Source organism: Kibdelosporangium persicum, from assembly GCF_013280595.1.
GTDB lineage: Bacteria > Actinomycetota > Actinomycetes > Mycobacteriales > Pseudonocardiaceae > Kibdelosporangium > Kibdelosporangium persicum.
The window spans coordinates 57550-113809 of record NZ_JAAATY010000026.1 but is presented as its reverse complement, the minus strand read 5'-3'; the positions used below and the strand labels follow the sequence as shown (position 1 = coordinate 113809).

Sequence of the window (56260 nt, the reverse complement as noted above, 5' to 3'; positions counted from 1 at the left end):
GGGTGAACCGTAGTATTCGACGACGATGCGGGAGAACATGGTCGGTGTTGCCCGGCCGGTGCGCACCGCCGCCAGGTCCTCCTTGGCGTGCGTCACCGCCTTTTCCATCTTCTCCTCGGCGTCGAGAAGTGTCTCGTCGATCACGGCTGCTCCTTGCTCGTGCCGTTCGTGGACTGCGAATTACCAGCGATCCCGCCGGTACGGACAAATCCTCTAGACCGGAACCGTACTCGCGGGGGTGCTCACCAGCGTGCCGATCCTCTCACCACGCACGGCGCGGGCGATGTTGCCCTCGGTCAGCAGGTTGAAGACGACGATCGGCATGTTGTTGTCCATGCAGAGGCTGAACGCAGTCGTGTCGGCCACCCGCAGATCCCGCTCCAGCGCCTCGCGGTGCGTGATGTGGTCGAACATCTTCGCGTCGGGGGTCGTGCGCGGGTCGGCGTCGTAGACACCGTCGACCGCCTTGGCCATCAACACGACCTCGCAGCCGATCTCCAGAGCGCGCTGGGCGGCCGTGGTGTCGGTGGAGAAGTACGGCATGCCGGTACCGCCACCGAAGATGACCACACGGCCCTTCTCCAAGTGCCGGATCGCGCGGCGCGGAATGTAGGCCTCGGCGACCTGGCTCATCGTGATCGCGGTCTGCACACGCGTCTCGACGCCTTCGGCCTGCTCGAGGAAGTCCTGCAGGGCAAGGCAGTTCATCACGGTGCCGAGCATCGCCATGTAGTCGGCGCGTGCCCGGTCCATGCCCCGCTGCTGCAGTTCGGCGCCCCGGAAGAAGTTCCCGCCACCGATCACGATCGCGACCTGGGTGCCTGCCCTGACCACCTCGGCGATCTGCCGGGCCACTGTCTGGACGACGTCGGGATCGACGCCGACGGCACCACCGCCGAACATCTCACCACCGAGCTTCAGCAGCACTCTCCGGAACGGCTTGGCGGGTTCGGTCACATCTCCTCCTGCGGCGTTGCATGCGACGGCGGGGCCGCGAGCGTCCTGTCCCGACGCGTCCACGGCCCCGCCCATGCTGTCATCGCCCGTTCGACCCGGAATTTCGGGTCAGGCCTGGCCGACCTCGAAGCGGGCGAAGCGGGTGACCGTCACGCCTGCCTCGTCCAGCAGCGCCTTGACGGTCTTCTTGGAGTCGGTGACCGACGGCTGGTCGAGCAGCACGACGTCCTTGAAGAAGCCGTTCACGCGACCCTCGACGATCTTGGGCAGCGCGGCCTCCGGCTTGCCCTCCTCGCGAGCGGTCTCCTCGGCGATCCGGCGCTCGTTGGCCACCAGGTCCTCGGGGACCTCGTCCCGGGTGACCCACTTGGCCTTCAGCGCGGCGACCTGCATCGCGGCGCCGCGAGCGGCCTCCGCGTTCTCGCCCTGGTACTCGACCAGCACGCCGACCGACGGCGGCAGGTCGGCCGAGCGCTTGTGCAGGTAGAGCGCGACCGGGCCGTCGAGCACGACGACCTTGGCCAGCTCCAGCTTCTCGCCGATCTTGGCCGACAGTGCCTGCACGGCGTCGGCGACGGTCTGGCCGTCCAGGTCGGCGGTCTTCAGCACCTCGACGTCCGCGGGCTTGGTGGCCTTGGCGACCGCCAGGATCCGGTTGGCCAGCTCCTGGAACTCGGTGTTCTTGGCGACGAAGTCGGTCTCGCAGCGCAGCTCGACCATCACGCCGCCGTCCGCGACGACCAGGCCGTTCGCCGTGGCGCGCTCGGCGCGCTTGCCTACGTCCTTGGCACCCTTGATGCGCAGGAACTCGACGGCCTTGTCGAAGTCGCCACCGGTCTCCTCGAGGGCCTTCTTACAGTCCATCATTCCGGCGCCGGTGAGCTTACGCAGCCGCGCGACGTCCGCGGCGGTGTAGTTCGCCATCGTGCGTGTTTCCGTCCTTGTTCGGGGTGGTGCCCGCCTCCCCAGGTGGAGGAAGCGGGCACCGTTGTCGAGAGCTTCGTCAGGATTCGGTCTGGGCCGGGGCTTCGCCGGCGTCCGCGGTGGCGCTGACCAGCAGGTCACGCTCCCACTCGGGCAGCGGCTCGGCGGCCGCACCCGGCTCCGGCTTGTCCTCGCCCTCGGCCGCGGCACCGTTGCGGCCGGAACGGGCGATCAGGCCCGCGGCGGCGGCCTCGGCGACCACGCGGGTCAGCAGCGCGGCCGACCGGATGGCGTCGTCGTTGCCCGGGATCGGGTAGTCGACCTCGTCCGGGTCGCAGTTGGTGTCCAGGATGGCCACGACCGGGATGTTGAGCTTGCGGGCCTCGCCGACGGCGATGTGCTCCTTCTTGGTGTCCACGATCCAGACGGCGCTGGGCACCTTGGACATGTCGCGGATACCGCCGAGGGTGCGCTCCAGCTTGTCCTTCTCGCGGGTCAGCATCAGGATCTCCTTCTTGGTGAGACCCTGGAAGCCACCGGTCTGCTCCATCGACTCCAGCTCCTTGAGCCGCTGGAGGCGCTTGTGCACGGTGGAGAAGTTGGTCAGCATGCCGCCGAGCCAGCGCTGGTTGACGAAGGGCATGCCGACGCGCTGCGCCTGCTCCGCGATCGCCTCCTGCGCCTGCTTCTTGGTGCCGACGAACAGGATCGACCCGCCGTGCGCGACCGTCTCCTTGACGAACTCGTACGCGCGGTCGATGTAGGTCAGCGTCTGCTGCAGGTCAATGATGTAGATGCCGTTGCGCTCGGTGAAGATGAATCGCTTCATCTTCGGGTTCCAGCGGCGGGTCTGGTGCCCGAAGTGCACGCCGGAATCGAGCAACTGCCTCATGGTGACGACGGCCATGGCCGGATTCGCACCTCTTCTGCTCGGGCATGCCGGTCTGTCAAAGGGCCGGCACGCTAGTCGGTTCTCGCGGCATACCGGGTGGTCTGCCGCCCTGGTGGCAGTACCGGCGCCCGTACCCAGCGAGTGGGACCGGCGGGCGTCGTCACCGGTTAGGTCGACCGGTAGTACTGGCACGCGAAGTCGCCCCGTGCACACACGGGCCGCGTGAGCAGTGTACGCCGCCGAACCGACAAACCATTAACCGCTCTACCCCTTCGAGCGCCAGTTGTCCACAGCCGGCCACCTGTCCACAAGTCGATCATGACCGGCTGTCGTTCATGACCGCGCAACGGCAGCCTGGGAACGTGCGCCCATCCGCCCAGCTCATCGCCCTGATCGTGGCCCTGCTGATCGCCGTCCCGGCGACCGCGGCCGCGCCGTCCGTGCCGCCGTCTTCTTCCCGAAAGCGCATGCTCTTCTCCTGGCCTCTGCCGCCGCCTCACCAGGTCATTCGCCCGTTCATCCCACCTAAGACCCCCTTCGGTCCCGGGCACCGCGGCGTCGACTTGACAGCGGTCGCCGGTCAGGAGGTCATGGCGGCAGCCGATGGTCACGTCATCCACGCGGGCATGGTCGTCGACCGTCCGCTGGTGGCGCTTGAGCACCCGGGAGGCCTGCGGACCACCTACGAACCGGTATCTCCCGTGGTCGATCGCGGCCAACGGGTCCGGCGCGGGGAGGTGATCGGGCACTTGGCCGAAGGCCACTGCCCGGTCGCGTGCCTGCACTGGGGTGCCCGCCGAGGCGACGAATACCTGGATCCCCTCAGGCTGCTGTCCCGCGGTCGCATCCGCCTGCTGCCCCTCCACGCCGTGTCCACCATTGCGGCACCCCGTGTCGACCATTCCGGCACACCGAAATTCCCCTGGGCGATACCGCACCGGGTAGTTCACCGTGCCGGAAAGGGCGATTCGGATCCAGCGGAGACCTCATCCGTACCGGGCTCACCGCCACCTGCTCGGATCGACTCGCTTCACCAGCCCGCAAGCATGGGCTCTGGTCAAGCGGAACCTCAGGACTGCCTGGCCGTTTGGTGCCCGGACTCGAAGCCAGTTCCGGCAAGCGACAACCGCGTGTCGTGTGGCTCAGGCGTCGGACTGTTCGACCAACTTGGCGCGCAGCCGCAGCACGGCCCTGGTGTGCAGCTGGCACACCCGCGACTCGGTCACGCCGAGGACCTTGCCGATCTCGGCGAGGGTCAGGTTCTCGAAGTAATACAGCGTCACGACGATCCGGTCGCGTTCGGTGAGCTGGGCGATGGCGCCGGCGAGCTGCCTGCGGTTGTCGAGGTCGACCAGCGACGCCACCGGGTCCTCGGCGCCCTCGTCGGGCAGGGTTTCGGCCAGCGACGCGGTACCACGGCCGGCGGCGACCAGCTCGTCGAGGGCGACGACGCTGGTCAGCTGCAGCTGGGCGTACAGCTCGTGCAGGTCCTTGACGCTGATGTCGAGCTCGGCGGCCAGTTCGGCGTCGCTCGGTTGCCGCTGCAGCTTGGCGCCGAGGCGCTCAAGCGCGCGTTCCACCTCGCGGGCCCGGCCGCGCACCGAACGCGGGACCCAGTCCTGCTGGCGCAGGTCGTCCAGGATGGCACCACGGATGCGCTGCATCGCGTACGTCTCGAACTTCAGGCCGCGCTCCGGCTCGAACTTCTCGATCGCGTCGACCAGGCCGAAGATGCCGGACTGGATCAGGTCGCCGACGTCGACGTGCGCGGGCAGGCCGGTGCCGACGCGGCCCGCGACGTACTTGACCAGTGGGGCGTAGTGCAGGACGAGCCGGTCGCGCAGCGGCTGGTCACGCTCTTTGCCGTACTGCGTCCACAGCGCGACGATGCCGGCTTCGACGTCGTCGGCGGTTCGGTGGTCGCCGGGCAGGACACCGTTGGGCTGGCCGATCCCGTACGGATTGCTCGCTCGTCCGTTCCTGCTCGGCCGCTCGGGCTCGGGTACGGCCACAGTGCGAGAACCTCTCCCTGCGTTGTCCGATCTCGTTGGATCGGGGGTGACCTGATCCAGCCTGGAGCCGCGCGACATGCCGTCCAGCTTAGGAGCTTTCCGTGCCCATCTCGCCCCCCAGTGCACTCAAATTGTCACGGCGAGTCGTGCGGTACCGCTGCCCGGAACACGTTTACCGCTACGACCTGGGATGAGCCTGGTCGTGCACGGCGCGTAGCCGCTCGACTGTCACATGTGTATACAGCTGAGTGGTGGCCAGCGTGGCATGCCCGAGAAGTTCCTGAACGCTGCGGAGGTCCGCCCCGCCTTCGAGCAGATGGGTCGCCGCCGTGTGACGCAGGCCGTGCGGGCCGAGGTCCGGCGCCCCGGGGACCGCCTTGAGCGCGTCGTGCACGATCCGCCGGACGCTGCTCGGTTGCAGCCGCCCACCGCGCGCACCGAGCAACAGCGCCGGAGGCGAGTTCGCCGAGGCCAGTTCCGGCCGTCCATCCGTCAGCCAGTCCCGCACGGCACGCTGCGCGGGCACGCCGAAAGGAACGGTCCTTTCCTTGTCGCCCTTGCCGATCACTCGCACCACACGAAGATCCATGTCGACGTCGTCGACGTCAAGACCACACAACTCGGAAACCCTGATCCCGGTGGCGTACAACAGTTCGACGATGGCGTGATCCCGCAGTGCGACGGCATCTCGTTCAGCCGCGCCGGATCTCGACGCCTGCATCAACCCGTCGGCCTGATCCTGCCGCAGCACCGAAGGAAGCGTGCGCCGCGGCCTGGGTGCCACGAGCCGGGCACCAGGGTCCGAGTCCAGGTGGCCTCGTCGGTGCGCCCACGCCGTGAACGTCCTGGCCGCAGCCGAACGGCGCGCGAGCGTCGTCCGTCCGGTCCCGGCCGAGCGCTGAGCGGCCAACCACGCCCGAAGGCCCGCGAGATCCAGTTTCCCTTGCGCGGAAGGCGATCCAGAACCGATCACATCCAGTCCGCGTACATAGCCCAGAAGGGAGACCACATCCCCGATGTAGGCACGCACGGTGTGCGACGAGAGTCCGCGCTCAGCCCTCAGGTGGCGTTCGTACGCGTCCACCATCTCCTGATCGGACGGTGGCAGTTCGGTCCGCACCTTGAGCAGATCGACCCTACGGCGGCCAGTCGACGACACAGCACCCAACGCTGCGCGACCACTGTCCCCAGGTCAAGCACCACCCAACCGGCGTGTTGCCCCCACAACCTCACACGAGGATGCCGCGATTTTGACGATGGGCCCTGCATCGGCGCCGCCACGGCGTCACCGGACTCGGCCGACGCGCCTTGCGCTACCGCGCTTGCGAGGGTTCGGCCTTCGCGGCGGCCCCGCCAGGTCACTGTCCTCCGAACGCCGGCCTGACGGCCGAGCTTTCCGTGACTACCCACGCCGTCACTGCCTGCACCATTTGGAGCCGCCTGATCAGGGAATACGCCCCTTCGGGCAGGGTCGTTCACCCACAAGGGCACCCTGAATCACATCTGCGCCGGTCCTGGTAGCGATGCACCGATAAATAGCCCGAAAGGAGCAACGCGATGCCCGTTACGTCCCCCTTGATCGTCCCGATCCTGTCTAGGTCTGGGGCTCGGAAATGACAAAGAGGGGGAGGCATGACAAGTCCACAAGACGCCGGTTTGACCGGGCGTTATCTGGTTCTGCTCGAAGACGACTCGGTGGCCGCGGGCTCTCGGGCCATGACGAAGGTCGCAGGCCTTCGGATGGCGAGCACGGCGGACTCGGCGGGCGCTTCGGTCGCGTCGATGTTCAACGAGGCGGACGGCCTGATCCTGCACGAACTGGGCGTGGCCGTGGTGGCGGCGGCCGACGACCAGGCCAGCCGGCTGGCGGTCGCGGCGGCTGAGCCTGGTCCGATCGCGACACTCGAGGCCGAGCGGATCGTGCACGCGATCACCGCCGAAGCACCGGCGGAACCAGTGGCGACGGCCGACGAGAGCGCCTTCACTTGGGGCCTTCAAGCAGTCCGTGCCGCGACGTGCGCGGTCGACGCGACCGGCGTACGCGTCGCGGTGCTCGACACCGGTTTTGACGTCAAGCACCCGGACTTCGCCGGGCGCAACGTCATGACCAGCTCGTTCATCCAGGGCGAAGACGTGCAGGACGTCCATGGCCATGGCACGCACTGCATCGGCACGGCGTGCGGTCCGCGCAAGCCTTCGGCCGGTCCCGGCTACGGTGTCGCGTTCAACTCGGACATCTATGCGGGCAAGGTGCTGAGCAACAAGGGCTCCGGCACCGACGGCGGCATCCTGTCCGGGATCGCGTGGGCGATCGCGAACGGGTGCCGCGTAGTGTCGATGTCGCTTGGCGCGCCGACGCGGCCGGGAGCGCCGTTCTCCACGGTGTTCGAGCAGGCCGCCAAGCGCGCCATGGAGGCAGGCACGCTGATCATCGCCGCGGCGGGCAACGAGAGCTCGCGCGCGGCCGGCCACATCGCGTCGGTCAGCCACCCGGCCAACTGCCCCTCGATCATGTCGGTCGGTGCCGTCAACGAAGCCCAAGCGATCGCGGACTTCTCCTGCGGCACGATGGACACGGTCGGCCAGGTGGACATCGTCGCGCCCGGCGAGAACGTGTATTCCAGTTGGACCGGCGGAGATCACAAGCGGCTGCGCGGGACGAGCATGGCCACCCCGCACGTCGCGGGTATCGCGGCACTGATCTCGGCCCAGTACGGCGCGAAGTCGTGGGAACTGTGGGCCCGTCTCGTGCAGACCGCGCACCGGCTCAAGCTGCCGTCGACGGACGTCGGCGCGGGCCTTGTGCAGGCTCCATGAGCTAGCGTCAGTCTCCTAACTCCTAGGAGGCTGACGTGCCCAAGATCATGGTCTCCATCGACGACGAGAGCATGACGGACATGCCCCGGCTGGTCGCCGACCTACGCCGGGCGGGCCTCATGGTCGACGAGGTCTTCGAAGCGCTCGGCACGGTCACCGGCTCGATCGCCCCCGAGGCGATCGACGCCCTCAGGGCCGTGCCGGGCGTCTCCGCGGTCGAATGGCAGCACGACAACTACCGCCCGGCCGACTCCTGACAGTCCGGCCGGGGCCGCTTCACCGTGCCCGCCCATTCACTGCGTCCGCGACGCCGAGCGCGGCCAGGAGATCAAGCATTTCCGCGCGGTACAGCTTGGCGGGCTTCTGGGTCTGCGAGCCGAGATGGCCGTAGATCTCCAGCGCGACAAGCCCGTGCATACGTCCCCAGACGCGCAGTGAGAGCGCCACCGCCGCGGCGGGCAGCTCCGGGAAGGACTTCCTGACCACCGCGACCAGTGCCGGATCGAAGTCCGGCCAACGGTGATCGCCGTTCGACTGCGTCCGTTCGGCGTACGGCCACACGGCCGCCACCAACCCGGTCAGTCCGACGCACGCGCGATGCGCGGCCTCGGGTGCCGCACCGCCTTCCGGAGGTTCGTAGCCGTTGACAGGGTCGCCGTAGATGAGGCGGAAGCCCTGCGGGTTGGTGATCGCCCATTCCCGGAAGGCCTCTCCCCACGCCAGCAGACGGCCACCGGCGTCACTGACCTGCTTCGAGTCACGCGCGGCTTCGACAGTGTCCACCAGGTCGCTGTAGACGTCCGAGATCAACGTGGTGATGAGGTCGTCCCGCGTGGCGAAGTAGCCGTAGATCGCCCCCGCGGTCATCCCCATCTCCCGGGCGATCGCCCGCAGCGAGATCGCGTCCGGCCCGCCTTCGGCCATCAGCTTCAGCGCGATCGCCTTGATCTCGTGGGACGTCTCGGCCCGCAGCCGTTCCCGCCTGCTGAGCACCACCTCTTTCACGATTGACACGGTACAGCGTTGGCATACTATCGGCCGTACAGTTGCTACACAGTGTTCAGTAACTGAATGCCGTTGAGACTAATCTGGGGTGAAGCTGTGCGTATCGGTGTGTTCGGAGCAACCGGGGTGATCGGCCAGCGGATCGTGACTGAGGCTGTGAGCCGTGGCCACGACGTCCGGGCGTTCACTCGCAACGAGTCGAAGTTCCCAGCCGACACCGGGTCAGTGATCTGGCGAACGGCCAACGTCCTCGACGCCGACAGCGTCGCCGCCGCGATCGGCGGACTCGACCTGGTCGTGAACGCCGTCAACGCGGGCGACGACATTCCCGGCACCATCGCCAATGCCGACGTGCTGCCCAGTGCCGCGAGGGCACTGCTGACCGCGTTGGCACGGCACCCGTCGACGCGACTGCTGGTGATCGGCGGCGCCGGAAGCCTCGAAGTCCAGCCAGGTCTGCAGCTGATGGACATGCCGGGCTTCGCCGGGCAATTACCGGACGCCCTGGGCGTTCCGGCTGAGTACCACAAGGTGGTCCTCGCCCACCGCGAAGCCCTGAACCTCTACCGGTTGTCGAATCGCGACTGGACCTACCTCAGCCCGTCCGCGGCCCTGATCAAGCCCGGCGAACGGACCGCCCGCTTCCGGACAGGTACCAGCCAGCTCCTGGTGCGGGCCGACGGCACCAGCGACATCTCCGCGGAAGACCTCGCCGTGGCCGTGCTCGACGAAGCCGAACGCCCACAGTTCCTCCAGCGCAGGTTCACCGTCGGATACTGAGGTATGCGACCTGAGCCTGGGCAGGTACTCCACTTTTCCGAAGACCCGACGATCACCCGCTTCGTTCCTCATGTAGCGCCGACTTCCCGGCAGTCCGACGCATACGTGTGGGCCGTCGACCACGATCGCGCGCCGGACTACTGGTTCCCGCGTGAGTGCCCGAGGGCGATGGCGTGGACAACACCCGAGACCTCGACGGTTGATCGTGAACGGATTCTCGGCCCAGGCGGCGGCGCACGTGTGCACTCCATCGAGTACGGATGGCTGGAGCGCATGCGGACAGTCCGGCTGTTCGCGTATCGGTTGCCGGCCGAACGTTTCCGGCCATTCGGCTCTCCGGTGCCGAACGCCAGTGTCTCGACCGTCGAGGTCCGGCCACTGGGACCGCCAGAACCGGTCGGCGACCTCCTGGGTCTGCACGAGGAAGCGGGGATCCAGTTGCGAATCATGAACAACCTCTGGGAGTTCTGGGACGCGGTGATCATCAGTACGCTCGGGTTCAGTGGCATCCGGCTGCGAAACGCCTCGCCGCGTCCTTAGACGGGTTCCTTCGCGCGGCGCCATCCCGACTCGCATCTCTCGGCGAGCCCGGTGAGTTCGAGTGCGGGCAGCAACGCCCGCACTCTGGACAGCGGTACGCCGGAGGCTTCGGCGATCCGTTCGGCGGCGTGGGCGACCCGCGGTTCGAGCGCTTCGTGTACGCGGAGCGCCTCGGAATCCAGGCCGTCGGTCGGTCTTGCGGCACTGTCCGGCTTCGTCACCAGATCCTCGCCGAACAGGCCAACGGACTCGATGATCTCGGCGACCGAACTGACTGACGTCGCCAGTCCTTCACGGAGCAGGTCGTGACACCCCATGGACATCGCCGAGGTCACCGGCCCAGGCACAACCATCAGCACGCGGCCGAGCGCGGCGGCCGATGCCGCTGTGTTGCGTGCGCCGCTGCGTTGCCCGGCTTCGACCACGACCGTGCCCGCGCCCAATGCGGCGATGATCCGGTTGCGGACGAGAAACCGGTGTCTGGCCGGCGGCGTCCCAGGCGGGTACTCGGTGAGCACGAGACCTTGCGCGGCGATCCGGTCGATCAGCGTGCTGTGCCCCGCCGGATAGGCTCGATCGATGCCGCAGGCAAGCACTGCCGCCGTGCGGCCGTTGGCGTTCAAGGCGCCTTTGTGGGCTGCCCCGTCGATGCCGTAGGCGGCGCCGGATACGACCGTCATCCCCCTGCTGGCGAGTCCGTAGCCCATCTCAGCCGCAACGTGTTCACCATAGGAGGTCGCCGCTCGCGCCCCGACAACGGACACCGCGCGCTGCAAGCTTTCCTCAAGCGACGCACTGCCACGCACCCACAGTCCGAGCGGCGGGCTTGCCCACTTCAGACCTCGGGCGGCGGCGTTTGTCAAAGGCAGCAACGGCCACGCGGGCCAGTCTTCGTCCTCCGGCGTGACAAGTCGCGCACCCACACTCTTGGCGGCAGCGAGATCCTCCGCTGCCGTGTCGATATGTCGCCTCGCTGACGTCTCTGTCGCCACCGAGTCCGGGACCTCACCACTCCGCACAGCCTCCGCCGCCGCGACAACCCCGTGCTCAGAAACGAAACTCCGCAACGCCGGTGCAGGCGGCTCACCCACCTTGAGCAGATACGCACACGCCAACCGCTGTTCGTTCGTCACCATGTCAGGCAGCCCTCCGGTCCCGAAACTCAAGGGCCGCCGCGACATGGTCCGCGTCCGGCCGATCAACTCCCGCGAGATCGGCCAACGTCCACGCGACTCTCAGACAGCGATCCGCTCCTCGCGCGGTGACGGCACCGGATTCCAGACCACGATCGAGCAGCATGGTCACCTTGCGCGGCAAAGCGAACTCGCGTCTCAAGAACGGCCCCGGCACGTCCGCGTTCGTCACCCAGCCCTGTTGTGCCCACCGGTCCCGCGCGCTGCGACGAGCCGCGTCGACTCGCTTGCGCACTGTCGCGGTCGACTCGGGACGATTGCTGTCCACGATGGACATCGCCGTCATCGGTCGCATGCGAACCCGCAGGTCCACCCTGTCCAGTACCGGGCCGGAGAGCCTGGCCATGTATCGACGCCTTTCATGAGGAGTACAGGAACAATCCGCCTCGCGCGGTGGCGCGCACGGGCATGGATTCGTCGCGAGGACGAGTTGGAACCTGGCCGGATAACAGACGACTCCGTCTCTGCGGGCGAGCCGGATCTCACCGTCTTCCAGCGCCTCCCGGAGTGCTTCCAGCCGGTCGCCCCCGAACTCGCAGGCTTCGTCCAACAGCAGGACGCCTCGATGTGCTTTGCTGATCACGCCGGGTTTGGCCAGCCCGACGCCACCGCCGACCAAGGCGGTTCTCGAGGCCGTGTGGTGTGGCGCGATGAACGGCGGTGTCGACACCAACGGCGCCTCGGGTCTGAGCATGCCGGCGATCGAATGGATCGCGGTCACCTCCAGCGCTTGGTCATGCGTCAGCGCGGGCAACAGGCCTGGTAGGCGCCGGGCGAGCATCGTCTTTCCCGTGCCGGGCGGTCCGATGAGCAGTAAATGGTGTCCGCCTGCGGCTGCGACTTCAAGCGCCCACCGCGCTTCGGGTTGTCCCATGACGTCAGCCAGGTCAGGTACCTCCGGTTGCGGTATCTCCTGCATCGCGCCGGGTGTGCTCAAGGCATCCGGTTCGCCGCGCAGCCACTGCAGGACGTGAGACAACGTCTGCGCTCCGAGCACCTCCATGCCGTGTACCAACGCGGCTTCCTGAACGGTGGACTCCGGCACGATCGCCCGTTGCAACCCCGCCCGGCGCGCGGCCAGCAAAGCCGGAAGGACACCGTGCACCTCACGAACACGGCCGTCGAGTGACAGTTCGCCGATCATGACCGTTTTGCCGAGTGCCTCGCCCGGTACGGCATCTGCCGCGGCCAGTACGGCACACGCCAGGGCCAGGTCATAGCCGGACCCGTTCTTCTTCAGGGCCGCGGGCGACAAGGCGAGTGTGACGGCTTCGCTCGGCCACTTCTCCCCGCTGTTGCGGATGGCGGCTCTGACGCGTTCTTTGGCTTCGGTGAGCGAGGCATCAGGCAGACCCACGATGCGGGTGTTCGGTCTGCCACCACCGATGTCCGCCTCGATCTCCACTGGCACGCCGTCCACACCGAGCAGCGCGACCGACCACGTGTGCGCTAGCCGCATAACGACACCTTTCATCGATTAGTTCCGCACTCGCCCACACCGTTCGTCTACTTCGGACGCTCGTCACAGTCTTGGCTCTATCCATGCTGAAGCGGTGCGTCCATGGGACGCGCCATCGCTGTCTCGGCACGCACTGACGTTGGCACGACGACCAGGCACTGCTACACCTCCGACTTCGCCGGGACACGAAGGGCTGGCTTCCGGCCCTATGCATGCGGGTTACGCACGGGACTACCGCGGCCTTGATCGCTCACGTTGGGATGTCGTTGCGGAATGGTCAAGTGCGGCAATGAGTTTCATGCCAGTCAACTGCCACCCAGTCGCCAAGTTTCCAGCGCCCAGTTGCGGAACTGACGGGCGATACTCTCCGGTCGACGGGAACGATCAGTGATCGGTTAAGAACCCTGCTGTTAGTTCCACCGACGGCCACTTACCGGGGGAGGTAACCGGCCATGCCAGGAATGCGTTGAGTGACACGCCTATCCAAGGCGCGTCGGTTCCCTGCCGACGACCAACTCGTCCGCCCACAGCCCCGAGCGGCAGTGCCACTGGCCATGGCCCAAGCCACGCACGACACGTCGCTGACGGCCTGCTTGTGCGGCCGAGCCGCACGACCGGTTGCCAGGGAACCGCCGTAATCGTCGTCACCCGATGCGTATCTGGTCACCGCGACTGGCCGTACATGGGGACCTCTGGCCGCTGACAGGCACCACAGCACCACCATGCAGCACCTCCAAGGAAGGCAAGCTCGTACACAGCCCGAGAACCAACCGTCCGGTCGGAACGACTACGGGGTTGGATCGCGGCATCGACCGATGGCGTCCAGACGTCGTCGCCAAGCTGCGTGCAACAGCGATGGGCTACGCACCACTCAATACGTGCTCCGCGCCGGTGCGCAGGTCGTGTTCGCCGGGCCTACGTGGCCCCGCCCCCTACGCCAAGCTTTCGAGGGCCCGGCCAGCTACCGGCGATGGGCGCTGACCGATGTTGCCGGTCCATAAGGACGAGCGGATCAGCGGTAACAACTTGTGCCACAGCACTTTCAGCCCCCCTCCCCGGGGATGTACGAACAACGCACCACCGGCCGCGTACGTCCCGGTGTTCCATGCGATCTGTGCGAGGGCGGTCGCCGCCTTCTACCAAGTCACCTGTGTCAGCACTGCACGATCGCAATCCAGATCGCCTGCAGCGGCGTCCTGCTCATCGCGATCGTCCCTGGAACCGCGAAGGCGTGCTCGGGCGTGCGCGCCAGCCGTTCACCTGGAAACCATCCGGCCATCCATTCCGAACAGCGCCACCGACCATGCTTGGGCCAGAGCCATCAGAAAGCGTTCCTGAGGTGGGTGATGCGGGGTTTGGCGTGTGGACGCCAGGTGATGGCGACGATGTCGAAGCGGAGCTCGCACCAGGGGACGCGGTAGGTGGACAGCCAGATGTTGATGAGGCGGCGGATGCGTCTGGCTTTGCGGTCGTCGACGGCCTCGGCCGGGTCGCCGAAGCCTGTGCCTGCTCGGGTTTTCACTTCGCAGACCACGACTTTCGCCCCGTCGGTCAGGATGAGGTCCAGCTCTCCCTCCCTACATCGCCAGTTGCGGTCCAGGACTATGAGTCCTTGCTCCGCCAGGTAGGCGATCGCGAGGTCTTCGCCTTTGCGGCCCAGTTCGTGGTGCGGGTTCGGGGTTTTTGTCGCCGTCTTCATGGTCTCGCTCCTCGGGTTCGGGTGATTCCAGCTTTCCTTGCGGGTCGCCGGGGTGCCAGGGGGCGAGGGCGGGGCTGTGGACAAGTGGACGGTTGTGGATCGTTCGGGGGTTCGCGGTCTTGTCGGGCGGGGTTTTGTCGGTGGGATGTGGTAGAGCCCGCGTAGTGGGTGTTTCCCCGCGCCGGATGCCACTAATGTGGTGGCCCGGAGAAGGGAGCTCAGTGAAGCCCGTCGAGGTGCATCGGACGATCGAAGGCCCGCAGGACGCCCCCGTCCTCATCCTCTCCGGCTCCGTCGGCAGCAATTCGGACATGTGGATGCCGCAGCGCGAAGCGCTGTCCGACGAGTACCGGGTGATCAGCTACGACCACCGCGGCCATGGCAAATCCCCTGTCCCGGCGGGGCCGTACGAGGTCGCGGATCTGGCCGGCGACGTCCTGGCCCTGCTCGACCAGCTGGACATCGAGAAGGCGCACTTCTGCGGCCTGTCACTCGGTGGCGCGGTCGGCATGTGGCTGAGCCGCTACCACCCGCATCGGATCGATCAGCTCGTGCTGGCGTGCACGTCGTCGTGGTTCGCCCCGGCCGAGGCGTGGGCCGAGCGGGCGGAGAACGTGCGGGCGAAGGGCATGGAATGGCTGGCGGACTTCTCGCTCGGCCGGTGGTTGAGCGCGGACTTCGACGACGCGGAGCAGAAGGCCACGATCCGGGCCATGGTCGCGAACACGCCCGCGGACGGCTACATCAGCTGCTGCGCGGCTCTCGGCGCCTGGGACTTCGCGGACCAGTTGGCGGACATCCCCACGCCGACCCTGGTCATCGCGGGCGCTGAAGACCCGGCGACGCCGCCGGACCACCTACGGGACATCGCCGCGGCCATTCCGCGCAGCCGCCTGGTCGTCCTCGACGGCGCGGCGCACCTGGCGAACGTCGAGCGCCCGGTCGAGTTCAACGACCTGCTCCGGGCACACCTGCTCGGCTAGGAACCGAGGCCTTCGTCGGGCAGCCGGAGTTCCGGCTTGTCCAGCTCCTCCACGTTCACGTCCTTGAAGGTGATCACCCGGACGTTCTTGACGAACCGCGCCGGCCGGTACATGTCCCAGACCCAGGCGTCGGACATGCGTACCTCGAAGTACACCTCGCCGTCCGCGTCCCTGATCTGCACGTCGACCGAATTGGCCAGGTAGAACCGCCGCTCCGTCTCCACCACGTAGGAGAACTGGCCGACGATGTCGCGGTACTCCCGGTAGAGCTGTAGCTCCATCTCGGTCTCGTACTTCTCGAGATCCTCCGCACTCATCCGACCCGAGCTCCTCCTCGTTCTGATTCCGCCCCTTGCCGAGGGGAGCCCCCATTGTGAACCACTTCAACGGCCGCCACACTCAGCGCCACCCGGCGCGGCGGGCGCAGGCCGTGTTTGATGCCCGCGGACGCCACGTTCGAGTACGACCACCGGTGTACGGCACTCGGCCCGTGCTCACCGAGCGCGGCGTGGTGCCTGCCGGTGATGTAGCCCTTGTGCTCGTCGAAACCGTAGACCGGTAGCTCCTCGTGCAACTCACCCATTATCCGGTCCCTGGTCACCTTGGCGAGCACGGACGCGGCTGCGATACACGCCACAGCCGCGTCGCCCTTGATCACCGCCATGCTCGGGGCGGTGAACCCCGACACCCGGAAACCGTCGGTGAGCACGTATCCCGGGTGCACTCTCAGCCTCGCGACCGCCCGGCGCATGCCCTCCAGGTTCGCGTACCCCACGCCGCGGGAATCCACCTCATCGGGTGGAATCACGACGACCGCGTAGTCCAGCGCACGCGCGAGCACGATGTCGTACATCCGGTCGCGCGCCGCCGGGGTCATCAGCTTCGAGTCGGTGAGGTCCTCGAACCTGGCCGCGTCCCCCGGCTTCAGCATGCACGAGGCCACCACCAGCGGCCCCGCACACGCGCCACGACCGGCCTCGTCGACTCCGGCGACCGGCCCCAGACCACGCCGCTCCAGAGCGCCCTGCATCGCCCAGGTCCCACCGTCACGCCGGATGGGAACACGCGGCGGGCGCAGGCTCATGGTCACCGCCACTGGGCTACTTCCGATCGGAACCCTTGAACGGACTGACGACCGCCCGGCCGACCCGGCGGGACGTCCACAGCACCGGCCACGCCAGCAGCACACCGGCGCCGAGCGGGATGCCCTGCTGCCACGCCGGGGCCGAGGCCAGGGCCTGCGGGTTCGGGTCGGGGATGCCGCCCCAGCGGCCCGGCGGCAGGACGATCACCTGTGCCTTGCCGATCACGTCGGACACCGGGACGACGCCTTCGAGCCGCGTGTTGCCCTGCTTGCGCGAGTCGGACGAGTTGTTGCGGTTGTCGCCCATCACCCACAGCGTGCCGGGCGGGACCGTCACCGGCTCGAACTGCTGGTCGCCGTTGGGCGCGCCGCCCTCCCAGTACACGTAGGGCTCGTTGAGCACCTTGTCGTCGACGTAGACCTTGCCGTCGGCGTCGCCGCGGACGGTCTGACCGCCGACGGCGATCACGCGCTTGACGAAGTCCTTCTCGTCCGGCGGAGCCAGTCCGATCACCGAACCGAGCTGCTCGAAAAAACGGACAAAAGCGTTGTCCGAGCGCTCACCGGCGAATTCGTTCTGCACCCACGGACCCGGGCCCTTGAAGACGATGACGTCGCCGGGCGCCGGATCGGTGAAGTAATAGGTGACCTTCTCGACCAGGATCCGGTCACCTTGACAGCCGGGACACCCGTGCAGCGTCTCTTCCATCGAACCCGACGGGATGACGTAGACCCGCGCGAGGAACTGCTGGATCAAGAAGACCAGGACAAGAGCCACGACGATGAGGATCGGCAGCTCTTTCCAGAAGCTCATCTTCTTCTTTGTGGGCTTCTTGCCCGATTCCGACTCGTCGGAGTCATCCCTGCTGGAACGTCCGCGCCGCGACTCGTAAATACCGGGTTCGGGCGTTTCGGACTTGGCGGATTCCAGCGGACCGGTGACTTCTTCCGGACGTTCGGGATCATCCTCGGGTGCGTTCGAGTGCACGGGATTAACCACGTCGCCAGGTTACGGCAGAAGGCGCCGGTCGCGTCACGCGCCCGAAGGGGTTTCGCGCTTCTCCTTGATCTTGGCGGCCTTGCCGCGCAGTTCGCGCAGGTAGTAGAGCTTCGCCCGGCGGACGTCACCGCGCTTGGCGACCTCGATCTTCGCGACGTTCGGGGAGTGCACCGGGAAGGTGCGCTCGACGCCGACGCCGTACGAGATCTTGCGAACGGTGAAGGTCTCCCGGATGCCACCGCCCTGGCGGCGGATCACGACGCCCTGGAACTCCTGGGTCCGCTCGCGCTGGCCTTCGATGACGCGGACCTGGACCTTGAGGGTGTCGCCCGGCCGGAAGTCCGGGATGTCGGAACGCAGCGACTGGGCGTCCAGGGCATCCAGGGTGTTCATCGGTTTGTCCGTCCTCGTCATCGGGTGTGTTCTTCGTATCTCCCGGCAGGCGCGACAGCAAGTCGGTGCCGACCTGGGAGAGGGCTTTCTGGCGCGCGTCGGAAACGGGCCCGACAGCGGCAACCGAGCAAGTATGACAGGTCGTCAGGCGGGAGGCGAAATCGGCCCCGTGCGCAGCTGGTCGAGCAGCGCGCGGTCGTGCTTGTCCAGTGCGTCCTCGGGGAGGTGTTCCAGCAGGTCGGGGCGGCGATGGAAGGTGCGTTCGATCGCCCGGTCACGGCGCCAGCGGTCGATCGCGGCGTGGTTGCCGGAGCGCAGCACGTCCGGCACGGCGATGTCCCGCCAGACCTCGGGGCGGGTGTAGCTGGGGCCTTCGAGCAGGCCGTCGGAGAACGAGTCCTGCTGCGCCGACGCCGGGTTGCCCAGCACGCCGGGCAGGAGCCGGGCCACGGCCTCGACGATGACCATCACCGCGACCTCACCGCCGACGAGCACGTAGTCGCCGATGGAGACCTCGTCGACGGGCATCCGGCTAGCCGCGTCGTCGATCACGCGCTGGTCGATGCCCTCATAGCGGCCGCACGCGAAGACCAGGCGTGATTCCTTGGCGTATGAGCGGGCCATGGCCTGGGTGAACGGTTTGCCCGCGGGCGTGGGAACGACCAGCCGCGGTGTCTCGCCGACGCACACGGAGTCCAGGGCGTCGCCCCATACCTGGGGCTTCATGACCATGCCCGGGCCGCCGCCGTACGGGCTGTCGTCGACGGCCTTGTGCACGTCGTGCGTCCAGTCACGCAGGTCATGGACGCGAACGTCCAGCAGGCCGCGGTCGATCGCTTTGCCGAGCAGCGCGGAGCGCAGTGGCGTCAGGTACTCGGGGAAGATCGTGACTACGTCGATGCGCATGACTCAGTCCAGCAGTCCCTCGGGCGGGTCGAGCACCACCCGGCGCCCGGCGATGTCCACCTCGGGGACGATTTCGCGCACGAACGGCACGAGGACCTCACGGCCGGACATGTCGATGGCGAGCAGTTCACCCGCCGCGCTGTGCACGATCTCGCGCACCACACCCACGGCGGAGCCATCGGTGAGCACGGCGGAAAGCCCTTCGAGTTCGTGGTCGTAGAACTCGTCGGGGTCGTCGGTCGGCGGCAGTGCGTCAGTGTCCGCGAGGAGCAAGGCCCCACGCAGTGACTCAGCGGCAGTCCGGTCCGGAACTTCGTCGAAGGTGACGAGCAGACGCTCACCGTGTGCCCGGATGGTGGCGAGCGTCAAGGGTCGGGAGGAACCGTCGCGCAGCCGCGCGGCCACGACCGCCCCAGGAGCGAAACGCTGCTCGGGCGAGTCTGTGCGCACGTCCACGGCGAGTTCCCCGCGGATTCCGTGCGCCTTGGCCACGCGGCCGACGACGACATCCATAGGCGCTAGTGGTCTGTGTCCACCACGTCCACGCGGACACCCCGGCCACCGATCCCGGCCATGACCGTGCGCAGGGCGGTGGCTGTCCGCCCGCCCCGGCCGATCACCTTGCCGAGGTCATCGGGGTGGACGTGGACCTCGAGAGTGCGGCCCCGGCGCGTGGTGACCAGTTCCACCCGGACCTCGTCCGGGTGGTCGACGATCCCGCGCACCAGGTGCTCGAGCGAGTCCGCGAGGAAGCTCACGCGTCTTCCTTGGCGCCCTCATCCGCCTTGGCCTCGTCAGCCTTGGCGTCGGCCTTCTTGCTGCTCTTCTTCTTCGGCGTGGTCGCCTCGGTCACCGGCTCCTCACCCGCCGCGGCCAGGGCGGCCGCGAACAGCTCGGCCTTGTCCGGCTTGGGCTCCTTGACCTTCAGCGTGCCCTCGGTACCCGGCAGGCCCTTGAACTTCTGCCAGTCACCGGTGATCTCGAACAGGTGCTGCACCGGCTCGGTCGGCTGCGCGCCGACACCCAGCCAGTACTGGGCGCGCTCGGAGTCGACCTCGATGAAGCTCGGCTCTTCCTTGGGGGCGTAGCGGCCGATGATCTCGATGGCCTTGCCACTACGGCGGCTGCGCGCGTCGGCGACGATGATGCGGTAGTACGGCGACCGGATCTTTCCGAGACGCTGCAGCTTGATCTTGACTGCCACGGGTTGTGGTACTCCTCGACGTTCTGGTGCTACGGGTGGAACTCGCTACGCCCGCGTGGGGACACGGGGGCGAGGCCCGAATGGCAGCCATGGCGTGGTGAGAGGGTCCAGCCACAGCGGACAGCCAAGTATTGTGCCAGACGAGTCCGTCCGGCTCACAATCACCCCTGATCGAGCGCTCCGGGTGGTGTCCGAGGTCACTCAGAACGGGGCGAGCGTGACCCCGGCATCCTCCAGCGCGACGCGGACGGCCTGGGCGTGTTGCACAGCGCCCGGCGTGTCGCCGTGCAGGCACAAGGACTCGACCGTCGACGCTTTGATCACGGTGCCGTCCACCGCGACGATCTCCTGGTCCGACGCCAGCCGTAGAGCGCGCTCGACGACGGCTGCCGTATCCGTGAGCAACGCGCCCGGGGCACGGCGGGATACCAACGTTCCTTCGGGCGTATAGCCGCGGTCCGCGAACGCCTCGCCGACCGTACGCAGCCCTGCAGAGGAGGCAGCCGCCAAGAACGACGAGCCGGGTAGCCCAAGCACGGGCAGATCGCCCCACGCCTTGACGCCGGCCACCACGGCGGCCGCTTGCTCGTCGTGGTGAACAACGGCGTTATACAAGGCACCGTGCGGCTTCACGTACGCCACGCGCACTCCTGCGGCCGACGCGAAGGCCGACAAGGCACCGATCTGGTACAGCACGTCGTCGGCCAGCTCGACGGGATCGACGTCGATGAAGCGGCGGCCGAACCCGGCGAGATCCCGATAGGACACCTGGGCGCCGATCGCGACCCCGTGCGAGGCGGCGAGTTCACAGACCGAGCGCATGGTGCGGGGATCACCGGCGTGGAACCCGCAGGCCACGTTCGCCGACGTCACCACGCCGAGCAGGGCCGCGTCGTCGCCGAGCCGCCAGACGCCGAAACCTTCGCCGAGGTCGCTGTTGAGATCCATCAGGGTGCCATCACTCCGAGGGAGACGAGCAGAACGGTCAAAGCGGGCAGGAAGTTGTTGACCTGGTGGGCCACCACGCTGGCGCCGAGCCGCCCGGTGAACAGCCGGGCGAGGCCGATCGGGATGCCGATCACGATCAGCAGCGACGTCCGCAGCGGCTCGAGGTGGCTGACCGCGAAAACGGCCGTGCTCAGGCCGAAGACCGCCCAGCGGCCCCACTGCAGGCGTTCCAGCGCGCCCCACAGCAGGCCGCGGAAGATGATCTCCTCGCAGACCGGCCCGACCAGCCAGGCGTACAGGAACATCACGATGCCCGCGGCGACCGGCAGCGACCGGTTGTCCACCAGCGCGCTGAACGCCGACGTGGCGTTCTCGTCGCCGACGACCTTCGTCCAGACCATCGCGGCGATCGTGGTCAGCACGATGCCGATCAGGCCGAACTTCAGCCCCACCTTGAAGTCCGCACGGGAGTACGACCACCGCAGGTCGATCCGCGGCCCGTTGCCGCGCAACCGGGTGATCAGCAGCGCCACCCCGGTCGCGATCAGCACCGGCAGGATCGAGCCGACCACGATGGTCAGCACGCTGATCCGCTGGTCGGAGTTGCTCGGCTGGAGGATCGCGCCGATGAAGGCGGCCGAGAGCAACAGCACGGCCTCGACCAGCAGGAAGGCGCCGATTCCCCACTTGTGGCTGCGGTCCTGCACGGGTGGCTGCTCCGCGGGCGGCTGCTGCGCTGCCATTGTTTCAGGCTCCCGTGCGGGTGGTGGGGTCACGGGCGTCCTCCGACAGGCGAGTCCAATGGCCGGCAACGGACCGCACCGCCAGTGCGCGGCCTGCTTGGCAGACTACGGCGGGTGTCGGCGTGTCACCGAGTGATTCAGCGTGTCACCGCACGATTCGCCCACGCAAGACAATCCGAGTGGGTGATCGCAACACGCTCAGGTCGGTACGCGGATCGGCCGGATAGGCGACGATGTCGGCCGCCGAGCCGTCTTCGATACCCGAATAGCCCAGCCAGCCACGCGCTGCCCACGACCCGGCCGCCAATGCGTCCGTCCGGCTCATCCCCGCGCTGTGCAAGGCTTCTATCTCGTCGGCCAAACGGCCGTGTGCGATGCCGCCGCCCGCGTCGGTGCCCGCGTACACCGGAACGCCCGCTTCGATGGCGGCGCGCACGGTGTCCCGGACCGAGGCGTGCAACTGCCGCATGTGGGCCGCGTACACCGGGTATTTCGTGGCATTCGCGGCGAGGTCCGGGAACGTCTCGATGTTGATCAGCGTGGGCACCAGGGCCGTACCGGACGAGGCCATCGCCGCGATCGTGTCCGCGGTCAGGCCCGTGCCGTGCTCGATGCAGTCGATCCCGGCGGCCAGCAGGCCGGGGACGGCGTCCTCGCCGAAGACGTGGGCCGTCACGCGGGCGCCTGCCTGGTGCGCGACCTTGATCGCCCGCGCCAGCACGTCGTCCGGCCACAACGGCGCCAGGTCACCGACGGACCGGTCGATCCAGTCACCGACCAGTTTCACCCAGCCGTCGCCGTACGCGGCCTGCTCGGCGACCGCTTCCGGCAGCTGCTCGGGATCTTCCAGTTCGACCCCGAGGTAACGGATGTACCGCTTGGGCCTGCTGATGTGCCTGCCCGCGCGGATGATCCGCGGCAGGTCGAGGCGCTCCTGCAACGGCGTGGTGTCGATCGGCGCGCCGCAGTCACGGACCAGCAGAGCACCGCTGTCACGGTCGATCTCGGCCTGTCCGGCCGATTCCTCGAGCGTCGGGTTGCCCGACGGCGAGATCCCGATGTGGCAGTGCGCGTCGACCAGCCCCGGCACCAGGAAACCGACGTCCACCACGGTCTCCGCGTTCGGCACCGGGGTGAACCGGATCCGGCCGTTGACCACCCAGACGTCACGGGTCTCGTCACCGGGGAGCACGACTCCCCGCAGGTGCAGCGCGGTCACTTGTCTTTGTTCTTCGGGAACTTCAGTTTCGACGGGTCGAAGCCGGGCGGCAGCTGGTCCAGGCCGGACAGGCCGGGCGGCAGCTGGTTGAGGCCGGGCGGCATCTTGGACAGGTCCGGCGCGCCCGCGGGGAAGCCGGGCAGCGCGGGCAGGTTGCCCTTGCCCTTGACCTTGCGGCCCTTCTTGCGGGCGTCCTTCTTGGCCTTGCGGCTCATCCCGCCGCCACCGCCGAAGCCGAACCGGCCGGCCATCTGCTGCATCATCTTGCGGGCCTCGAAGAACCGGTTGACCAGGTCGTTGACCTCGGCCACCCGGACACCCGAGCCGTTGGCGATGCGGGCACGGCGGGAGGCGTTGATGATCTTCGGGTCGGCCCGCTCGGCCGGGGTCATGCCGCGGATGATCGCCTGCAGCCGGTCGAGGTGCTTGTCGTCGATGTTGGCCGCGGCGTCCTTCATCTGCGCGCCGCCGGGCAGCATGCCCAGCAGGTTGCCGATCGGGCCCATCTTGCGCACCGCGAGCATCTGCTCGAGGAAGTCCTCCAGGGTGAGCTGGCCCGCGGTCAGCTTCTCCGCCGCCTGCTGCGCCTGCTCCTGGTCGAAGACCTTCTCGGCGCTCTCGATCAGCGACAGCACGTCACCCATGCCGAGGATGCGGCTGGCCATCCGGTCGGGGTGGAACGCGTCGAAGTCCTCGAGCTTCTCGCCGTTGGACGCGAACATGATCGGCTGGCCGGTGACGTGCCGGACCGACAGCGCGGCACCACCGCGGGCGTCACCGTCGAGCTTGGTGAGCACGACGCCGGAGAATCCGACGCCGTCGCGGAACGCCTCGGCCGTGGTCACGGCGTCCTGACCGATCATCGCGTCGACCACGAACAGCACCTCGTCGGGCTGCACGGCGTCGCGGATGTCGGCGGCCTGCTTCATCAACTCCTCGTCGACACCGAGCCGGCCGGCGGTGTCGATGATGACCACGTCGTGCTGCGCGCGCTTGCCCTCTTCGATGGCGCGGCGGGCCACGTCCACCGGGTCGCCGACGCCGTTGCCGGGCTCGGGCGCGAAGACGGGGACACCGGCGCGCTCGCCCACCACCTGCAACTGGGTGACCGCGTTGGGTCGCTGCAGGTCACACGCCACCAGCATCGGGGCATGATTCTGGTTGCGCAGCCAGCGGGCGAGCTTGCCGGCGAGCGTGGTCTTACCGGAACCCTGCAGACCGGCGAGCATGATCACGGTCGGCGGCTGTTTGGCGAACTGCAGCCTGCGGGTCTCCCCGCCGAGGATGCCGATCAGCTCCTCGTTGACGATCTTGACGACCTGCTGCGCCGGGTTGAGCGCCGCGGAGACCTCCGCACCCTTCGCCCGCTGCTTGATCTGCGCGATGAAGTCGCGCACGACCGGCAGCGCGACGTCGGCCTCCAGCAGCGCGATGCGGATCTCGCGCGCGGTGGAGTCGATGTCCGCGTCAGTCAGTCGCCCTTTGGAACGCAGGTTCTGCAGGACCGAGGTGAGCCGGTCGGAAAGGGTGTCGAACACGGGTACGGCACTCCAGGCATGTCGTGGGTATCACCACCAGGGTAGTCGCGAGAAGATGTCCCCGTGGCAAAGGCCAGTGTCTACATCTCCGTGGACGTCGAGGCGGACGGTCCGATCCCCGGTCCCTACTCGATGATCTCACTCGGCGCGTGCGTCGCCGGACGGCACGACGGCGACGTGTTCACCGCCGCCGATCCCGCGGCCCGGACGTTCTACCGGGAGCTCAGGCCGATCAGCGCCGAGTTCGTCCCGGAGGCCCTCGCGGTCAGCGGGCTGGACCGGGACGTCCTGGTCGAACAGGGCGCCGATCCCGCCGACGCGATGCGGGACTTCTCGGCGTGGGTACGGGAGGTGTCCGGACCGGCGGCCGCGGTGTTCACGGCGTACCCGGCGAGCTTCGACTGGATGTTCACGTACTGGTACGTGATGCGGTTCACCGGGTCGAGCCCGTTCGGTCACTCGCGGTGCCTGGACATGAAGACGTACTTCGCGGCCCGGGCCGGGCGGCCGATCAGCGGGGTGGCCAAGCGGACCATGCCGAAGCGGTTGCTCTCGGACCGCGAGCACACGCACAACGCGCTCGACGACGCGATCGAGCAGGGTGAGATGTTCGCGAAGCTGATGACCGAGACGTACTAGGACGCTTCCGGGCATCTCGGGGTGCCGGAAAGTGCATCTCGGGGTGCCGGTGTGGTGGACACGGGGTGCCGGTGTGGTGGACACGGCGGAGAACCGCCCGGGAGGCCCTACCCCTCGACGGGCCAGCCGGGCGGTTCACGGTCCGAGCAAGCACCCGAGTTTCACGGCGACCGCCCGGCCCCCGCCCGGACGATCTCCCTCCTTCGCCGTGTCCCCTCTCGCTTCCGCGCCTCCTCGCGACAGCCATAAGACTGCCGCCCGGCGGGGGTGTCCGGGCAGCGTGAGGGCACGCGTATCGCGGTGCGTAGGACTACTCAACCGGGTCAGGTGATTGCCGCCAGACGCACGGCTTCGGCCAGCTTCTCCCTGCTGGCGGCGGACAACGGGCCGCCGTCGGCCGCCTTGACGCAGAACGAGTCGACGGCCGTCGCGCCCAGGGTAGCGGCGCGGGCCCACAGCACGTCGGCGCCACACCGTTCCAGGGCTTCGGCGACGCGGTAGAGCAGCCCGATGCGGTCCACGGCACGCAGTTCGAGCACGACCGCGCTCGGATTGTCCTTGCCTGCCTCGTCGAACCACAGCACCCGTGGCTCGGGTGCGTCGTCCGGGCGTCCGCCGTAGTCGCGTTCCTTCGCCGCCAGTCGTTCGGCCAAGGGCAGGTTGCCGGACAACGCCAGGCCCATCTGCTCGCGCAGCAACGACTCGGCCGGCAACGAACCGAACCGTGGTGACGCCGTGAACACGTCCACCGCGATGCCGGCGTACGAGTCGACGCTCGCCGCGTGCACCTCAAGGGAGTTCAACGCGAGCACGCCCGCCGCCCGCGACAACAGCCCTGGCCGGTCGGGGGCGAAGACCGTGACGGTCACCATCCGGCCGGACGCCTCCACGTCCACGTCGTGCTTCCCGGACGCCGCAACGGCTTCCGCCCGCACACGCTGCGTCGGGTCGAGCGGGTCCGGCCGGTGGATCGGCTCACCCGCCATCGCCCGGCGGCTGTTGGCGACCAGATCGCCGATCAGAGCCGCCTTCCAGTCCGTCCACACGCCCGGCCCGGTCGCCAGCGAGTCCGCTTCGGCCAAGGCGTGCAACAACTCCAGCAACACCGGGTCGCCGCCGAGGGTCTCGGCGACCCGCATGATCGTCGTCTCGTCCGTCACGTCCCGCCGGGTCGCGGTGTCGGGCAGCAACAGGTGGTGGCGTACCATCGCGGCCAGCACGTCGACGTCCCCTTTGGACAGACCGAGCCGCTCGCCGACCTGGTTCGCCAGTGCCGCACCGACTTCGGAGTGGTCGGCCCGCCTGCCCTTGCCGATGTCGTGCAACAACGCGCCGAGCAGCAACAGGTCCGGCCGGGCCACCCGGGTGACCATCCGGCTGGCGTGCGCGGTGGCCTGGACGAGGTGCCGGTCGACCGTCCACTTGTGCGCGGCGTCGCGGGGCGGGAGATCACGAACGGCTCCCCACTCCGGGAACAGCCGTGCCCACAGACCGGTGCGGTCCAAGGCTTCGATCACGTCGATGAGGCCCTCACCCGTACCCAGCAACGCGATCAGTTCGTCACGGGCCTGGACCGGCCACGGGGCACGCGGTTCCGGCGCCGTTTCGGCGAGCCGTTGCAGGGTCGCGGGAGAGATCGGATGGCCGGTCCGCGCGGCCGCGGCGGCGACCCGCAGCAGCAGCGCGGGATCGCGGTGCGGCTCCGCGTCCCTGGCCAAGGCCACTTCGTTGCCGTGCAGGACAACGCCTTCGTCGAGCGGCCGGCGTTCCGGCCCACGTCTGAGCCTGCCGAGCACGCGGCGTGGCCCGTCGGAGGCGACCGTCCGGATGGCGACGTCCAGCGCGTACGCGACCGTCCGGCCCGCCCCGGAAAGCGCTCGTGCCAGGTCGAACCTGTCCCCCTTGTCCAGGGCCGCCGCCACCTCGTCGGCGTCCTGGGCACGCAGGACGTCGTTGGCGCGCCGGACGATCCGCCGGAACTCGGTGCGGACGTCCAGCAGCAACCGGTGCGCCTGGTGGAGTTCGTCGCTCGGCCGGTCGATCAGCTGGGCCACGGCCAACGCCCGCAACAGGCCGATGTCCCGCAGGCCGCCGCGGCCGTGCTTGAGGTCCGGCTCGACCCAGTGGGCCACTTCCCCGCTGCGCTGCCAGCGCGCCTTGGCGTCCTCGGCCAGCGCGGGAACCCGCTTGCGGGCCGACGTGCGCCACCGGTCACGGGCCGAGGTGGCCAGCCGGTCGGCGACTTGCGGGTCACCGGCGATGAGCCGGGCGTCGAGCAGACCGACGGCGGTACGCAGGTCGCTCGCGGCGACGTCGAGCGCCTCGCCGACGGTGCGGACCGAGTGGTCCAGCCCGATCCCGGAGTTCCACAGTGGATACCACAGCCGCTCGGCCAGATCCGGCACGGCGCCGCCGCGGCCCTCATGAACCAGAAGCAGGTCGAGGTCGGCGTACGGCACCAGTTCGCGCCTGCCGAGACCGCCGACCGCGACCAGCGCGACCCCCTGGTCCACGCCGATCCCGGCCTGCGCCGCGTGCGCGGTCAGCCAGAACTCGTGCAGATCGGTCAGCGCTTCCCGAAGCGCGTCGGGCGTGAGCCTGCGCTGGCCCGCGACCGGTTTGAGCAACCGGTCGCGGGCCTGCACGAGGTCAGCCGCTGACGGGACTTCCCCCGCGTCATGTCCCCCGTCCATCGTCACAGGGCGTCGGTACCACGTTCCCCGGTTCGCACCCGGACGATGGTGTCCACCGGCGTGACCCAGACCTTGCCGTCACCGATCTTGCCTGTCCGCGCCGCCTCCACCACGGCGTCGACCACCTTGTCCACGGCCGCGTCGTCGGTGAGCACCTCGATGCGCACCTTCTGCACGAAGTCCACCGCGTACTCGGCGCCCCGGTAGACCTCAGTGTGGCCTTTCTGCCTGCCGTAGCCACGGACCTCGCTGACCGTCATGCCGAGCACACCCAGCTGCTCGAGCGCTGCTTTGACGTCGTCAAGGGTGAACGGCTTGATGATCGCGGTTACGAGTTTCATGCCTTGCTCTCCTCAAGGGAAGCCGCGGAGTGTGCGCCACTGGGTTTGACGGAGTTGCTCAGACCGCCGCCACCGCCCAGACCACCGAAGTCGTAGGCGCTTTCGGCGTGCAGCGCCTCGTCGACACCGGTGACCTCGTCCTCCTTGGACGCCCGGAACCCGATGGTGACCTTGATCAGGAAACCGAGGACAAGGGTGACGACGAAGGAGTACGCCAGAACCGCGCCCGCCGCGACCGCCTGCTTGCCCAGCTGGGCGAAACCGCCGCCGTAGAACAGGCCGTCGGCGCCCGCCGAGTTCACCGAAGTGGTGGAGAACAGGCCGAGCAGCAGGGTGCCGACCAGGCCACCGACCAGGTGCACACCGACGACGTCGAGCGAGTCGTCGAAGCCGAACTTGAACTTCAGGCTCACCGCGAGGGCGCACAGCACACCGGCGATCACACCGATGGCCAGCGCACCGAGCGGGCTGACAAAACCGGCTGCCGGGGTGATCGCGACCAGACCGGCGACGGCACCGGACGCGGCACCCAGCGTGGTCGGCTTGCCGTACTTGATCTGCTCCACCAGCAGCCAGCCGATGACCGCCGCAGCGGTGGCGACGGTGGTCGTGGTGAACGCGACCGCGGCGGTCTGGTTGGCGCCCAGCGCCGAACCGGCGTTGAAGCCGTACCAGCCGAACCACAGCAGGCTGGCGCCCAGCAGCACGAACGGGACGTTGTGCGGGCGGCCGGTGTCCTTCGGCCAGCCGGTCCGCTTGCCCAGCACGATGACCAGGGCGAGCGCGGCGGCACCGGCGTTGATGTGCACTGCCGTGCCACCGGCGAAGTCCAGGGCCTTGAGCTGGTTGGCGATCCAGCCGCCGACCACCGACCCGTCGGCGGAGGAGAACGCGAAGACCCAGTGCGCCACCGGGAAGTAGACGATGGTCGCCCACAGCGCCGCGAAGATCGTCCACGCCCAGAACTTGGCCCGGTCGGCGATCGCGCCGGAGATCAGGGCGACGGTGATGATCGCGAACATCAGCTGGAACATCACGAACGCGAGCACCGGGTACTGGTGACCAGCCGGATCCTCAGGCGTGGGGGCGGTACCGGACACGGCACCGACGGTCCCTTCGAGCCCCACGTTGTCGAAGTTGCCCACCAGGCCGCCGAACGCGTCGTTGCCGAAGGCGAGCGAGTAGCCGTAGAGCACCCAGAGAACCCCGACCACGCCGAGCGCGATGAAGTTCATCATGAGCATGTTGAGCACGCTCTTCGAGCGGACCATGCCGCCGTAGAAGAACGCGAGCCCTGGTGTCATCAACATGACCAGGGCGGCACTAGCCAGGATCCAGGCTGTGTCTCCTGCGTTCACATCGTCCTCCCGTGCTGTGTTTTGCCCCGGCAGGATCGATAAGCGGTGTTTCCTGAGATGGCACCGCGCGTTTCGCCGCTGTGAACTGTGCAACACCCATTGTTACAAGCGCGTTTCCTCCCTGGTCGTGTTCGGATCGTTACCAATCGGACATCCCGCTTTGTGGCACCGGGCGCGGCTGGATAGCTTCTAGGGACGATGAGCCGAGGTAGGAGCGACGAGAAGGCCGGCAAGCCGGTGGGTTTCCCACCGGTGGCGTTGGGCGCTTTGTGGTGCCCGCACTGCCAGTCGCCGTTCACGCAGGAGGGCAGGGCCCTCCGGTGCGCGACCGGGCACAGTTTCGACCTGGCCAAGCAGGGTTACGTGAACCTGCTCGGGTCCGGGGTCGGCGACACCAAGGAAATGGTGGCCGCCCGCGACGAGTTCCTCGCGGCGGGCCACTACGCGCCGCTCGCCCGGCTGGTCGCCCATGAGGCAGCCCGTGACCTGCGGCGCAACGCCCTCGTGGTGGACGCGGGCACCGGTACGGGTTACTACCTCGCGGCGACATTGGCCCGTGCCCCGGCGGCGTCCGGGCTCGGCATGGACACGTCCACCGCCGCCTTGCGCCGTGCGGCACGCGCACATCCGGGTATCGGCGCGGTCGCGTGGGACCTGTGGAAGCCGTGGCCGCTGCGGGCCGGGTCCGCCGACGTGATCATGAACATCTTCGCGCCGCGCAACCTGGCGGAATGCCATCGGATACTCCGGCCGGACGGCACGCTCGTGGTCGTCACCCCGGACTCGATGCACCTGTCCGAGCTGCGCACGTACATGGACATGCTCGAAGTCGACGCGGACAAACTGACCCGGCTCGACTCGTCACTGCAGTCCCAGTTCTCGTTGACCGGACGGCACGACTGCGAGATCGAGCTGACACTGGACCCTCCGGACGTGCACCGAGTCGTTCACATGGGACCCAACGCCTACCACGTGCCGCCCGCCGCGCTGGCCGCCATCCGGCGGACGCTGACGGTCACCGCCGCGTTCGTGGTTTCGGTCTACCGGAGGGAACCGTGATCGAGGTTCCGGCAACGGCCATCACCGATCCCGGCTGGCTGAGCGAGCAGCTCTCCTTGTCGGCGAAGCGTTATCCGTTGGGCGACCGCGTCACGCTCGGGGTGCTGTGGTGGTACTCGGCCAGTTCGGTGTTGTTCGGCGCGGTCGTGGAGGCTCGTGACCCCGCACTGGAGGCAGTGACGTTGCTGCTGGAGCGGGACGGCCGGGTACGGGAGGCCCGATCGCCGGTGTTCGACGGCGATCTGCCCGCCCGGACGCACGAGATGCTGACGTCAGCGATCTCGTCGATCGCCACGGTCAGCGGAGCGCGGGAGCGCCAACTGTGGGCGATCGCCGCGGATTCGCTCGCCACGCGGATGTTGTGGGCGGGCAAGACGTCGCAGGCGCCCGATCTCGCCGCCGCGATCGGGCCGGAGCTGCCGGCGCCCCGGTACGTCGAGGTGCGCGGCAGGGAGTTCGTCAGGCGGGTGTCGTGCTGCCTGATCTACCTCGGCACCTCGGAGCAGAAATGCACGAGTTGCCCCAGGCAGAAGCCGTCGGAACGGCTCGACCGGCTCTCCCGTCTGGTGGGATGACCGTCCCGCTGCGACTACGGTGTGCCTTGTGAGTGAACGTACGTGGGGTTTCCGGACCAGGGCGCTGCACGCCGGCGGCTCGCCCGACCCGACGACCGGGGCCCGGGCCGTCCCCATCTACCAGTCGACGAGCTTCGTCTTCGAGGACACGACCGACGCGGCGAACCTTTTCGCATTGCAGAAGTACGGCAACATCTACAGCCGGATCGGCAATCCGACGGTCGCCGCGTTCGAGGAGCGGATCGCCAGCCTGGAGGGCGGGATCGGCGCCGTGGCCACCGCCAGCGGGCAGGCCGCGGAGTTCCTCACGTTCACCGCGTTGGCTGAGGCAGGCGAGCACATCGTCTCGGCGAGCGGCTTGTACGGCGGAACGGTCACCCAGCTCGACGGCACACTGCGTCGCCTGGGTATCACCACGACGTTCGTCGACGGGGATGTGTCCGCCTACGAAGCCGCGATCACGGACAAGACGAAGTTGATCTACACCGAGGTGATCGGCAACCCGTCCGGCGCCATCGCCGACCTCGAAGGCCTGGGCGACCTGGCCCGTTCGGCCGGGATTCCGCTGGTCGTCGACGCGACACTGGCGACGCCGTACCTCTGCCGCCCGTTGGAGCACGGCGCCGACATCGTCCTGCACTCGGCCACGAAGTTCCTCGGCGGACACGGCACGACACTCGGTGGCGTGGTCGTCGAGTCCGGCCGGTTCGACTGGGGCAACGGCAAGTTCCCGCGGATGACGGAAGTCGTGCCGTCGTACGGGGGCCTGAAGTACTGGGAGAACTTCGGCGAGTACGCGTTCTGCACGCGGCTTCGGGCCGAGCAGCTGCGTGACATCGGCGCCGTGCTGTCGCCGCACTCGGCTTTCCTTCTGTTGCAGGGCGTCGAGACGTTGCCGCAGCGGATGGACGAGCACGTGGCCAACGCCAGGAAAGTGGCGGAATGGCTCGCGCAGGACGACCGGGTGGCGTGGGTCGGTTACGCGGGACTGCCTTCCCATCCGCATCACGAACGTGCCAGGAAGTACCTGCCGCAGGGCCCGGGTGCCGTGTTCTCGTTCGGCGTCAAGGGCGGCCGGGCGGCGGGCCGGAAGTTCGTCGAGTCCGTGGAGTTGTTGAGCCACTTGGCCAACGTCGGTGACGCCCGGAGCCTCGTGATCCACCCGGCGTCCACGACCCACCAGCAGTTGTCCGAGGACCAGCTCGTCGCGGGCGGGGTCGGCCCGGACCTGGTCCGGCTTTCGGTCGGGCTCGAGGACGTCGACGACATCCTGTGGGACATCGACCAGGCGCTCGCTCAGGCGGTGAAGGCATGACTTGGCAAGGCCCTTCGGCGTCCCGCCGGCGCGCGATCCTGCTGGACACCAAACGGGTCGCGGTGGTCGGCGCGTCGGCGAACACCGCGCGCCCGAGCTACTTCGTGGCCACGTACCTGTTGTCGTCGACCTCCTACGAGGTGTTCTTCGTCAATCCCCGGCTGGACTCCCTGCTGGGTGAGCCGGTGTACCCGGCGCTGGCCGACCTGCCGAAGCCGCCGGACCTGGTGTCGGTCTTCCGTAAGCACGACGACCTCCCCGGTGTCGCCGAGGAGGTCGTCGACGCGGGCGCTCGTACGCTGTGGCTTCAGCTCGGGCTCTGGCACGAGCCGGTCGCCCGGCGCGCCGAGGACGCCGGGCTGGACGTCGTGATGAACCGGTGCGTGAAGATCGAGCACGCCCGGTTCGCGGGCGGGCTGCACCTCGCGGGCTTCGACACCGGCGTCATCTCCTCACGGCGCAACAAGTTCCGCTGACTCAGCCCTTGTGCGCCTTGGCCGCGGCGAAGCAGAACGCGCCGTATGCGGCGAACCCCAGCGCGACGACGAACAACAGGATCGAGCCGAAGGTCTGGGCCTGCAACGTCTTCAGCGCGCCGTCCAGGCCCTGGGCCTGGCCCGGGTCGGCGTTGACCGCGGCGATGCCGACCAGGATGCCGATGATCCCGTACGCGACACCCTTGGCGCAGTGCCCGGCGACACCCAGCGGCTCGGCGGCGTTCGGCAGCTGTGCGCGGTTAAGGTCCTCCATGAACTTCTTCTTCACGCCACGGCGGATGGCCGCGACCGCCACGCCGAGGATGACCAGCGCGAGGATGCCGACCAGGATCCGGCCGAACGGCTGAGCCATCAGCGTGGCCGTCCACTCCTGAGTGGACTGGTTGCTCGAGCTCCCGCCGCCGGTCCCGGTCGCCAGCTCGATGGTGTAGATGCCGACCGTGGCCGAGACGAACGCCCGCGAGCCCGCGCCGAACTTGCGCAGGAAACGTTTGCGGCCCTGCTCCACCCACGTGTAGCCGTTGAAGATCAGCAGGATCTGCCAGAGCGCGTACGCGAACAAGCCGATCGCGAGCCCCCATAACAGGACCGGGCCGAGCGGCGACTCGGCGAGTGACCCGACCGCGCCCTTCTGATCGGCCTGTTCGGACTCACCGAACACGACCTGGAGCGCGAGCCACGCGACAAGCAGGTGCACGACGCCGTAACAGATCATGCCGAATCGACCGAGCCACTCGGTGGCCTTGTTGCTCCGCACGTCAACCACGACCATCAACTCCCTTCGCCCAGGGATTGACAGTCACGGCGATCCGCAAACTACGGCAAACGGTCCTGCCAGCGAGTGACCAGCAGGTTACGGCCTTCCTCGGTCAACGAACCCCACAGCCGCAGCCGTGCCATACCGCCGTCCGGATACACGTCCAGCCGGGCTTGCGTGGCCTCGTGCTCGTCGGTGACCCGGAACAGGTGCCTGGTGTCGGGCTGCAGGCGTTCACGGGTGAGCAGCCGCTTCCACTCGCCGGACGCGTCCGCGCAGCTCACCGACGCCCAGCCGGGCGCGTTTCCCTTGAAATGACTGGTGTCCAGCTCGATCAGCCGGATGATGCCCTTGGCCGCGAGCCGCAACGACACCCAGTCGTTGCCGTCGTCCCTGCGCCGCGAGGTTTCCCAGCCCTCACCCATCACCGCGGCCGGTCCGGGCGCGATCAGGTTGTTCGGCGACGAGTAGAACCTGTTGCTGCAGTCGGCGATCTCGGCACCGTTCGCCAGCGCGGCCAGGTCCAGGTGGTCGAAGTTCAGGAAGTTCGGGTCGGCGACGGGCGATCCGTGTACCCGCAGCCGGGCCACGCCGCCGTCCGGGTAGATCGTCAACCGGACGTGCGTGTAGCGGTGGGTGTCCGTGACGTCGAACAGGTTCCTGGTGTCCCCTTCGAGCGGGGACTTCGGCAGCACGGTCGTCCAGCCGGTCAGCTCGTCCGGGCTCGGGTAGCCCTCGGCGCCGCACGCCTCGACCGAGGCGAACGGCGGGTAGTTGCCGGTGAAGAACGCCGTGTCGATCACCAGGCCCTTGATCACCCCGGGCATGCCGAGCCGGACGATCGCCTGGTCGACGCCGTCCGCGCGGCGCCGCCGGGTCTCCCAGCCGTCGTAGACCTGTCCTTTGTGGCCGAAGGTGTACGGCTGGAAGACCGGCTCGTCCGGCTTGATCAGGTTCTCCCGTTCGGCGAAGAACTCGTCGTTGGCCCACACCACCGCCCCGCCGAACCGGCGGCCGGCCAGATCGGGGTTCTCCTGCCAGTTCAAGCGTCCTCCCGGCCGAGCAGATCACCGTGCATCTCCTCGCCGGTGACCTTGATGCCCCGCAGCCACGTCGACACGACCCGGCCTGCCAGCGGCACCCCGTGATACGCCGTGACGGGGTTTCGGTGGTGCAACTGCTCTGCCTGCACGACGAAGGCCTCGTCCGGCGCGAACACGCAGAAATCGGCGTCGTACCCCGGCGCGATCTGGCCCTTGTGCCGCATCCCGGCCAGCTTGGCAGGCCGGTGCGCCATCCATTCGGCCACGTCGAACATGGTGTGGCCGCGGCGACGGGCCTGCGTCCACACCGCGGGCAGGCCGACCTGCAGACCGGCGATGCCGCCCCACGCGTCGCCGAAGTCGCCGGTGTCGAAACGTTTCAGCTGGACCGTGGTCGGCGAGTGGTCGCTGACGACGAAGTCGATCAGGCCGTCCGCCAGGCCCCGCCACAGCGCCTCGCGGTTGGCCGCCTCGCGGATCGGCGGGCAGCACTTGAACTGCGTCGCGCCGTCCGGGATCTCCTCGGCGACGAACGTGAGGTAGTGCGGGCACGTCTCCACGGTCAGCTCGATGCCCTCGGCTTTGGCCTCGGCGATCATCGGCAGGGCGCTCGCGGACGACAGGTGCAGGATGTGCACCCGCGCCCCGGTCCTGCGGGCCAGCCCGATCACGCGGGAGATGGCCGTGTTCTCGGCCCGCTCCGGCCGGGACGCGAGGAAGTCGGCGTACTTGCGGCCGCCCGCCGACGTGATCGAGTGCTCGTCCTCGGCGTGCACGATCATCAGCCCGTTGAACCGGTTCATCTCGCTCAGCGCGGCCTCGAACTCCTCGAAGCTCAGGTGGCCGAACTCGTCCACACCGGAGTGCAGCAGGAAGCTCTTGAAGCCGAACACGCCGGCCTCGTGCATGGGCCGCAACTGCTTGACGTTGCCGGGCACCGCGCCGCCCCAGAACCCGACGTCGACGTGCAACCGGCCTTCGGCGGTCTTGCGCTTGACGTCGAGCGCCTCCACGTCGACGGTCGGCGGCAGGCTGTTGAGCGGCATGTCCAGCAGGGTCGTCACGCCGCCCGCGGCGGCCGCGCGGGTCGCGGTCTTGAACCCCTCCCACTCGGTCCGGCCGGGGTCGTTGACGTGCACGTGGGTGTCGACGAGACCGGGGAGCAACACCTGGTTGGCGCCGAGCTCGATCACCCGGTCGGCGTCAAGCGCACTGTTCAACGGTTCGACGGCGACGATGCGCCCCTCCCGCACGCCGACAGTCCCCTCGGTCTCACCGGCCGAGGTGATCATCCTGCGGGCCCGGAACACCAGGTCCAGCACCTGCCACCCTCTTTCCGCTTCGTGCTCTTTCGCTTCCGGCAACGGCACCTCGGGCTAGTGTGGGCCCGTGCCTGCCGTCAACCTGCACCGATTCAACTCGGCCCCGGCCGACGACCTGCGTCCGTTGCTGAGAGATTGTCTCGCGGTGCCTCGCTGGGCCGACGAGGTGCTCGCCCTGCGGCCGTTCGCCGACCGTGCGACATTACTGTCCGTGGCCTTCTCCCGCGCCCGTGAGCTGAGCAATGACGAGCTCCACCTGGCGATGGCCGCCCATCCGCGGATCGGCGAGCGACAGGATGGCGACGCTTGGTCACAGGCCGAGCAGTCCGGCGTGGACCAGTCCTTGGGATCGCGGTTGCAGGTGGCGAACCAACGCTACGAAGAGAGATTCGGTCACATCTACCTGGTGTACGCCTCCGGGCGGACCGGCGAGGAGCTGCTGGAGATCCTGGAACAGCGCCTGGGCAACTCCCCGGCGGACGAACTGCGGATCGTGAACGAGGAGCTGGCGAAGATCGCACTGCGGCGGCTCGAGCAGCTGGTGACCGATGTCTAGCGCGGTCACGACGCACGTGCTGGACGCGGCCCTCGGCCGTCCCGCGGCCGGTGTCCCCGTGCGCCTGGAGGCCGCGGACGGGACACAGGTCGGCTCGGGGATGACCGACGCCGACGGCCGCCTGCGGTCGCTGGGGCCTTCGTCGCTCGATCCAGGCGTCTACCGGTTGGTGTTCGATGTCCTTGCCTACCACGGGCCGGACGCGTTCTACCCGACGATCACGGTGGAGTTCCGGATCTTCACGGCCGGGGACCACCACCACGTGCCGATCCTGCTGAGCCCGTTCGCGTATTCGACGTATCGAGGGAGCTGAGTTGTCGTACAGCCTGGGGCCGAACCAGTACGGCAAGGCCGAGGTCCGCATGGTGACGGTGACCCGATCGGGCTCGACACATTCAATGCAGGACCTGACCGTGAGCACATCGTTGCGAGGTGCGTTGGAAGCCACGCACCTGACGGGTGACAACAGCGACGTCGTGGCGACGGATACGCAGAAGAACACGGTGTACGCCTTCGCCAAGGAGGAACCGGTCGGCGAGATCGAGGACTTCGCCCTGCGGCTCGGGCGGCACTTCGTCGATTCTTTCGGGCAGATCACCGGTGCCCGCGTGATGATCGACTCGCATCCGTGGGACCGAATCAACGGGCATGCCTTCTCGCGGGGTTCCAGCGAGGTCCGGACGACCGCGGTGACCGTTTCCGGCGACCGGCACTGGGTTGTGTCGGGTTTGCGTGACCTGGTCGTGCTGAAGACGACCGGTTCGGAGTTCCACGGCTTCCCAAGGGACAAGTACACGACCTTGCCCGAGACCACGGACCGCATCCTGGCCACCGCGGTGACGGCCCGGTGGCGGTACCAGGGTTCCGGCGTCTCCTGGACTTCGAGCTTCACCTCGATCCGTTCGCTGCTGGTGGAGACCTTCGCGTCGAAGCACAGCTTGTCCTTGCAGCAAACGCTTCACGCGATGGGTGCCGCGGTGGTGGAGGCTCATCCGGAGGTGGCGGAGATCCGGCTGTCCATGCCGAACAAGCACCACTTCGTTGTCGATTTGTCTCCTTTTGGCCTGGAGAACGACAACGAGGTGTTCTACGCGGCCGACCGGCCTTACGGGCTCATCGAGGGCAGCGTGATCCGCGACGACGCCGAGGACCCCGGCGACGCCTGGTACACCCTGCCCGCTTTCTAGGGCCAGGAAACGGCGTCGAACTCGCCTCGCTCGGCCATCAGGAACTTCGCCCGCTTGATCAAGCCCGGCCGGGTGCGCGCCAGTTCGGCCAGATCTATCTCACCGAGGAGCGCGAGCAGTCCCGGCACAGGCGGTACCGTCTCGAAGCCCCGCTCGGCCATCCGCAACCGCGCGTCGAGGACGTAGTCGGGGATCTCCCGGAGCTCGTCGAACGCCTTGAAGAATTCGACCATCACGATCACGGTGTGGCGGCGTGCAGGCGTTGTGTGCGGTCATCGCGGGAAAGCCCGCGGCCCGAAGCATTGGTGACGAGCTCGTGAGACCAGCGGATGAACTCGGCTTTCGCGTCGAACCAGCCGAGCAGCCCCCAGAGGTCGACGCCGGAGCCCGCGAGCAACGCGCCGCCGAGCACCTTGTCAAGGGCTGTGACGATCTTGCTTTCCTTGGCGCCCAGCAACTTCACCGCGTCCGCGTAGCTCAGCATCGCCATCCGGCAATCCTGCCCTACGCCCCGGTTAGCGGCTGCGCGACTACTTGACTCGGAGTGACCGGAGAAGTGACGTGACCGCTTCGCGAGGTACCCTCAACACGACGGCCGGGTTCTTGCTGTCACGCACCGCCGCGAGCCCCTGCTTGACTTCGACACAGTCGCCGTTCGGCGCACTGGCACTGGACTTTCGCCAGATCTTGCCTTCATCAGGCGCCATCATCCCGTCACTCCATTCCATAAAGGATCTCAGCGATGAGCTTGACCGACTCATCAGGGCTCAATGCCACTTTCGTGCGAAGGTACTCCGCGTCCTCGACGTATTTCGCGACCTCATCGGGATCACGCAGGATCACCGACGCGTAGTGGTGATCAAGCAGAACGATCGGGCTCGCCGTCGCGAACTCGATCAACTCGAACTGTCCGGCCAGCATCGGGTGGTACCCCGTCGTCAAGCTGGGCACCACTTGAACCACGACGTTCGGCAACTCGGCCAACTTCAGGATGTGCCGCAGCTGGTATGCCATCTCGTCTGGCGGGATCACAGGGCGGACCAGCGCCTCGGAGTCGATCAACGCGAACAGGTCGACCGGGTTACGCCGAACAAGGATGTCCCTGCGACCAGCCCGGAGGGCGACGTGCGCCTCGATGTCGGACATTCCGCCGAAGATCGCTCGTGAGTAATCGCTGGTCTGCACAAGCCCAGGGAGCAGCAAAGGACCGGCGGCAGTGATCCGTCTCGCGGCCCGCTCGTGGTCGATCAACTGCACCATCGTCTCGTTGATCACCGCGGGGCCGACGCTCAGTTGGCTGGGGTTGTCGGTGGCCTGAGCAAGCAAGCCGATGGCTCGTTCACGCTCATCCAGGTCGGTTCCCAACGCATCCAGCAAACGCTCGACCTCACCAGTCGACGGGATCGCGGATTCACCGTTCTCGATTTCCGAGATCCGTGAGTGAGCCTTGAACCCTGCGGCGGACGCGAGTGCGCGCTGGGTCAACTGGGCTTGCTTGCGCGCACTGCGCAGCAGTGCCCCGAGCTCGCGGAGAGCCGCGCTCTTCTTGTTCGCGTCCACAGAACAAAGCGTACGACGGCCGACGGCCTTGATCGGGATCGCCCGTTCGGGGAATTGTCAGCTTGTTCGCGAACATGCACACTTGTTCGCGAACAACGGCCGCAGTCTGGCCGAAGGATGAGGGCTACTGCGGCGGAGTGTGAACGCGATGGGCAAGTGGGTCGTGAGCAGCGCCGCAGGCGCCGCGCAAGGAACGCCGATCGGGTTCATCGAGTCGATGCCCACCGGCCTGATCCATATCAGGATCGACGGTCACGTCACCCCTGACACCGCGGAAAGCATCCGGACGAAACTTTCGATCGCCATCAATGATGCAAAGCCGAGGCGACCATGACACACGTTCTTGCCGTCGTCCTCAGCGAGGCGATGGTCAAGCGGCTGGCTGGACTAGATCGGCTGGCACGCGAGTCTGATCTGCCCGCCCGGGCCGAACTGAGAAGTCTGATCTCGGCGGTAAGGGCGATTCTCGACCTGCACCGACCTGATCACAGCGGCCGATGCCGAGGCTGTCCGGGATGGCGGCGCGACTACAGGTTTCCTTGCCGGATCTGGCTGATCGCACACCGTCATCTGCTTGTCCCGGCAACCGATTGCTCAACCACTGGATCACATGAGGAGCTCAGTCATGACCGATTTCACGAAGCACTCCCCTGACGACTCGGAACTCCGCGAACTCGTTGCGGCGCAAGCGCCTCGTCTGTTCGCTGCCGTTGCGACGAAACATGACGAGACGAGTGTCGTCGGCTGGGGTATGGAGTTCGAAGACAGTGCGTACATGGTCAGCGCCGACGGCAGGAACCAGTACTTCCTGGCCGAGGCCGAGAACGCACTGAAGTACGTCCGCAGTGAACCGGAGACCACGCATGACCTTGTGTGGGTCGTCCCTGGCACGAATGGCCGTGTGGAGGATGCCTGTCAGCCTAAAGAGTGAGGCAGGGTGGCTGCTCGGGCTGGCACGGTGGAGGCATGTCATTTCTGACGAAAACGCTTGCCGCCGGGGTGGTGAGCGCCGCAGTGCTGGTCGGGGCACCGGTCAGCGCGTCGGCGAAGGTGGCGTTCTCGCTTCCCGCTCCTACCGGGCACCATCAGGTCGGGACCACGGAGATCCACCTGGTCGACGGCGACAGACAGGATCCGTGGAAGCCGGATCGCAAGCGGGAACTCATGATCAGCGTCTGGTATCCCGCCAAGGACACCCGGCACCACCCGCGGGCGCAGTGGTTGCCGGACGGACTGTTCGCTTCGGTCGATGCCTTCGCCGCGGAGGCTGGGATTCCGAAGGGGTCGGTGGACTGGACCGGACCGAAGACGTCCGGGCACGTCGACGCACCCGCCAAGCCGGGGAAACGGCCGGTCGTGCTGTACTCGCCGGGCTTTGGAGGGCCGCGGGCGGTCGGGACCGCGCTCGTCCAGGAGCTGGCCTCGCGGGGCTACGTCGTGGTCACGATCGACCACACCTTTGAGACAACCGTGGAGTTCCCTGGCGGAAGGGTGGAACACCCCGTCGAGATCCCGGCGGAGCAGATGGCGAAGGCCCTGCGGGCCAGGGGCGACGACACCCGGTTCGTGCTCGACGAGCTCGCCGACAGGGGATGGCACCTGGACGACGTCGGCATGTTCGGCCACTCCTACGGCGGGTTCACCGCTGGCGAGACGATGTTGCACGACCGCCGGATCGACGCGGGCATCAACATGGACGGCGGCATGTTCGCCGAGTTCGGGGACGTCGCCGAGCGTGGACTGGACCGGCCGTTCATGTTGCTGGGCGGACAACTGCTCGACGAGAACGGCGTGCTCGTCGACCACTCGCCGTTCACGGACATCGACCCGTCCTGGCCGCAGTTCTGGGCCAACCAGACCGGCCCGAAGCGGTCGGTCGTGCTGACGGGCGCGCGTCACCACAACTTCAGCGACCTTCAGGTCATCCTGCCGCAACTGGTCAAGCCGTTGAACCTGCCCGAGGACCACTTCGTGGAGCTCATCGGCACGATCGACCCCGCCAAGGCCTACAAGGCGCAGTACACCGACATCCGCAGGTTCTTCGACCGCTACCTCTCGTGAGTGTTTATCCGTGTTCTAACACCGATAAACACTCACGAGGGGGTCAGTAGTCGATGCGGTCGGGTTTGGCCAGCCACGCGGAGAAGGGTTCGAAGTTCTGCTCGGCAGGCAGGCTGTACACCGGTACGGGCCACTTGTCGCGTGGCTGGTCGAACAGGTCGTAGAACGCCCGGTCGTCGAAGCCCGCCTTGGCGGCGTCGTCACGGTCGGCGCCGTAGATGACCCGGTCGAGTCGTGCCCACAGGGCCGCCGCGAGGCAGAGTGGGCACGGCTCGCACGACGAGACCAGCACGCAGCCGGAAAGCCTGAAGTCACCGATCGCCTGGCAGGCGTTGCGGATCGCGACGACTTCGGCGTGCGCGGTCGGGTCGAGGGCCGGCGTCACCTGGTTCGTGCCGGTGGCGACCACCTCGCCGTCCCGCACCACGATCGCGCCGAACGGGCCGCCGCCTGCCGCGACGTTCTCCTTGGCCAGGCGGACCGCCTGGCTCAGCCACTCCTGCTCCATCAACTGGTCTCCGTGATGTGTTCTGGCCGCACGGGCACACGGGTCAACGCCATGCCGGTCGCGGCTCGGATCGCGGCCACAATGGCCGGGGTGGACGAGATCGTCGGCGGTTCGCCGACTCCCCGCAGGCCGTACGGTGCGTGCGGGTCGGGGCGTTCGAGCACGTCGATGACCATCGGGGGCATGTCCAGCACGGTCGGGATCAGGTAGTCGGTGAACGACGGGTTGCGGATCTTCCCGTCCGCCAGCTGGATCTCCTCCATCACCGCCAGCCCCAGGCCTTGCGCCGTGCCGCCCTGGATCTGGCCGAGCACCGCCTCCGGGTTGATCGCCTTGCCGACGTCCTGCGCGCACACCAGCTCGACCACCTTCACCAGGCCGAGTTCCACGTCGACGTCGACAACCGCCCGGTGCGCGGCGAACGCGTACTGCACGTGCGCGTTGCCCTGGCCGGTCTCCGGGTCGAGCCGGTAGGTCGGCCGGTGCCGCCATTCCACGACCTCGTCGATCACGTCCGTGCCGAGCACTTCCACGATCTTGTCGTGGTCCAGCGGGAGGTCGGTGTGCCCGATCCGTTCGAACAGCGCGGCCCGAACGGCGGCACAAGCCGCTCGCAGTGCGCCGCCGGTGACGTAGGTCTGACGTGACGCGGACGTCGACCCCGCGTCCCCGATCGACGTGTCCATCGGCTCGATGGTCACCACGTCAACGCCCAGTTCGGTCCGGGTGATCTGCTGCAGGACCGTCACGAGCCCTTGTCCGACCTCCACCGCAGCCGTGTGCACGGACGCCACGGCCTGCCCACCGATCACCGACAGCCGCACTCGGACAGTGGAGTAATCGTCGAAGCTGTCGGAGAAACCGACGTTCTTGATGCTGACGCCATAGCCCACACCGCGCACGACACCCTCGCCATGAGTGGTGTTGGAGACGCCGCCTGGCATGTCGGTCAGGTCGTTTCCCTTCGCGGGCAACGGTTTGTCCCGGACCAAAGTGAGCAGTTCGACGACGGGCGCGGGCGAGTCGACGACCTGGCCGGTCGGCATGACCGCGCCTTCGCTCATCGCGTTGCGAATCCGCACCTCGACCGGGTCGAGCCCCACTGCGTCCGCCAGTCTGTCCATCTGGGACTCATAGGCGAAAGCTGCCTGCACGGCACCGAAACCACGCATCGCGCCACACGGTGGGTTGTTGGTGTAAACACCCCAGCAGTCCACGGTCACGCTGGGCACGTCGTACGGCCCGACCCCGAGCGTCGCCGCGTTCGCCACGACCGCGCCGGTGCTGGACGCGTAAGCGCCGCCGTCGAGGTAGATCCGGGCCTTGACGTAGACGATCTTGCCGTTCCGGGTGGCGCCGTGCTCGTAGTACATCCGCGCGGGATGCCGGTGGACGTGGCCGTAGAACGATTCCTCACGGTTGTAGACCATCTTCACCGGTTTGCCGGTGCGCAACGCCAGCATGCACGCGTGGACCTGCATCGACAGGTCCTCACGGCCACCGAACGCGCCGCCGACACCCGACAACGTCAGCCGCACCTTCTCCGGCGGCAACCCGAGAGCGACCGCGATCTGCCGCTGGTCGGCGTGCAGCCACTGGGTCGCGATGTACAGGTCGACCGAGCCGTCGTCGGCGGGCACCGCGAGACCGGACTCCGGGCCCAGAAAGGCCTGGTCCTGCATGCCCACTTCGTACTCGCCGGTGACCACCACGTCCGCGCGGACGTCCTGCGGGCCGTGCCGGACCTTCACGTGCCGGACCACGTTCCCGTTCGGGTGCAACGGTTCCGCGCGCCCGTGCGCCGCGTCCTCGGTGTTCACGACGGGCGGCAGGACCTCGTACGCCACCTCGATGCGCTTCATCGCGCGGCGCGCGGTCTCGGGGTGGTCGGCGGCTACCAGGGCGACGGGTTCGCCCTGGTAGCGGACCACGTCCTCGGCCAACACCGGCTGGTCGGGGTGTTCGAGGCCGTAGATGTTGGTTCCCGGCACGTCTTCGTGCGTGAGCACCGCCTGGACACCCGGAACCCGCAAGGCCTCGGTGATGTCGATGGACGTGATCCGGGCATACGGATGCGGGCTGCGCAACGTCACGCCCCACACCATGTCCTCATGCCACAGGTCCGAGGAGTACGCGAACTCGCCCCGCGCTTTCAGAGCGCCGTCGGGCCGTTGGGCGTTCGTGCCGATACCGCCCTGCGTGGCGACAGTCGTGGTCATGACCGGGCCGCCATCCTGACCGCGTCCAGGATCTTCTCGTATCCCGTGCACCGGCAGAGGTTCCCGGCCAGCGCCTCCCGGATCTCCGGATCGGACGGCTGCGGCGTACGGGTGAGCAAGTCGTGCGCGGCGACAACAAGGCCAGGCGTGCAGAATCCGCATTGGACCGCCCCGGCGTCCACAAAGGCCTGCTGGACGCGGTCGAGCGTGTCACCGGAAGCCAGACCTTCGACCGTCCTGACCTCACGCCCCTCGGCCTGACCGGCGGCGACGAGGCACGCACACACCGGCGTGCCGTCCATGTAGACCGTGCACGAGCCGCATTCGCCTTGCTCGCAGGCGTTCTTCGAGCCAGGCAGGCCGAGTCGCTCACGCAGCACGTACAGCAGGCTCTCCCCCGGCCAGACGTCGTCAACCTGCCGTGCTTCGCCGTTGACGGTGATGTTCACGCGCATGACCGTTCTCCTTCGCGATACGCGTCCCACGCCCAGCCCAGCGCCCGCCGCGCCAGCACCGCCAGCGCGTGCTTGCGGTACGCCGCGCTGCCGCGGACGTCGTCGATCGGCTCGGCGGCCGACGCGACCAGCTCGCCGAACCGCCGCTTGGCCGAGTCGGGCAGCGCCTGGGGCGACTCCCAGTCGAGCACCTCGGTCAGGAAGTCCTCGGCCTGCCGCACCCGCCGGGGCGTCGGCGCGGCCGAGCCGATGGCCGCACCGGCACGGGACTCGTTGGGATGCAAGCTGATCGCGAACGAGCACACCGCGATGACCATCGCGTTGCGTGTCCCGACCTTCGCGAACTGCTGCGGACCTGTGGCCTTCGGCAGGCGGATCGAGGTGATCAGCTCGTCGGGTTCCAGCGCGTTGCGTTTCACGCCAAGGTAGAACTCGCTCGCCGGGATGCTCCGGGTGCCACGGGCCGAGGCGACCTCGACGACGGCGTCGGACGCCAGCAACACCGGATGTGTGTCACCGGCCGGCGAAGCGGCGCCCAAGTTGCCGCCGACCGTGCCCCGGTTTCGGATCTGCGGCGACCCGACCGTGCGGGAAGCGATCGCCAGGCCGGGCAGGTCCGTGCCCAGCTCGTTGATCAGGCGCGTGTACGGCAGGGCGGCGCCGAACGTGACAACTGAATCGTCGCGTGACCACTCGGCCAGTTCGGCCACGCGAGTCAGGTCGAGCAGAGCGGCTGGACGCCGGTGGTCGAAGTTCAGTTCGACCATCACGTCCGTCCCGCCCGCGATCGGCACGGCCTCGGGCCGGGCCGCCTTCATCTCCAGGGCCTCGCCCAGGCTCACCGGACGCAGGAACTCCACGCCTCACCTCCCAAGCCACCAGCTTGCCCTAACCGGTGGCCCTCCTGTGATACGCACGCAGCACGTCCAAGTGAAGTCCAGTCGCCTGGGTGACCTCCTCAGCCGTCGCCGCACCGCAGTCCACGCTACGCAACAACGACGCTGAAAGTGCCTGCGCCGTCGCTGGTTCGTCAAGTAGTCCACTGGAGGCACGCTGCGCGTACGCGGCCAGTCGCCGAGCGTCACTCTCCAGGCATTCCCGGTAGTACCCGAACACGGCGGCGTACCGGGACACGAGTTGGCCGGGGTGCATGTCCCAGCCCTGGTAGAAACCGTGCTCCAGGGACCGCCGCACCAGTCCGTAGTGGATTCGCCACGCCGCCAGCACCTGCGAGGTGTCCCCGACGGGCAGGACGTTGCACGATCCGTCCGACAGCCGTACGCCCGTCCCGGCCGCGGACACCTGCATCACGTGCCGCGCGAAGTCGCACGCGTGGTGCGCGAGGTTCTGTTGCGCGGCGCCGAGGCCGACCGCGGCGGTGTAGTCGTACGTCCCGAAGTGCAGGCCGACCACGCGCTCGCCGCCGGCCGCGACCAACGCGGGGATGGCCAGCCGCCCTTCCGCATCCACAATGGACTGGGTGGTCTCCACCTGGATCTCGAACGTCAGCGATCCGTCCGGCCAGCCCAGCCGCTGCTCGAGCACGGCCAGCAGTTCGGCGAAGACCTCGACCTGTTCGGGCGTCGTGACCTTGGGAAACGTGATCACGAAGCCGGGCGGCGGGTCCTGGAGGGTTTCCAGGAAGATGTCGAGCGTGCGGATGCCGCGAGCACGCAGCGCGGGCGTGTCGAACGACTTGATCCGCAGGCCGGACGAGAACGGCGCGATCGCTTCCGCGTGCCAGTGGACCAGGCAACCCGCCGCGTAGCGGGCGTCGTCGTCCTCGGTCGCGGGCGCGCCGTAGCCGTCCTCGAAGTCGATCCGCAGGTCTTCCACGGGTTCGGCCGCCAGTTTGGCCTTCACCCGCGCGGCGAGGTCCTTGGACAGGTCGAAGCCGTGCTCGTCGAACGCGGCAAGCGCTTGCTCGCCCCAGTCACGCGGAGTGGTCGGCGTGATCTGGGACGCGGGCACGTAACACGTGTGCACCGGCTGGCGCCCGCCCCGGCCGCCGGGGTACCGCGCCGCCCGCCGCTCGTCCACTTCGGACAGGCGAGCGGTGAGCGACGCGATCGTCGGTCCGTCGAGGATCATGAGATCCTCTCGTACGCGGGCAGCGTCAGGAAGTCCACGAACTCGTCGGCCAGTGCGACCTGGTCGAACAGTCCGGCCGCCTCGTCGAGATGCGGCAGGCCCGCCAGCTCCTTGCGGGTCTCAGCGAGAACCTCGCGCACCAGATCAGCGGTCACCGTCGAGCCGTTGTCCAGTTCGACGCCGTTGTGCACCCACTGCCATACCTGAGCACGGGAGATCTCGGCGGTCGCCGCGTCCTCCATGAGGTTGTGGATGGCCGCCGCGCCGTTGCCGCCCAGCCAGGACGCGATGTACCGCACGCCGACGTCGACAGCCGCCCGCAGCCCCGCTTCGGTCGCACTGCCCGGGGTCGCGGCGACGTTGAGCAGGTCGTCCGCGCTCACCGAGACCTCGTCACGGGTCTTGTCGAGCTGGTTGGGCCTGTCTCCCAGCACGCCGTCGAAGACCTCCTGACACACCGGGACCAGGTCGGGATGCGCGACCCACGAGCCGTCGAACCCGTCGCCGGCCTCCCGGCTCTTGTCGGCACGGACCTTGGCCAGGGCTTGCGCGGTGACCTCGGGGTCACGGCGGTTCGGGATGAACGCGGCCATCCCGCCCATCGCGAACGCGCCACGCTTGTGGCACGTACGCACGAGCAGTTCGGTGTAGGAACGCATGAACGGCGCGGTCATGGTGACCGAGTTGCGGTCCGGCAGCACAAACCCGGCACCCGCGTCGCGGAAGTACTTGATCACGCTGAACAGGTAGTCCCAGCGGCCCGCGTTCAGGCCGGAGGCGTGGTCCCGCAGCTCGTAGAGGATCTCCTCCATCTCGAACGCGGCCGGGATGGTCTCGATCAGCACGGTCGCGCGGACGGTGCCGTGCGGGATGCCCAGCTCGCGCTGCGCGTGCGTGAACACGTCGTTCCACAGCCGCGCCTCAAGGTGGCTTTCCATCTTGGGCAGGTAGAAGTACGGCCCGCTGCCGCGGTCGAGCAGCTCTTTCGCGTTGTGGAAGAAGTACAGGCCGAAGTCGACCAGCGCGCCGACCGCGGGCCTGCCGTCGAACTCGAGGTTGCGCTCGTCGAGGTGCCAGCCGCGCGGGCGCATCACGATCGTCGCGTGCTTGCCCGGCTTGAGCTTGTACTCCTTGCCCTCCGGAGTGGTCAGCTCGATCGTCTCGCGCACCGCGTCGTACAGGTTGACCTGGCCGCTGACCACGTTGTCCCAGTGCGGGGTGTTGGCGTCCTCCAGGTCGGCCAGCCAGACCCTGGCACCCGAGTTGAGGGCGTTGATCGCCATCTTGCGTTCGGTCGGGCCGGTGATCTCGACCCTGCGGTCGGTCAGGTCGGCAGGCGCGGCGGCGACGCGCCAGTCGGACTCGCGGATCTCCGCGGTCTCCGGCAGGAAGTCCAGACGCCCGGTCCGGGCGGCTTCGGCACGGCGTTCAGCCCGCTTGGCCAGCAGTTCGTCTCGTCGGGCACCGAACGCCCTGTGCAGGCCCGCAAGGAACTCCCGGGCCGCAGGCGTCAGGATCCGATCAGAATCGGACAAGGGAAGACTCCTTTCTTCTGCTTTCCGGACTATAATTTTTGGATAGCGGAACTTCAACGTGACGGGAGGCGGCATTGGCCCCGGGGACCAACGGCGGTGTGCAGTCTCTGCAACGCGCTTTCGACCTGCTGGAAGGCCTGGCGGACGCGGGCGGCGAGGCCAGCCTGTCCGAGCTGGCGGCGACGTCCGGGCTGCCCATGCCCACCATCCACCGCCTGATCAGGACCCTGGTCACGCTCGGCTACGTCCGTCAGCACCCGAACCGGCGCTACGCGCTGGGTTCCCGGCTGATCCGGCTCGGCGAGAACGCGGGGCGGCAGTTCGGCACCTGGGCCCGTCCGCTGCTGGCAGAACTGGTCGACGAGGTCGGCGAGACGGCGAACCTGGCGGTGCTCGAGCACGACGAGGTCGTCTACGTCGCCCAGGCGCCGTCCCGGCACTCGATGCGGATGTTCACCGAGGTCGGCCGTCGCCTGCTGCCGCACGGAACCGGTGTGGGCAAAGCGATGCTGTCCCAGATGCCGCAGCAGGAAGTCCGTGAGCTGCTCAAGCGCACGGGGATGCCCGCGTACACGCCGAACACCTTCCGCGACCCCGACCTGCTGCTGATGCACCTCGCCGAGATCGCCAACCGCGGCTACGCCATCGACGAGAGCGAGCAGGAGATCGGGGTCCGGTGCATCGCCGTGCCGGTCAAGGGCACACCGAGCCCGGCCGCGATCTCCGTGTCCGGCCCGGAAGGCCGGTTGACCGACGAGGTCGTGCACAAGGTCGCCCCGATCGTGCAGCGCATCGCCGAGGCGATCGCGGACACGGTCCATGCCCGCACCACCTCATGACAGCCAGCACCTGATCTGCAGAAACCCTTGCGGCGGCGCGGTTTACATGGGCAGGGCGCCGTCCGCGAGGTTCCCGTTGACACACCGCGCCGACCCGAGGACGAAGGCACTGGGAGCCTGCCTGGCCTCACCGCATCGCCAGGGGAATTTCGGGGTGCAGCAATGGTCGACACGGGGTGCCGGAATGGTCGACACGGGGTGCCGGAATGGTGGACACGGGGTGGGGGCGGTTGAGCCTCGTATCAACCGATCGGTGGATGCCCGCACCCACCGCGTCAAGCCCTTGGCATGGCCGCGCAGTCGATTCGACGCACCCCGGCCCGGCGGCACGCTTTTCGCATGGCAATCATCGAGGTGAACGGCCTCGTCAAACGCTACGGCGAACACACCGCGGTCAACGGGGTCAGCTTCGCCGTCGAGCAGGGCGAGATCTTCGGCATCCTGGGTCCCAACGGGGCGGGCAAGACCACGACCGTCGAGTGCGTCGAGGGACTGCGCAGCCCGGACGGCGGCGCGATCCGTGTCTGCGGCATCGACCCGCAACGCGACAGCGGTGAACTGCGGCAACTGCTCGGCGCGCAGCTGCAACAGAGTGAGCTGCCCGAAAAGCTCAAGGTCCGCGAGGCGATGGAGCTCTACAGCTCCTTCTACCGCGCGCCCGCCGACTGGCGGGACCTGATCGACACGCTCGGCCTCACCGCCAAGCTCGACACCCAGTTCCGGCAGCTGTCCGGTGGGCAGAAGCAACGGCTGTCGATCGCGCTCGCCCTCGTCGGTGGTCCGAAGGTGGCGGTGCTCGACGAACTGACCACCGGCCTGGACCCGCAGGCCCGCCGCGACACCTGGGACCTCATCGAGCAGGTCCGCCACCGAGGCGTGACGATCATGCTGGTCACGCACTTCATGGAAGAAGCCGAGCGGCTCTGCGACCGGCTGGCCGTGATCGACTCCGGCAGGCTGGTCGCGCTCGACTCCCCGGCTGGGCTGGTCGCCCGGGTCGACGACCGGCAGCGCATCCGGTTCCAGCCGTCCGCGCCGCTGGACCACGCGGTGCTGACCGCGTTGCCCGAAGTCACGTCGGTCGAGCGGGCCGGCAGCCAGCTCGTCGTGACCGGCACCGGGAACCTGCTGCTCGCCGTGACCGCCGTGCTGGCCCGCAACCAGGTCATCGCGGCCGGCCTGCGGGTCGAGCAGACCACATTGGACGACGCGTTCGTCGCGCTCACCGGCCGTTCCATCGACTCCTGAGGAGCCTTCTCGTGTCCGCACTCGCCCGGCTCACCGCCACCGAGACCAAACTGTTCTTCCGTGAGCCGATCATGGCGTTCTTCGCGCTCGCGTTCCCGCCGATCCTGCTCGTCGTCTTCGGCCTGATCCCCGCGATGCGCGAACCCGATCCGGACCTCGGCGGCCTGCGTGCGATCAACGCCTACGTACCGATCATCATCGCGATGACCCTCGCCCTGTTCGCGCTCACCAGCCTGTCCCAGCTGTTCGCCACCTACCGGGAGAAGGGTGTGCTGCGACGCATGCGGACCACCCCGGTCAAGCCCTGGGTCATGCTCGGCGCGCAACTGCTGATGGCCACGATCCTGTCCCTGGCGACGACGCTGGTCGTGCTGGCCATCGGCCGTCTCGCCCTCGACGTGAACCTGCCGCTGCGACTGCCTGCCTACCTGATCAGCTACGTGCTGGCGGCGTTGGCGATGTTCGCGGTCGGGCTGCTCGTCGCCTCGCTCGCGCCGACCGGCAAAAGCGCGAGCGCGATCGGCACCCTGGTGTTCTTCCCGATCGTGTTCTTCGCCGGTCTCTGGCTGCCCCGTGCGGGCATGAACGACGTCCTGCGCACGATCAGCGACTTCACGCCGTTGGGCGCGGGCGTGCAATCATTGCAGGACAGCACAGCCGGTCAGTGGCCACAACCGCTGCACGTGGCCGTCATGCTGGGGTGGACGATCGTGGCCGGTGGACTGGCCGCGCGGTACTTCCGCTGGGAGTAGGTCGTGAGCATAGAGGCCGAGCTGCGGGCGGAGTTCGACCGCGCGGAACGCCGGGAGCTGGCAGTCCTGAAGGTCCTGCCGTACGTCCTGCTGTCGATCAGCACCCTCATCACGCTGCTGCAACCGATCTGGGGCGTGCCGGTGCACGTCCCAGCGGTCCTCGGGCTCACGCTCGCGACCACGGTCTGGACGGTCTGGTTCTACACCCTGCACCCGCAATGGCACGAGAACCACTCCCTGATGGGGGTGTACTACGCGGGGCTGACGGTGCTCGGTGCCGGCCTTGTCGCGCTGGCGCCCTGGTACGGCCTCTTCACCTTCATCGGCTACCCCTTGGCGTTCCTACTGCTGAAGCATCTTTGGCGATACGTCGGCGTCGCCGCCACGGCGACGATCGCGTCCGCGTCGTACATGGGCGGCTTGACCAACATCAAGGCCGACAACTGGTGGGGCTGGCTGGGCCTCTCCGTGCTCGTCACGGTGCTGGCCGGGTCGTTCTTCCGCTTCGCCGAGCTGGGCGAGCAGCGCAACCAGAAGCAGAAGATGGCGCTCACCGAGTTGCACGAGGCCAACGTGAAGCTGGAGGCGGCGCTGGTGGAGAACGCGGGCCTGCACGCCCAGCTGCTCGTCCAGGCCCGCGAGGCCGGCGTGCTCGACGAACGGCAACGGATGGCCCGGGAGATCCACGACACCCTGGCCCAGGGCCTGGCCGGGGTGCTCACCCAGCTCCAGGCCGCGGAACAGACGGCCGACGAGCCGCGGACGTGGCGACGGCACGTGACCAACGCGATGAACCTGGCCCGTGAGAGCCTGGTCGAGGCCCGCCGGACCGTGCACGCGGTGGAACCGCAGGTGCTCGCCGAAGCCCGGCTCCCGGACGCGATCAGCGACGTGACCCGGCGCTGGTCGGAGGTGAACCGCATCGACGCGGTGCTGACCACCACCGGCGACCCGCGGCCGATGCACGCCGACGTCGAGGTGACCCTGCTGCGGGCGGCGCAGGAGGCGCTCGCCAACGTGGCCAAGCACGCCAAGGCCAGCCGCGTCGGCCTGACTCTGTCGTACATGGAGGACATGGTGACGCTGGACGTGCGTGACGACGGCGTGGGTTTCCAGCCCGATGCCAAGCGGGCCAACGGTTCCGCTGACGGTGGCTTCGGGCTCGCCGGGATGCGGCAGCGGGTGCGGCGCCTCGCCGGACGGCTCGACATCGAGTCGGAGCCGGGTGGCGGCACCGCGATCTCGGCCTCCGTGCCCGCGATCCCGGCCGAGGGTGTGCGGTGATCTCCGTTCTGGTCGTGGACGACCACCCGGTGGTGCGGGACGGGCTGCGTGGGATGTTCAGCGCCGATCCGCGCTTCGAGGTGCTCGGCGAGGCCGGTGACGGCGCGGAGGCCATCGCCGCCGGGGAGAAGCTGCGGCCCGACGTGATCCTGATGGATCTGCGCATGCCGACGACCGACGGGGTCACGGCGATCAAGGAACTGGCGAAACGTGGGGTGCCGTCCCGTGTGCTGGTGCTGACCACGTACGACACCGACAGCGATGTGCTGCCCGCCATCGAAGCCGGTGCCACCGGCTACCTGCTGAAGGACGCGCCACGCGAGGAGCTGTTCCGCGCGGTGGAGGCAGCGGCACGGGGACAGGCCGTGCTGTCGCCCGCTGTCGCGACCCGGCTGATGGGCCAGATGCGCCAGCCCGCTTCGGAACCGCTGTCGCAGCGTGAACTGGAAGTCCTCGAACTGATCGCCCAGGGCCGGACGAACCGGGAGGCGGCCAGGCAGCTGTTCATCAGCGAGGCGACCGTCAAGACGCATCTGCTGCACGTGTACGCGAAGCTGGGCGTCAACGACCGGGCGGCCGCCGTGGCCACCGCGTTCTCCCGCGGTTATCTGACGCCGGGCGGCCCGAAGTAGCTGGACGAACTTTTTACATTCAGCGTCCGACAAATCTCACAGCACATTACGCCGAACAGCGTCTTGAGCGGCGGTTCCCATTTTTGCCATCCGCCCTGACCTGTGGTTTCATCACGAGCTCACAGCGAATTAACACAAAAAACCGCGTTGCGGAAGCTTTTTGGGACATCGCGCAAAAGTGGGACCCGCTTGCCGGTGGGGCCTGAGAATCAGCGGTCTGGGGGGTATGCCTTTTTAGCCTGGAGGGGCACAACCGCATGACTCGAAGAAGACACCGGTTGGCAGGCGGGGGGATCGCGTTCGCGGTCGCCCTCAGCCTGGTGACCGTCACTCCACAGGTGGCCGGCGCCGATCCCGGCCCGGAGTGGTCACCGAAGTCCGAGAAGTCCATCCCGGTGACGACGATCCCCGCGCAACCCGCCGGGCCGGACGCGGCAGACGAGAAGGCACTCAAGGGTTCGCCCAAGGTGCAGTGGCCCACGCCGTCCGTCACCGAGGTTCCGCTGGGCGCCCAGCAGCGCGCCGCGGCGGCGGGACCGATCCGCGTGGCACGCAAGAACACCGCGGCGCGGGTGGCCGCGGACGACAACACCGTGGTCAAGGTCGAGGTTCTGCCCAAGCGGCTGGACGGGCCCGCGTTCCGGCTCACCGGCGCGGCCGACGAGGAACTGGAAGTCGCCGTCGACTACTCCGGTTTCCGCGACGCGTTCGGCGGTGACTGGGCCAACCGCCTCAAGCTCGCCGTCCTGCCGGACTGCGCGCTCACCACGCCGGATGCCGGTGACTGCCAGCCGAAGACCCTGGCCACGCGCAACGACGGCGGCGGCACGCTGACCGCGGACGTCAAGCCCGGCGCCAACCAGCTGTTCGCGGTCACCGCGGGTCCATCGTCGGGCGCCGGTGACTTCCAGGCGTCCTCGCTGTCGCCGGGAGCCACGTGGTCGTCCGGCGCCTCGTCCGGTGACTTCTCGTGGCAGTACGAGATGGAAGCGCCGCCCGCGGTGGACGGGCCCGAGCCGGAGCTGGAGCTGTCCTACTCCTCCGGTTCGGTGGACGCGCACACGTCGGCCACGAACAACCAGCCGAGCTGGATCGGCGAGGGCTTCGACCTCGACCCGGGCGGCTACATCGAGCGCCGGTACGCCAGCTGTTCCACCGACACCAAGGACAGCAACAACACCAAGAAGACCGGTGACCTGTGCTGGCGCACCGACAACGCCACGCTGCAACTCAACGGCAGCGGCGGCGAGCTCGTCCGCGACGACACCACCGGCGTGTGGCGGCTGCGCAGCGACGACGGGTCGAAGATCGAACGCTTGTCCGGCAAGGACAACGGCGACAACAACGGCGAAGCGTGGAAGATCACGACCAAGGACGGCACCCAGTACTTCTTCGGGCTCAACAAGCTGCCCGGCTGGGCCACCGGCAAGCAGACCACGAACTCCACGTGGACGGCCCCGGTCTTCGGCAACCACAGCGGCGAGGACTGCTACAAGGCGGGCTCGTTCGACACCTCGTGGTGCCAGCAGGCGTGGCGCTGGAACCTCGACTACGTCGTGGATGTCAACGGCAACACGATGAGCTACTTCTACAAGACCGAGACCAACAGGTACGCCCGCAACATGACCTCCACCAAGGTCAGCTCGTACGTGCGGGACGGTTACCTCGAGCGGATCGACTACGGCCAGAAGGACGGCGAGGTCTACACCACGCCGGCGATCGGCCAGGTCTCGTTCACCGTCGCCGACCGGTGCATCCCCGGCACCGAGTGCGTCACCAGCAAGCCGGAGAACTGGCCGGACACACCACTGGACCAGGAGTGCACCAGCACGACCAACTGCGGCACGAAGTACACGCCGACGTTCTGGTCGCGCAAGCGGCTGGCGAAGATCACCACGAAGGTGTGGAACAGCACCACGTTCAAGAACGTCGACGAGTGGGCGTTCACGCACACGTTCCCGGCGCCCGGTGACGGCACCAGGGCGGGGCTGTGGCTGGCGTCGATCAAGCGGACCGGTCTGGTCGGCGGCACCATGAGCCTGCCCGAGGTGAACTTCGACGGCGTGCAGATGCCCAACCGGGTGGACGGCATCGAGGGCATCCCGCCGATGAACTGGTGGCGGCTCAAGGCGATCCGGACCGAGACCGGTGGCGAGATCGCGGTGAACTACCTGCCCAAGGAGTGCGCCGCGCCGGGCAACCTGCCGGTGGAGGACAACAACTCCAAACGCTGCCACCCGTTGAAGTGGACGCCGGACTCGCTGGACGACCTGGCCAAGGAACGCTTCGACTGGTTCCACAAGTACGTGGTCGCCGACGTGACCGAGAAGGACCTGACCACCGGTCTGGCCCCGCAGGTCACCGAGATGAAGTACCTCGGCGCCCCGGCATGGCACCACGACGAGGAGGACGGCCTGATCCCGGCCGAGCGCAAGTCGTGGTCGCAGTGGCGTGGGTACGACCGCGTCCAGACGATCAAGGGCCAGCCGGGCGGCGAGCGGGAACAGACCGAAACGCTCTTCTTCCGCGGCATGGACGAGGACAAGACGGCCACCGGCGGCGTGAAGGACGTCAAGGTGGTCGACTCCAACGGCGTCGCGGTCGAGGACAGCAACGAACTCGCGGGCGCCGAGCGGGAGAAGATCACCTACGACAAGGTCGGCGGCAAGGTCACCGAACGGGCCATCAACGACCAGTGGGTGTCCGCGCCGACCGCCACCCGGGTCCGCAGCTGGGGCACCACCAGGGCCCGCAGGACGGGTGAGTCGGCGGTCCGGCAGACGGAGGTCCACCCGGACGGCACGCAGTTCAAGTCGGGAGCCAACAACTTCTTCGACGCGAATGGCCTGCTGGTGCGGACCGAGAACCTGCACGACCTGGCCAACCCGAACGACGACACGTGCACCCGGTACAGCTACACGCAGAACCCGCAGACGTACGTCCTGGACGTGGAGTACCAGGAGGAGACGGTCCGGGTCGCGTGTGACAAGACGCCGAACCTGCCTGCGGACCTGGTCGACATCGAGCGCACGTACTACGACGAGAACGAAACCCTTGGCGCGCCACCGGTTCGTGGCGAGCCGACCCGTCGTGACGAGCTGAACGGCTGGGCCAACGGCGCACCGGTCTTCAAGACCGTCGGCCGTACCAAGTACGACACCTACGGCCGTCCGATCGAGGCGTCGGACGTGTTCGGCAAGAAGAGCACGACGAAGTTCGAGTCCAGTGTGGGCGGTGCGCTGACCAAGGTCACCACCACCAACCCGCTCGGGCACACGTCGAGCACCGAGTACGAGCCCGCGTGGGGCGAGCCGACCGCGATCACCGACACCAACGGCAAGCGCACCGAGAAGGTCTTCGACCCGCTCGGCCGTGTGACCAAGTCGTGGCTGCCGGGCCGGGACCGTTCGCTGAGCCCCAGCACCGAACACAGCTACC

The 56260-nt window shown here is 68.1% G+C and carries 61 protein-coding genes and 1 pseudogene (2 of these 62 running past the window's edge); 23 read left to right on the top strand and 39 right to left on the bottom strand.

What is annotated here, in order from left to right:
* From frr to GC106_RS48300, 5 genes are all read right to left on the bottom strand, one after another.
* On the bottom strand, positions 1-144 hold the beginning of the coding sequence (gene frr / locus GC106_RS35020) for a ribosome recycling factor (protein WP_173139455.1). 414 nt of this gene lie to the left of the window's left edge; the window shows 144 of its 558 coding nt (coding positions 1-144); the start codon lies at positions 142-144; its stop codon lies beyond the left edge, outside the window.
* Between the two features lie 69 nt (positions 145-213).
* Positions 214-957, bottom strand: coding sequence for a UMP kinase (gene pyrH / locus GC106_RS35015; RefSeq protein ID WP_312873128.1), 744 nt, complete (start codon positions 955-957; stop codon positions 214-216).
* Between the two features lie 108 nt (positions 958-1065).
* Positions 1066-1881 carry a translation elongation factor Ts gene (gene tsf, locus GC106_RS35010; protein ID WP_173139451.1) on the bottom strand — a complete coding sequence of 272 codons (816 nt, stop codon included), beginning with the start codon at positions 1879-1881 and terminating at the stop codon, positions 1066-1068.
* Between the two features lie 79 nt (positions 1882-1960).
* On the bottom strand, positions 1961-2788 hold the full coding sequence (gene rpsB / locus GC106_RS35005; protein ID WP_033391526.1) for a 30S ribosomal protein S2: 828 nt from the start codon (positions 2786-2788) through the stop codon (positions 1961-1963).
* A 301-nt stretch (positions 2789-3089) separates the two neighbouring features.
* The gene (locus GC106_RS48300) at positions 3090-3242 is read right to left on the bottom strand and encodes a hypothetical protein (RefSeq protein ID WP_246367506.1); all 153 of its coding nucleotides are present in this window, start codon (positions 3240-3242) and stop codon (positions 3090-3092) included.
* On the opposite strand from GC106_RS48300, the pseudogene GC106_RS49015 reads away from it, so the two are divergent.
* A pseudogene (locus GC106_RS49015) lies at positions 3241-3582 on the top strand (M23 family metallopeptidase); the annotation flags it as partial. The gene GC106_RS48300 and the pseudogene GC106_RS49015 sit on opposite strands and share 2 nt — an antisense overlap.
* Positions 3583-3915: 333 nt before the next feature.
* On the opposite strand, the gene GC106_RS34995 reads toward GC106_RS49015, so the two are convergent.
* A complete protein-coding gene (locus tag GC106_RS34995; RefSeq protein WP_173139449.1) occupies positions 3916-4863 on the bottom strand; it encodes a FliA/WhiG family RNA polymerase sigma factor in 948 nt (315 codons plus the stop codon).
* A 100-nt stretch (positions 4864-4963) separates the two neighbouring features.
* Positions 4964-5953, bottom strand: coding sequence for a tyrosine recombinase XerC (locus tag GC106_RS34990; protein WP_376777797.1), 990 nt, complete (start codon positions 5951-5953; stop codon positions 4964-4966).
* 464 nt (positions 5954-6417) lie between these two features.
* On the opposite strand from GC106_RS34990, the gene GC106_RS34985 reads away from it, so the two are divergent.
* Both GC106_RS34985 and GC106_RS34980 read left to right on the top strand, forming a co-directional pair.
* Positions 6418-7602, top strand: a complete 1185-nt coding sequence (locus GC106_RS34985; RefSeq protein WP_173139447.1) for a S8 family serine peptidase — start codon at positions 6418-6420, stop codon at positions 7600-7602.
* Positions 7603-7637: 35 nt separating this feature from the next.
* On the top strand, positions 7638-7859 hold the full coding sequence (locus GC106_RS34980; RefSeq protein WP_173139445.1) for a hypothetical protein: 222 nt from the start codon (positions 7638-7640) through the stop codon (positions 7857-7859).
* A 19-nt stretch (positions 7860-7878) separates the two neighbouring features.
* Here GC106_RS34980 and GC106_RS34975 read toward each other — a convergent pair whose 3' ends face one another.
* Positions 7879-8607, bottom strand: a complete 729-nt coding sequence (locus GC106_RS34975) for a TetR/AcrR family transcriptional regulator (protein ID WP_312873126.1) — start codon at positions 8605-8607, stop codon at positions 7879-7881.
* Between the two features lie 96 nt (positions 8608-8703).
* Between GC106_RS34975 and GC106_RS34970 the strand changes: the two genes are divergently transcribed.
* Positions 8704-9387: an NAD(P)-dependent oxidoreductase gene (locus GC106_RS34970; RefSeq protein ID WP_173139443.1), complete on the top strand. Its 684-nt coding sequence runs from the start codon at positions 8704-8706 to the stop codon at positions 9385-9387.
* Between the two features lie 3 nt (positions 9388-9390).
* Positions 9391-9927: a DUF6886 family protein gene (locus GC106_RS34965; RefSeq protein WP_173139441.1), complete on the top strand. Its 537-nt coding sequence runs from the start codon at positions 9391-9393 to the stop codon at positions 9925-9927.
* Here GC106_RS34965 and dprA read toward each other — a convergent pair.
* From dprA to GC106_RS34950, 3 genes are all read right to left on the bottom strand, one after another.
* Positions 9924-11063, bottom strand: coding sequence for a DNA-processing protein DprA (gene dprA / locus GC106_RS34960; protein ID WP_173139439.1), 1140 nt, complete (start codon positions 11061-11063; stop codon positions 9924-9926). The genes GC106_RS34965 and dprA overlap by 4 nt on opposite strands.
* Position 11064: 1 nt before the next feature.
* Positions 11065-12579 (bottom strand): YifB family Mg chelatase-like AAA ATPase, encoded by a 1515-nt coding sequence (locus tag GC106_RS34955; RefSeq protein WP_173139437.1) that lies wholly within the window; start codon positions 12577-12579, stop codon positions 11065-11067.
* A 1321-nt stretch (positions 12580-13900) separates the two neighbouring features.
* Positions 13901-14278, bottom strand: coding sequence for a YraN family protein (locus GC106_RS34950; RefSeq protein ID WP_173139435.1), 378 nt, complete (start codon positions 14276-14278; stop codon positions 13901-13903).
* 221 nt (positions 14279-14499) lie between these two features.
* Here GC106_RS34950 and pcaD point away from each other — a divergent pair, with 221 nt between their 5' ends.
* On the top strand, positions 14500-15261 hold the full coding sequence (pcaD, locus tag GC106_RS34945) for a 3-oxoadipate enol-lactonase (protein WP_312873124.1): 762 nt from the start codon (positions 14500-14502) through the stop codon (positions 15259-15261).
* Here pcaD and GC106_RS34940 read toward each other — a convergent pair.
* From GC106_RS34940 to ffh, 12 genes are all read right to left on the bottom strand, one after another.
* Positions 15258-15578 (bottom strand): DUF2469 domain-containing protein, encoded by a 321-nt coding sequence (locus tag GC106_RS34940; protein ID WP_033391514.1) that lies wholly within the window; start codon positions 15576-15578, stop codon positions 15258-15260. The genes pcaD and GC106_RS34940 overlap by 4 nt on opposite strands.
* Entirely contained in the window at positions 15575-16345 is a 771-nt protein-coding gene (locus GC106_RS34935) for a ribonuclease HII (RefSeq protein ID WP_173139431.1), read from the bottom strand. The genes GC106_RS34940 and GC106_RS34935 overlap by 4 nt, the downstream gene beginning before the upstream one ends.
* 16 nt (positions 16346-16361) lie before the next feature.
* A complete protein-coding gene (lepB, locus tag GC106_RS34930; protein WP_173139429.1) occupies positions 16362-17345 on the bottom strand; it encodes a signal peptidase I in 984 nt (327 codons plus the stop codon).
* Between the two features lie 33 nt (positions 17346-17378).
* A complete protein-coding gene (rplS, locus tag GC106_RS34925) occupies positions 17379-17738 on the bottom strand; it encodes a 50S ribosomal protein L19 (RefSeq protein WP_033391517.1) in 360 nt (119 codons plus the stop codon).
* Positions 17739-17882: 144 nt separating this feature from the next.
* The gene (gene trmD / locus GC106_RS34920) at positions 17883-18644 is read right to left on the bottom strand and encodes a tRNA (guanosine(37)-N1)-methyltransferase TrmD (protein ID WP_173139427.1); all 762 of its coding nucleotides are present in this window, start codon (positions 18642-18644) and stop codon (positions 17883-17885) included.
* Positions 18645-18647: 3 nt separating this feature from the next.
* Positions 18648-19157 (bottom strand): ribosome maturation factor RimM, encoded by a 510-nt coding sequence (gene rimM / locus GC106_RS34915; protein ID WP_173139425.1) that lies wholly within the window; start codon positions 19155-19157, stop codon positions 18648-18650.
* 5 nt (positions 19158-19162) lie between these two features.
* Positions 19163-19402: an RNA-binding protein gene (locus tag GC106_RS34910; protein WP_033391510.1), complete on the bottom strand. Its 240-nt coding sequence runs from the start codon at positions 19400-19402 to the stop codon at positions 19163-19165.
* A complete protein-coding gene (gene rpsP, locus GC106_RS34905; protein WP_173139423.1) occupies positions 19399-19848 on the bottom strand; it encodes a 30S ribosomal protein S16 in 450 nt (149 codons plus the stop codon). The genes GC106_RS34910 and rpsP overlap by 4 nt, the downstream gene beginning before the upstream one ends.
* Positions 19849-20049: 201 nt before the next feature.
* Positions 20050-20796: a LamB/YcsF family protein gene (locus tag GC106_RS34900; RefSeq protein ID WP_173139421.1), complete on the bottom strand. Its 747-nt coding sequence runs from the start codon at positions 20794-20796 to the stop codon at positions 20050-20052.
* Entirely contained in the window at positions 20796-21539 is a 744-nt protein-coding gene (locus GC106_RS34895) for a type II CAAX endopeptidase family protein (protein WP_173139419.1), read from the bottom strand. Before GC106_RS34895 ends, GC106_RS34900 begins: the two co-directional genes overlap by 1 nt.
* Positions 21540-21684: 145 nt before the next feature.
* Positions 21685-22758 (bottom strand): amidohydrolase family protein, encoded by a 1074-nt coding sequence (locus tag GC106_RS34890; RefSeq protein WP_173139417.1) that lies wholly within the window; start codon positions 22756-22758, stop codon positions 21685-21687.
* Entirely contained in the window at positions 22755-24296 is a 1542-nt protein-coding gene (gene ffh / locus GC106_RS34885; RefSeq protein WP_173139409.1) for a signal recognition particle protein, read from the bottom strand. The genes GC106_RS34890 and ffh overlap by 4 nt, the downstream gene beginning before the upstream one ends.
* 63 nt (positions 24297-24359) lie before the next feature.
* Between ffh and GC106_RS34880 the strand changes: the two genes are divergently transcribed.
* Positions 24360-24935 carry a 3'-5' exonuclease gene (locus GC106_RS34880; RefSeq protein ID WP_173139407.1) on the top strand — a complete coding sequence of 192 codons (576 nt, stop codon included), beginning with the start codon at positions 24360-24362 and terminating at the stop codon, positions 24933-24935.
* Positions 24936-25258: 323 nt separating this feature from the next.
* On the opposite strand, the gene GC106_RS34875 is transcribed toward GC106_RS34880, so the two are convergent.
* The 3 genes from GC106_RS34875 to GC106_RS34865 are packed head-to-tail and all read right to left on the bottom strand — an operon-like array spanning position 25259 to position 29273.
* Entirely contained in the window at positions 25259-27628 is a 2370-nt protein-coding gene (locus tag GC106_RS34875; RefSeq protein ID WP_173139505.1) for a [protein-PII] uridylyltransferase, read from the bottom strand.
* 2 nt (positions 27629-27630) lie between these two features.
* A complete protein-coding gene (locus tag GC106_RS34870; RefSeq protein WP_033392613.1) occupies positions 27631-27969 on the bottom strand; it encodes a P-II family nitrogen regulator in 339 nt (112 codons plus the stop codon).
* The gene (locus GC106_RS34865) at positions 27966-29273 is read right to left on the bottom strand and encodes an ammonium transporter (protein WP_376777796.1); all 1308 of its coding nucleotides are present in this window, start codon (positions 29271-29273) and stop codon (positions 27966-27968) included. Before GC106_RS34865 ends, GC106_RS34870 begins: the two co-directional genes overlap by 4 nt.
* Positions 29274-29525: 252 nt before the next feature.
* Between GC106_RS34865 and GC106_RS34860 the strand changes: the two genes are divergently transcribed.
* Genes GC106_RS34860 through GC106_RS34845 form a run of 4 tightly spaced genes read left to right on the top strand, consistent with a single transcriptional unit; the run spans position 29526 to position 32752 of the window.
* Positions 29526-30386 (top strand): putative RNA methyltransferase, encoded by an 861-nt coding sequence (locus GC106_RS34860; protein WP_173139405.1) that lies wholly within the window; start codon positions 29526-29528, stop codon positions 30384-30386.
* A complete protein-coding gene (locus GC106_RS34855; protein WP_173139403.1) occupies positions 30383-30961 on the top strand; it encodes a (2Fe-2S)-binding protein in 579 nt (192 codons plus the stop codon). The genes GC106_RS34860 and GC106_RS34855 overlap by 4 nt, the downstream gene beginning before the upstream one ends.
* Before the next feature lie 28 nt (positions 30962-30989).
* Positions 30990-32276 (top strand): O-acetylhomoserine aminocarboxypropyltransferase/cysteine synthase family protein, encoded by a 1287-nt coding sequence (locus GC106_RS34850; RefSeq protein WP_173139401.1) that lies wholly within the window; start codon positions 30990-30992, stop codon positions 32274-32276.
* Complete coding sequence (locus tag GC106_RS34845) at positions 32273-32752, top strand: CoA-binding protein (RefSeq protein WP_173139399.1); 480 nt, start codon at positions 32273-32275, stop codon at positions 32750-32752. Before GC106_RS34850 ends, GC106_RS34845 begins: the two co-directional genes overlap by 4 nt.
* Before the next feature lies 1 nt (position 32753).
* On the opposite strand, the gene GC106_RS34840 is transcribed toward GC106_RS34845, so the two are convergent.
* Genes GC106_RS34840 through allB form a run of 3 tightly spaced genes read right to left on the bottom strand, consistent with a single transcriptional unit; the run spans position 32754 to position 35892 of the window.
* Positions 32754-33545: a DUF1206 domain-containing protein gene (locus GC106_RS34840; RefSeq protein WP_246367503.1), complete on the bottom strand. Its 792-nt coding sequence runs from the start codon at positions 33543-33545 to the stop codon at positions 32754-32756.
* Between the two features lie 44 nt (positions 33546-33589).
* Entirely contained in the window at positions 33590-34576 is a 987-nt protein-coding gene (alc, locus tag GC106_RS34835; protein WP_173139397.1) for an allantoicase, read from the bottom strand.
* The gene (gene allB, locus GC106_RS34830) at positions 34573-35892 is read right to left on the bottom strand and encodes an allantoinase AllB (RefSeq protein ID WP_173139499.1); all 1320 of its coding nucleotides are present in this window, start codon (positions 35890-35892) and stop codon (positions 34573-34575) included. Before allB ends, alc begins: the two co-directional genes overlap by 4 nt.
* A 70-nt stretch (positions 35893-35962) precedes the next feature.
* On the opposite strand from allB, the gene uraD reads away from it, so the two are divergent.
* From uraD to pucL, 3 genes are read left to right on the top strand one after another with little or no spacing between them, the layout of a single operon-like run.
* On the top strand, positions 35963-36451 hold the full coding sequence (gene uraD / locus GC106_RS34825; RefSeq protein ID WP_312873119.1) for a 2-oxo-4-hydroxy-4-carboxy-5-ureidoimidazoline decarboxylase: 489 nt from the start codon (positions 35963-35965) through the stop codon (positions 36449-36451).
* Positions 36444-36764 (top strand): hydroxyisourate hydrolase, encoded by a 321-nt coding sequence (gene uraH, locus GC106_RS34820; protein ID WP_173139396.1) that lies wholly within the window; start codon positions 36444-36446, stop codon positions 36762-36764. The genes uraD and uraH overlap by 8 nt, the downstream gene beginning before the upstream one ends.
* A 1-nt stretch (position 36765) precedes the next feature.
* Positions 36766-37638: a factor-independent urate hydroxylase gene (gene pucL / locus GC106_RS34815; protein ID WP_173139395.1), complete on the top strand. Its 873-nt coding sequence runs from the start codon at positions 36766-36768 to the stop codon at positions 37636-37638.
* On the opposite strand, the gene GC106_RS34810 is transcribed toward pucL, so the two are convergent.
* Genes GC106_RS34810 through GC106_RS34795 form a run of 4 tightly spaced genes read right to left on the bottom strand, consistent with a single transcriptional unit; the run spans position 37635 to position 39198 of the window.
* Entirely contained in the window at positions 37635-37871 is a 237-nt protein-coding gene (locus GC106_RS34810) for a hypothetical protein (RefSeq protein WP_173139394.1), read from the bottom strand. The genes pucL and GC106_RS34810 overlap by 4 nt on opposite strands.
* A gap of 5 nt (positions 37872-37876) precedes the next feature.
* The gene (locus GC106_RS34805; protein ID WP_173139393.1) at positions 37877-38128 is read right to left on the bottom strand and encodes an NACHT N-terminal helical domain 7-containing protein; all 252 of its coding nucleotides are present in this window, start codon (positions 38126-38128) and stop codon (positions 37877-37879) included.
* A 40-nt stretch (positions 38129-38168) separates the two neighbouring features.
* On the bottom strand, positions 38169-38345 hold the full coding sequence (locus GC106_RS34800; protein ID WP_173139495.1) for a DUF397 domain-containing protein: 177 nt from the start codon (positions 38343-38345) through the stop codon (positions 38169-38171).
* A 7-nt stretch (positions 38346-38352) separates the two neighbouring features.
* The gene (locus tag GC106_RS34795) at positions 38353-39198 is read right to left on the bottom strand and encodes a helix-turn-helix domain-containing protein (protein WP_173139392.1); all 846 of its coding nucleotides are present in this window, start codon (positions 39196-39198) and stop codon (positions 38353-38355) included.
* A 148-nt stretch (positions 39199-39346) separates the two neighbouring features.
* On the opposite strand from GC106_RS34795, the gene GC106_RS34790 reads away from it, so the two are divergent.
* From GC106_RS34790 to GC106_RS34780, 3 genes are all read left to right on the top strand, one after another.
* Positions 39347-39532, top strand: a complete 186-nt coding sequence (locus GC106_RS34790) for a hypothetical protein (RefSeq protein ID WP_173139391.1) — start codon at positions 39347-39349, stop codon at positions 39530-39532.
* Positions 39533-39823: 291 nt separating this feature from the next.
* Positions 39824-40129, top strand: a complete 306-nt coding sequence (locus GC106_RS34785; protein WP_173139390.1) for a hypothetical protein — start codon at positions 39824-39826, stop codon at positions 40127-40129.
* Between the two features lie 35 nt (positions 40130-40164).
* The gene (locus GC106_RS34780) at positions 40165-41259 is read left to right on the top strand and encodes an alpha/beta hydrolase family protein (RefSeq protein ID WP_173139389.1); all 1095 of its coding nucleotides are present in this window, start codon (positions 40165-40167) and stop codon (positions 41257-41259) included.
* 43 nt (positions 41260-41302) lie between these two features.
* Here the strand turns inward: GC106_RS34780 and GC106_RS34775 are convergent, their stop codons facing one another.
* From GC106_RS34775 to aceB, 6 genes are read right to left on the bottom strand one after another with little or no spacing between them, the layout of a single operon-like run.
* Positions 41303-41767 carry a nucleoside deaminase gene (locus GC106_RS34775; protein WP_173139387.1) on the bottom strand — a complete coding sequence of 155 codons (465 nt, stop codon included), beginning with the start codon at positions 41765-41767 and terminating at the stop codon, positions 41303-41305.
* Positions 41767-43986 (bottom strand): xanthine dehydrogenase family protein molybdopterin-binding subunit, encoded by a 2220-nt coding sequence (locus GC106_RS34770; RefSeq protein ID WP_173139385.1) that lies wholly within the window; start codon positions 43984-43986, stop codon positions 41767-41769. The genes GC106_RS34775 and GC106_RS34770 overlap by 1 nt, the downstream gene beginning before the upstream one ends.
* On the bottom strand, positions 43983-44441 hold the full coding sequence (locus GC106_RS34765; protein ID WP_173139383.1) for a (2Fe-2S)-binding protein: 459 nt from the start codon (positions 44439-44441) through the stop codon (positions 43983-43985). The genes GC106_RS34770 and GC106_RS34765 overlap by 4 nt, the downstream gene beginning before the upstream one ends.
* On the bottom strand, positions 44432-45301 hold the full coding sequence (locus GC106_RS34760; RefSeq protein WP_173139381.1) for an FAD binding domain-containing protein: 870 nt from the start codon (positions 45299-45301) through the stop codon (positions 44432-44434). Before GC106_RS34760 ends, GC106_RS34765 begins: the two co-directional genes overlap by 10 nt.
* Positions 45302-45329: 28 nt before the next feature.
* Complete coding sequence (locus GC106_RS34755; RefSeq protein ID WP_173139379.1) at positions 45330-46532, bottom strand: DUF6986 family protein; 1203 nt, start codon at positions 46530-46532, stop codon at positions 45330-45332.
* Positions 46529-48067 (bottom strand): malate synthase A, encoded by a 1539-nt coding sequence (aceB, locus tag GC106_RS34750; RefSeq protein WP_246367502.1) that lies wholly within the window; start codon positions 48065-48067, stop codon positions 46529-46531. The genes GC106_RS34755 and aceB overlap by 4 nt, the downstream gene beginning before the upstream one ends.
* A 98-nt stretch (positions 48068-48165) precedes the next feature.
* Here aceB and GC106_RS34745 point away from each other — a divergent pair, with 98 nt between their 5' ends.
* The 6 genes from GC106_RS34745 to GC106_RS34720 form a co-directional block, all read left to right on the top strand.
* The gene (locus GC106_RS34745) at positions 48166-48906 is read left to right on the top strand and encodes an IclR family transcriptional regulator (RefSeq protein WP_376777793.1); all 741 of its coding nucleotides are present in this window, start codon (positions 48166-48168) and stop codon (positions 48904-48906) included.
* Positions 48907-49245: 339 nt separating this feature from the next.
* Complete coding sequence (locus tag GC106_RS34740; protein WP_173139374.1) at positions 49246-50154, top strand: ABC transporter ATP-binding protein; 909 nt, start codon at positions 49246-49248, stop codon at positions 50152-50154.
* 11 nt (positions 50155-50165) lie between these two features.
* Positions 50166-50906, top strand: a complete 741-nt coding sequence (locus GC106_RS34735) for an ABC transporter permease (protein ID WP_173139373.1) — start codon at positions 50166-50168, stop codon at positions 50904-50906.
* 3 nt (positions 50907-50909) lie between these two features.
* Complete coding sequence (locus tag GC106_RS34730; RefSeq protein ID WP_173139372.1) at positions 50910-52190, top strand: sensor histidine kinase; 1281 nt, start codon at positions 50910-50912, stop codon at positions 52188-52190.
* A complete protein-coding gene (locus GC106_RS34725) occupies positions 52187-52822 on the top strand; it encodes a response regulator (RefSeq protein ID WP_173139371.1) in 636 nt (211 codons plus the stop codon). Before GC106_RS34730 ends, GC106_RS34725 begins: the two co-directional genes overlap by 4 nt.
* Before the next feature lie 257 nt (positions 52823-53079).
* Positions 53080-56260, top strand: the 5' portion of a protein-coding gene (locus GC106_RS34720; protein WP_173139370.1) for an RHS repeat domain-containing protein. It continues 2990 nt past the right edge of the window; only the first 3181 of its 6171 coding nucleotides appear in the window; it begins with the start codon at positions 53080-53082; its stop codon lies beyond the right edge, outside the window.

Bases quoted from the DNA above. Each gene is read 5' to 3' on its own strand.
- tsf (WP_173139451.1), bottom strand. From the start codon at position 1,881: ATGGCGAACTACACCGCCGCGGACGTCGCGCGGCTGCGTAAGCTCACC.
- GC106_RS34895 (WP_173139419.1), bottom strand. From the start codon at position 21,539: ATGGCAGCGCAGCAGCCGCCCGCGGAGCAGCCACCCGTGCAGGACCGC.
- GC106_RS34940 (WP_033391514.1), bottom strand. From the start codon at position 15,578: ATGAGTGCGGAGGATCTCGAGAAGTACGAGACCGAGATGGAGCTACAG.
- GC106_RS34800 (WP_173139495.1), bottom strand. From the start codon at position 38,345: ATGGCGCCTGATGAAGGCAAGATCTGGCGAAAGTCCAGTGCCAGTGCG.
- GC106_RS34755 (WP_173139379.1), bottom strand. From the start codon at position 46,532: ATGATCCTCGACGGACCGACGATCGCGTCGCTCACCGCTCGCCTGTCC.
- GC106_RS34870 (WP_033392613.1), bottom strand. From the start codon at position 27,969: ATGAAACTCGTAACCGCGATCATCAAGCCGTTCACCCTTGACGACGTC.
- GC106_RS34785 (WP_173139390.1), top strand. From the start codon at position 39,824: ATGACCGATTTCACGAAGCACTCCCCTGACGACTCGGAACTCCGCGAA.
- GC106_RS34865 (WP_376777796.1), bottom strand. From the start codon at position 29,273: ATGACACCAGGGCTCGCGTTCTTCTACGGCGGCATGGTCCGCTCGAAG.
- GC106_RS34845 (WP_173139399.1), top strand. From the start codon at position 32,273: ATGACTTGGCAAGGCCCTTCGGCGTCCCGCCGGCGCGCGATCCTGCTG.
- GC106_RS34780 (WP_173139389.1), top strand. From the start codon at position 40,165: ATGTCATTTCTGACGAAAACGCTTGCCGCCGGGGTGGTGAGCGCCGCA.
- rplS (WP_033391517.1), bottom strand. From the start codon at position 17,738: ATGAACACCCTGGATGCCCTGGACGCCCAGTCGCTGCGTTCCGACATC.
- trmD (WP_173139427.1), bottom strand. From the start codon at position 18,644: ATGCGCATCGACGTAGTCACGATCTTCCCCGAGTACCTGACGCCACTG.
- GC106_RS34765 (WP_173139383.1), bottom strand. From the start codon at position 44,441: ATGCGCGTGAACATCACCGTCAACGGCGAAGCACGGCAGGTTGACGAC.
- rpsB (WP_033391526.1), bottom strand. From the start codon at position 2,788: ATGGCCGTCGTCACCATGAGGCAGTTGCTCGATTCCGGCGTGCACTTC.
- GC106_RS48300 (WP_246367506.1), bottom strand. From the start codon at position 3,242: ATGCGCTTTCGGGAAGAAGACGGCGGCACGGACGGCGCGGCCGCGGTC.
- GC106_RS34875 (WP_173139505.1), bottom strand. From the start codon at position 27,628: ATGGACGGGGGACATGACGCGGGGGAAGTCCCGTCAGCGGCTGACCTC.
- GC106_RS34790 (WP_173139391.1), top strand. From the start codon at position 39,347: ATGGGCAAGTGGGTCGTGAGCAGCGCCGCAGGCGCCGCGCAAGGAACG.
- GC106_RS34995 (WP_173139449.1), bottom strand. From the start codon at position 4,863: ATGTCGCGCGGCTCCAGGCTGGATCAGGTCACCCCCGATCCAACGAGA.
- GC106_RS34985 (WP_173139447.1), top strand. From the start codon at position 6,418: ATGACAAGTCCACAAGACGCCGGTTTGACCGGGCGTTATCTGGTTCTG.
- GC106_RS34955 (WP_173139437.1), bottom strand. From the start codon at position 12,579: ATGCGGCTAGCGCACACGTGGTCGGTCGCGCTGCTCGGTGTGGACGGC.
- GC106_RS34950 (WP_173139435.1), bottom strand. From the start codon at position 14,278: ATGAAGACGGCGACAAAAACCCCGAACCCGCACCACGAACTGGGCCGC.
- GC106_RS34740 (WP_173139374.1), top strand. From the start codon at position 49,246: ATGGCAATCATCGAGGTGAACGGCCTCGTCAAACGCTACGGCGAACAC.
- dprA (WP_173139439.1), bottom strand. From the start codon at position 11,063: ATGGTGACGAACGAACAGCGGTTGGCGTGTGCGTATCTGCTCAAGGTG.
- GC106_RS34935 (WP_173139431.1), bottom strand. From the start codon at position 16,345: ATGAGCCTGCGCCCGCCGCGTGTTCCCATCCGGCGTGACGGTGGGACC.
- rimM (WP_173139425.1), bottom strand. From the start codon at position 19,157: ATGGATGTCGTCGTCGGCCGCGTGGCCAAGGCGCACGGAATCCGCGGG.
- GC106_RS34805 (WP_173139393.1), bottom strand. From the start codon at position 38,128: ATGGCGATGCTGAGCTACGCGGACGCGGTGAAGTTGCTGGGCGCCAAG.
- uraH (WP_173139396.1), top strand. From the start codon at position 36,444: ATGTCTAGCGCGGTCACGACGCACGTGCTGGACGCGGCCCTCGGCCGT.
- GC106_RS34840 (WP_246367503.1), bottom strand. From the start codon at position 33,545: ATGGTCGTGGTTGACGTGCGGAGCAACAAGGCCACCGAGTGGCTCGGT.
- GC106_RS34900 (WP_173139421.1), bottom strand. From the start codon at position 20,796: ATGGATCTCAACAGCGACCTCGGCGAAGGTTTCGGCGTCTGGCGGCTC.
- GC106_RS34770 (WP_173139385.1), bottom strand. From the start codon at position 43,986: ATGACCACGACTGTCGCCACGCAGGGCGGTATCGGCACGAACGCCCAA.
- GC106_RS34775 (WP_173139387.1), bottom strand. From the start codon at position 41,767: ATGGAGCAGGAGTGGCTGAGCCAGGCGGTCCGCCTGGCCAAGGAGAAC.
- GC106_RS34965 (WP_173139441.1), top strand. From the start codon at position 9,391: ATGCGACCTGAGCCTGGGCAGGTACTCCACTTTTCCGAAGACCCGACG.
- GC106_RS34810 (WP_173139394.1), bottom strand. From the start codon at position 37,871: ATGGTCGAATTCTTCAAGGCGTTCGACGAGCTCCGGGAGATCCCCGAC.
- GC106_RS34860 (WP_173139405.1), top strand. From the start codon at position 29,526: ATGAGCCGAGGTAGGAGCGACGAGAAGGCCGGCAAGCCGGTGGGTTTC.